Below are 56,492 nucleotides of genomic sequence, written 5' to 3'. Positions count from 1 at the left end.
ACTCCTCGTCGGGGTCCAGCTCGGCGAGCAGCGCGTCGAGGTCGGCCAGCGTGCTCACCAGACCGAGGTCGCGGCGCATCGCGCCGCCGGCCGCGAAGCCCTTGAGGTACCACGACACGTGCTTGCGGAACTCCTTGCAGCCGCGCTCCTCCCCCATGTGGTGGCACAGCAGCTCGGCGTGGCGGCGCATCATCGCCGCGACCTCGCCGAGCCGGGGGAGCGAGCGGGTCCCGACGGGCCCGACCGAGGAGGGGTCCGCGAAGGCCGCGGCCAGGTCGCGGAAGAGCCACGGCCGCCCCAGGCAGCCGCGACCGACGACCACGCCGGCGGCGCCGGTCTGCTCGACCATCCGCAGCGCATCGGCGGCCTCCCAGATGTCGCCGTTGCCGAGGACCGGGATGTCGACGGCCGCGACCAGCTCGCCGATGGCGTCCCAGTCGGCCTGCCCGGAGTAGGCCTGGGCGACCGTGCGCCCGTGCAGGGCGATGGCGGCGACCCCGCTCTCCTGCGCGATCCGCCCGGCGTCGAGGTAGGTGAGGTGGTCCTGGTCGATGCCCTTGCGGGTCTTCATCGTCACGGGCACGTCGTACGGCGCCGCGGCCCGCACCGCGTGCTCGAGGATCTCCGCCAGCAGTCCGCGCTTCCACGGCAGCGCACCGCCGCCGCCCTTGCGCGTGACCTTGGGGACCGGGCAGCCGAAGTTGAGGTCGATGTGCGCGACGCCGTACTCCGAGCAGAGGATCTCCGCGGCCTTGCCGACGTGGACCGGGTCGGTGCCGTAGAGCTGCACGGAGCGCACCGTCTCCAGCTCGTCGAAGACGAGCATGTCGCGGGTGTGCTGGTCGCCCTCGACCAGCCCGCGGCTGGTGATCATCTCGCACACGTAGAGGCCCGCACCCTGCTCGGCGCACAGCCGGCGGTAGGCGGCGTTGGTGATGCCGGCCATCGGCGCGAGCACGACCGGTGTGGGGACGTGCAGGCTCCCCAGCGTCAGGCCGGGGTGCGCTGCCACGGAGTCGGTGGCGGACGGGGCGGACATGGCTCCCATGGTGCGCGATGGGAGGCTGGCCCCGTGAATCCGACCCCGCTGGGTACCGAGGAGGTCCTGGCGATGCTCCAGGACGTCGTGGCCCGGCTGGTCACGCCCCGCTTCGGCCGCCTCGGCGACGGCGAGGTCACCAGCAAGCGCCGCCCAGGCGACCTGGTCACCGTCGCCGACCGCGAGGCCGAGGTCGAGCTGACCCGGCTGCTGCGGGCCCGCCAGCCCGGCGCGCTGGTCGTCGGCGAGGAGGCGGTCCACGCCGACCCCTCCCTCGTCCGCGCGCTCCCCCACGCCGCGCACGCCTTCACCCTCGACCCCGTCGACGGGACCCGCCACTTCGTGGCCGGTTCCCCCGACCACGCCACGATGCTGGCCGAGCTGCGGCGCGGCGAGGTCGTGCGCAGCTGGATCTGGCAGCCGCAGCACGGGCGCGCCTACGTCGCCGAGCGCGGCGCCGGCGCCTGGCGCGACGGGCACCGCCTCTCCCCCGGGCCCCGGCGCCCCGGCCCGCCCCGGCCGACCGGCACCTGCTGCGGGGTCGACTACCCGAGGCTCGCCTCGGGCCAGGCCGACCTGGCGGCGTACCTCAAGCAGAAGCCGTGGGACCACCTGCCGGGCGGGCTGCTGCTGGCCGAGGCCGGTGGGAGCGTACGTCGCTGGGGACCGCTGCTCGTCGCCCGCAGCGGCCGGGGCGACTAGGAGCGGTCGCCGCCGTCCTGCCCGCCGCGCTCCTGCCCGCCGCGCTCCTGCTTGCCCTGGGGCTTCTTCCCGTCCTTGCCCGCGCCGTCACCCGGGCGCTTGGCGCCGAGCCTGAGCACGTCGCCGGACCAGGTGATCGGGTTGAACTCCTGCGCGGGCCGGAACGAGACCGCGACCAGCTCGCCGGCGTCGGGGGCGAGGTACACCAGGCAGCGCTTGACCCGGTCGCCCGGCTCGAAGGTCTTCGGGAAGTCCGTGGAGGGGCAGGGGGTGAACTCGGTGACGAAGGTCGAGGACTCAACGAGGGTGTCGTTGCCGTCGACGATGTAGAGCGGCGGGCGCTGGCCGCCCAGGTCGGTCTCACCGCGGTTCTTGAACACCGCCTCGACGAAGTAGGGGTTGGCCTTGGCCAGCTGCTTGTCCAGCTTCCAGCCCTGGAAGGACTCCTTGAACGTGGTGCGCCGCATGTCGGTCACGGTGATGTCGAGGACACCGACCGTCGACTGGTTGACCTCGTAGCCCACGGTCGCGGTGTCCCCCAGCTCCAGCGCCGAGCCCTGCGTGGTCAGCTCGACGCCGTCCGGCACCTCGATGTCCGGGGTCGGCAGCGGCTCGGGGGTCGGGCTCGCCGACTCCGTCGCGGCCTCCGAGGGCGCCGCCCCGGGCTCGTCCCCGCCCGAGCAGGCGCTTAGCAGCAGGGCCGGGACGAGGGCGGCCACGAGGGGTCCGAGGAGGCGGGTGCGCACCGCGCCATTCTGCACGGCGAGCACCCTCAGGCGCCGAGGAACCGCTGGGCGAAGTAGCCGCTGATGCCCTCGATGGCGATCCGCTCCTGCTGCATGGAGTCGCGCTCGCGCACGGTCACGGCGCCGTCCTCGAGGGTGTCGAAGTCGACGGTCACGCAGTAGGGCGTGCCAATCTCGTCCTGGCGGCGGTAGCGCTTGCCGATCGCGCCGGCGTCGTCGAAGTCGACGTACCAGTTCTTGCGCAGCTCGGCGGCGAGGTCGCGGGCCTTGGGCGAGAGGTCGGCGTTGCGCGAGAGCGGCAGGACCGCCACCTTGACCGGCGCCAGGCGCGGGTCCAGGCGCAGCACGGTGCGCTTGTCGACACCGCCCTTGGTGTTGGGCGCCTCGTCCTCCTCGTAGGCGTCGACGAGGAAGGTCATGAGGCTGCGCGAGAGGCCGGCCGCCGGCTCGATGACGTACGGCGTGTAGCGCTCCCCCGCCGCCTGGTCGTAGTACGACAGGTCCTTGCCGGAGTGCTTGGCGTGGGTGGAGAGGTCGAAGTCGGTGCGGTTGGCGATGCCCTCGAGCTCGCCCCACTCCGAGCCGGCGAACCGGAAGCGGTACTCGATGTCGACGGTGCGCTTGGAGTAGTGGGAGAGCTTCTCCTGCGCGTGCTCGTAGTGGCGCAGGTTGTCGGGGTCGATGCCGAGGTCGGTGTACCAGGCGGTCCGGGTGTCGATCCAGTACTGGTGCCACTCCTCGTCCTCGCCGGGCTTGACGAAGAACTCCATCTCCATCTGCTCGAACTCGCGGGTGCGGAAGATGAAGTTGCCCGGCGTGATCTCGTTGCGGAAGGACTTGCCGATCTGCGCGATGCCGAAGGGCGGCTTCATCCGCTGGCTGGTCACGACGTTGGCGAAGTTGAGGAAGATGCCCTGGGCGGTCTCGGGCCGCAGGTAGTGCAGGCCCGACTCGTCCTCGACGACACCGAGGTGGGTCTTGAGCATGCCGGAGAACTGCTTGGGCTCGGTCCAGGCGCCGCGGGTGCCGCAGTTGGCGCAGGCGATGTCGGCCATCGGCACGGTGTCGGGGTCGTCGATGCCCTTCTTCTCCGCGTAGGCCTCCTGCAGGTGGTCGGCACGGAACCGCTTGTGGCAGGACTGGCACTCGGTCAGTGGGTCGTTGAAGGTGTCGACGTGGCCGCTGGCCACCCAGGTCTCGCGCGGCAGGATGATCGAGGAGTCCAGGCCCACGACGTCGTCGCGCTGCTGGACCATCGCCTTCCACCACTGGCGCTTGATGTTCTCCTTCAGCTCCACGCCGAGCGGGCCGTAGTCCCACGCGGAGCGGGTGCCGCCGTAGATCTCGCCGCACGGGTAGACGAAGCCTCGGCGCTTGGCCAGGGAGACGACGTTGTCGACGGCGGACGGGGGCGGCTTGGCCACGGGATGGCTCGCTCTCTGCTGCGGTTCGACGCCGGCCGGCTGCCGACGGGAGCGCTCAGCCTAACGAGCGGGCCGACGCCACGTTGAGGTCGGTCCCCGGGCCCTCGACGACCTCGTAGGCACTGGGTTCGTCCAGCGCCCGGTAGAGCACCGGCACGGCGCGCATCTTGACGTCGTACGACGACAGGGCCCGGCGATAGGCGCCCACGTGCTCCCAGCGCGTCGTGAGCACCCACAGGGTCGGGTCGTCGACGTTGCGCCCGACCGTGCCGTCCAGGTAGCCGGGCCGCGCCGCCAGCGCCTCGTGCGCGGTCGCCAGGTCGACCCGGAAGGAGTCGACGTCCTCGACGGGGACCCGGAAGCGTGTCACGACCAGCACGGCGGCGAGCCTACGGCAGCCGTCCCGACGGCCCGCCTCGATCAAGTTGACAATGATTCCCACTACTGCTGAGAATCGTTCCCATGAGCTCGTTCCCCGCCCGCCCTGCCGCCCTGTCCGCCCTCCTCCTTGCCGGGACGGTCACGTTGAGCAGCTGCGCCGCGTTCTCCGACGCCGGCGCGGCGGGGGACGGCTCGTCGGACGGCACGGTCACCGTGGCGGCCGCCTTCTACCCGTTGGAGTACGTCGCGTCCCGGGTCGCCGGTGACCGCGCGGTGGTCGAGGGGCTCACGTCCCCCGGCCAGGAGGCCCACGACGCCGAGCTGTCGATCCAGCAGACCGGGACCCTGGCCGAGGCCGACCTGACGGTCTTCCTCGACGGCTTCCAGCCGACGGTCGACGCCGCCGTCGAGCAGGGCACCGGCGGCGCGGTGCTCGAGGTCGGGGAGACCGTGGGGCTGCGCGAGCTCGGCGAGGACCACTCCGACGAGGAGGGCGGGCACTCCGAGGACGAGGCCCACTCCGACGAGGAGGCCGGGCACTCCGAGGACGACGGCCACGACCACGCCGCCGGCGACCTGGACCCGCACTTCTGGCTCGACCCGATGAAGATGGCCGACCTCGCCGACGCCGTGGCCGAGGAGCTGTCCGCGGTCGACGCCGAGGGCGCTGAGGAGTACGCCGCCAACGCCGCGGACCTCCGCGCTGAGCTCGAGCAGCTCGACGCCGACTACACCTCCGGCCTCGCCTCCTGCGAGCGCGACCTGGTCGTGGTCAACCACGACGCGTTCGGCTACCTCACCAAGTACGGCCTGGAGCTGGAGGCCATCGCCGGACTCTCCCCCGACTCCGAGCCCACCGCCGCCGACGTCGCGCGGCTGCAGGACCTCATCGAGGACGAGGGCGTCACCACCGTGTTCTCCGAGACCCTTGTGAGTCCGGAGACGGCCGAGACCCTGGCGCGCGACGCCGGCGTCGAGGCCGACGTGCTGGACCCGATCGAGGGCCTGACCGACACCACCGCCGACGAGGACTACCTTTCCCTCATGCGCGCCAACCTCGAGGCACTCCGGGCAGCGAACGGGTGCTGAGCACCCGCACGTCGCCCCCGACCACCCCGCACCCCGTCGTCGCCGTCCGCGACGGCGGGGTGGTGCTGGGCGGTCGTCCCGTCCTCCGCGGCATCGACCTCGAGGTCGGCGCCGGGGAGTTCGTCGCGCTCCTCGGCGCCAACGGCTCCGGCAAGTCGACCCTCGTGCGCGCCGTGACGGGGCTGCTCCCCCTGGCCCGCGGCGAGGTGCGGCTGTTCGGGGAGGCGCAGGACTCCCTGCGCGACCGGCACCGCGTCGGCTACGTGCCGCAGCGCGCGACCGCCGCCAGCGGCGTCCCCGCCTCGGTCTCGGAGGTCGTCGCCGCGGGCCGGCTGGGCCACCGCCGGCTCCTGCGCCCGCTCCGCGCGGCCGACCGGCGCGCGATCGCGGACGCGCTGGACGTGGTCGGCCTGACCGACCGGGCCCGCGACAGCGTCTCCTCCCTCTCCGGAGGCCAGCAGCAGCGCGTGCTCATCGCTCGCGCCCTGGCCGGCCAGCCGGAGCTGCTGATCCTCGACGAGCCCACCGCCGGAGTGGACCTCCCGCACCAGCAGGCCCTCGCCGACGCGCTCGGCATCCTCAAGCAGCGTGGGGTCACAGTGCTCCTGGTCGCCCACGAGCTCGGGCCGCTGGCCCCGCTGGTGGACCGGGTCGTGGTGGTGCGCCACGGCCGGCTCGCCTACGACGGCCCGGCGCTGGACGGGGCCGGGACCGGCTCGGGCCACGCGCCGTACCTCTCCCTCGTCGACGGGCACCACCACGCCCACGACCACGCCCACCCGGGCACCGGCCGGGCGCACCGCCACGACCACGCACCGCACGTCGCCGGTCCCCTCGACGGGTCGCACGACGGCTCGCACCAGAGAGGCGGTCGGGGATGATCGACCTGCTCGGCTACGGCTTCATGCAGCGCGCGCTCATCGCCGCGCTCGTCACCGGCCTGGCCGCCCCCGTCGTCGGGGTCTACCTCGTCCAGCGCCGCCTCGCCCTCATGGGCGACGGGCTGGGCCACGTCGCCGTGACGGGCGTGGCCGTCGGCCTGCTGACGGGGACCTCGCCCACGTGGACCGCCGTCGGCGTCGCCGTGATCGGGGCGGTGCTGATCGAGGTCATCCGCGAGCGCGGCCACACCAGCGGGGACGTGGCGCTGGCGCTGCTCTTCTACGGCGGCATCGCCGGCGGCGTGCTGCTCGTGGGGCTGGGCGACCAGAGCGCGGCGCGGCTCAACCAGTTCCTCTTCGGCGCCCTGACCTCGCTCGGCCCCGACGACGTGCTCGCGGCCATGCTGCTGGCCGCGGTCGTGGTCGTGCTCGGGATCGGCCTGGCGCCCCAGCTCTTCGCCGTCGCCCACGACGCGGAGTTCGCCCGGGTCAACGGGCTCAGCGTCCGCGGCTACAACCTACTCGTGGCCGTGCTCGCCGCGGTGACGGTGACGGTCGCGATGCGCACCGTCGGCCTGCTGCTGGTCTCGGCCCTCATGGTGGTGCCGGTCGCCACGGCCCAGCAGCTGACCCGCACCTTCCGCGGCACCCTCCTGGCAGCCGTGGCCCTGGGTGCGGGCGCCTCGGTCGGCGGGCTGCTGCTCGCCGCCTGGGTCGGGCTGCGCTTCGACGCCGACGTCGCGACCGGTCCCACGATCGTCCTGCTCTCGCTCGCCGGCTTCGTCCTCACCTGGCCGGTCGGCATCGTGGTGCGGCACCGGCAGCGGGTGCGCCGCCCCTTCGAGGACGAGGTGCCCGACGAGCACCTCGTCGCCGACCACGACCACGCGCACGGACCCGACTGCGGCCACGTCGCGATCCCGCACGGCGACCACGTCGACTACGTCCACGACGGCCACCGGCACGCGCCGCACGGTCGGCACTACGACGAGCACTGAGCGTTCGTCGTACCGGCCCGCGGCCGGACCAGGAGGCTGGTCAGCAGCCGACGCCGGTGAGGTCCCCGTCGTCGATCGCGCCGCCGGCCAGGTGCATCGCCGAGCAGTAGTAGAACGACAGCAGCGGGTCGCGCTCCAGCACGACCGGCTCCCACTGGCCGCCACCGACCGGCTCGAGGTAGCGGAACCGGTCCGCGAGCAGCGGCCGCAGCGGCTTGTTCTTCAAGTAGTGGTCCAGCCAGCGCTGGGTGTAGGCGCTGGTCAGTGCCTGGCCCCAGCGGCTGGCCGGCAGCGCGAGCGGGATGTCGGTGTACTCCAGGTGGGTCGAGGCGCGCGGCACGACCAGCAACGAGTCGACCTCGGCGTCGCGCCAGGCGTCGAAGCCGGTCGCCCTCTCGCGCAGCGGGTCCGGGCCGCCGGGCGCGGGCGTGGGCCGCAGCGAGGAGCCGCCGGAGAGCAGCCACGGGCTGACGGTGAAGCCGTACTCCGACTGGATCGCCAGCGCGGGCACCACCGGCTCGACCGGGGTGCCGTCCTCGGCCGGCCCGGACTGCAGCTTGTCCAGGGCCACGATCGTGGAGATCCGCTCGTCGACGGCCTGGACCTGCGAGATCGCCGAGGCACCGAGCGAGTGGCCGACCACGGCGATCTTCGCGGTGCGGCCCGCGGTGCTGGGCCGGCGGTCGGGACGGCGGTCCAGCAGAGCGTGCCAGGGGTTGGAGCCGGTCACCTCGCCCTCGGCGGCGCCGTACGCCGGGGCCGGGTCCTGCGGGGTGGACAGCAGGAAGGTCAGGGCGTCCCGGGTGCCGACGACGAAGTTGTCGATCTGCTGGGAGGGGACCCCGCTGAGCGAGCCGTCGCCGGGGAGGGTCTGGCTGGTGCCCTGGCCCTGCACGTCGTAGGTCAGCACGAGGTAGCCCCGCTCGGCGAGGTCCTGGGCCAGCCAGAGGTACATGTTCTCGCTGCCCTGGACCGAGCCCTCGGTGATGACCACGCCGGGGAACGGCGGGCGCAGGCGCTTGCCGGTGTAGGGGTCCCGCGCTCCCTCGAGCGGGGCGTGCAGGGTGCCGCGCAGCAGCGCGCCGTAGCGGTTGGTGAACGAGACCGGCAGCGCCCGGCCGCGGGTGCCGTCCCAGCCCGCGCGCAGCGGGTTGCCGACGTTCCACCCCGGGAAGAAGGCGCCGGGGGTGATCGAGGGCCGGGTCGGCGTCGCCGCCTGCTCGAGCAGCTGGGCCAGCGCGACGGTGGGGATCTCGGTGGCCAGCGCCGGCAGGTAGTCCGGGTCGGCCAGCTGGACGTCGGTGATCCGCCCGTAGGCGTCGTCGATGTTCTGCAGGTCGCGCGCGACGTACTCCGGGCTGCCGGGCTCGGGCGCCCCGCGGTCGGGTGCCGCGGCGGCGTACGTCGTCGGGGCCGCGAGGGCGGCGGCGAGCAGGGTGGCGGTGGCCAGCCTCCGGGAGGCCAGGGTGCGCAGGGTCACGCACGTCACAACGACCGCACGCCCCGGCCGGTCACGCGTCGGGACGGGGGTCTCAGGGAGTGGGCGGCTCGGGGTTGGGCTGGGCGCCACCGAAGCGGCGGTCGCGCTCGGCGTAGATCTCGATGGCGCGCCACAGCGCGAGCCGGTCCACGTCGGGCCACAGGACGTCGGTGAAGACCATCTCGGAGTAGGCGGCCTGCCAGAGCATGAAGTTGGAGAGCCGCTGCTCCCCCGAGGTGCGCCAGACCAGGTCGGCGTCGGGGAGGTCGGGCAAGTAGAGCGCCTTCGCGAAGCGCTTCTCGTCGATCTTCTCCGGGTCCAGGCGTCCGGCGGCCACCTCGCGGGCGAGGGTGCGCGCGGCGTCGGCGAGCTCGGCGCGGCCGCCGTAGTTGACGCACATCGTCAACGTGAGCACGTCGTTGTCGCGGGTCATCTCCTCGGCGACCTGCAGCTCCTTGACCACCGAGCGCCACAGCCGCGGCGCCCGCCCGGCCCAGCGCACCCGCACCCCGAGCTCGTGCATCTCGTCGCGGCGGCGTCGGATGACGTCGCGGTTGAAGCCCATGAGGAAGCGCACCTCCTCGGGGCTGCGCCGCCAGTTCTCGGTGGAGAACGCGTAGGCCGAGACCGCCTTCACGCCGATCTCGATCGCTCCTTCGACGACGTCGAAGAGCGAGGCCTCCCCGGCCTCGTGGCCGCGGGTGCGCGGCAGGCCGCGCTGCTTGGCCCACCGCCCGTTGCCGTCCATCACGATCGCCACGTGGCCGGGCACCAGCTCCTGCGGGAGCGCAGGCGGGCGGGCGCCCGAGGGGTGCGGCGTGGGCGGACGGACGGGGCGCTTCACGACAGCGGAGCCTACGGGTCCGCGGGGACCTGCCGGGGCAGCAGGACCCGCACGGTCGTGCCCACCCCCACCTCGCTGTCGACCTCGATCCGGCCGCCGTGGGCGGCGACGATGTCACGGGCGATGCACAGGCCCAGGCCCAGGCCGGGGATCGCCAGGTCGCGGCTGGTGCTGCTGCGGTGGAAGCGGACGAAGAGCCGGTCCAGGTCCTCGGGCGGGATGCCGGTGCCGGTGTCGGACACCGCCAGCTCGACGAGGCCGCCCTGGCCGTCCTGCCCGTCGGCGGGGCGCTCGGTGACCTCGACGCAGACCCTGCCCCCGGCACCGGTGTGCTTGAGCGCGTTGGAGAGCAGGTTGTCCAGCACCTGCCCGATCCGTCGGGGGTCGACAAGCACGCGCAGTGATGCCGGGCAGCGCTGGTCCAGGTCGACGCCGGCCGCCTCGGCCGCCGGGGTGGCGACCTCCACGGCCTCGCGCACCAGCACCGCCAGGTCGCTCTCGGTGCGGTGGACGGGCAGCGGACCGCTGCCGGCCTGCGCCGTGGCGAGCAGGTCGCCGACCAGCCGGTCCAGGCGCACGGCGTTGCGCTCGACGACGCGCAGGTGGTCGGCGGCCGCGGCCGGGAGGTCCTCGCGCCCCAGGAGCACCTCGACGTAGCCCGCGATGGAGGCCAGCGGGGTGCGCAGCTCGTGGGAGACCGTGGAGACGAACTCGTCCTTGGCCTCCAGGGCGCTCAGCAGGTCGGTGATGTCCTTGTAGGCCAGCGCCGCTCCGACGCGCCGCCCCTGGTCGTCACGCAGCGTGCGCGCGGAGACCGACAGCGCCCTGCGGGTCAGCGGGTCGTCGCCGCACCAGATCCGGATGTCGGAGTACTCCTCGCCGGAGGCGGCGCGGAAGCTCGGCATCTCCTCGCGCACCACCCGTCGACCGTCGGGGTGGTGGACGGCCCCGAGCTGACCTGCCTTCCCGGCGTGGCCGTCGGGGAAGGCGAGGTCGATGAAGTCCTGGTGGCGACGGTTGGCGCGCAGGTAGCGGCCCTCGGCATCGAGGAGCACCAGGCCCACGTCGACGGTGTCCAGGATCGCGGTCGAGATCCGGCGCTCGGACTCCGCGCGGGTCACGGCCGAGGCGACGCCCAGGCCCACCAGCCAGGCGACGAGCGGCGGCAGGACGGCCCGGGTCAGCGACGACCCCGAGACACCGTTGTAGGCCAGGCCCGGGCCCGAGACCACCAGGGCGGCGGCGACGCCGGCCAGCACCGCACCGCGCCCGCCCATCAACCGGGCCAGCCACAGCGCGGGCAGGACGACCAGGATCCCCGCCGCCGAGCCCTCGGGCACCAGCCGCACCAGCCCGATCGCGGCCAGGTCGAGCACGGCCACCAGCAGCGGGGCGTGCCGCACCCCCGGCCCGGCGCGCGGCGCGACCCACACCGCGAGGGTGGTCAGCGTCAGCAGGCCCAGCCCGGCCAGCGGCCCGCGAGCCGCGTCCAGCGGCGTACCGACCGAGGAGCGCAGGAGGGTGTCGAGCAGGACGAGCGCGGCGAACGCGGTCTGCAGCAGGCGCGGGTCGGGGTCGTCGACCAGGTTGACCACCCGGCGCAGGGCAGCGAGGTAGGACCGCATCCGACTCCTTCCCCGATCTCCCCCAGACCGCCGGGGGCCAGCATGACACCCCGGTGGGCTCCACGGGCGTCATCCGCAGGGGTCAGCGTTGCAGGTGCTCCATGGAGCGCAGGCCACGCTCGAGGTGCCAGGAGAGGTACGCCGCCACCAACCCGCTCGCCTCGCGCAGGGTGCGCGGGTCGGCGTTGCCGACGGTCGGCCAGTCGCCGGCGAGCAGCGCCCCCAGGACCTCGACGGTGCCCGCGGCCGGGCTGGCGGAGCCGGGCACGCGACAGGTGCTGCACAGCACCCCACCCATCGAGGGGTTGAACCAGCGGTGCGGACCCTCGAGGCCGCACCGGGCGCAGCCCTCGAAGCTCGGGGCGTAGCCGGCGACCGACAGCGAGCGCAGGAGGTAGGAGTCGAGGACCTGGCCCGGCCCGATCTCACCGGCGGCCATCGCCCGCAGCCCACCGACCAGCAAGAGGTACTGCTGGGTGGCCGGCTCGCGCTCCTCCACGACCAGCCGCTCGGCGGTCTCGAGCATGACCGTGCCCGCGGTGTAGCGCTCGTAGTCGGCGCCCATCCGGCCGGCGAAGGGCGTGATCGTCTCGGCCTGGGTGATGGTGTCGAGGTTGCGCCCGTCGGCGAGCTGGAGGTCGACGTGGGTGAAGGGCTCCAGCCGCGAGCCCCACCGCGAGGAGGTGCGCCGCACCCCGCGGGCGACCGCGCGCACCACGCCGTGCCGGCGGGTGAGCAGGGTGATGATCCGGTCGGCCTCCCCCAGCTTGTGGGTGCGCAGCACGACCGCCTCGTCGCGGTAGAGGGGCACCGCGCCATTGTGCCCCGCCGGGCCCGAGGATCCGGAGGTCTACCGCGTGGCGGAGCGCCGCCGGCGGCGCTGGACCCGCCAGCAGCTCTGGCAGAAGCCGATGGCCGCTCCGGTGAGCCGCTCGGGGCGCAGCCGCCACTCGAGCAGGCTGCGGGCGCTGACGAACTCGGCGTCAGGGATCTCCGCGGCCAGCATCGCCGCGTCGGCCGCCGGGTGGATGGGGTCGCGGGTGTGCCCGACCACCAGCGCGGGGGCGGTGATCCGGCGCCTTTCCCTCGACATCGGCGCGATCCTGCCGAACAGCAGACCGTGGAGCAGCGCGGCCGTCGCACCGGGGCGCTGGTCCAGTACGTCGAGGGCCACCCCGGCCCAGAAGGGCAGCAACGAGCGGGGCACGACCCCGGACAGGAGACGCGCACCGTCGACGCTCACGGGCAGCAGGCGCGAGGCGAGCAGCAGCGGGGACGCCGCGACGATGCTCGCCTCGAGGGCGTTGTCCAGGACGGGCATCTCCAGCAGCAGGCCGCGCACGCGGTCGGGGGCGGCGACGGCGACCTCGAGGGCGACGTTGGCCCCCAGGGACGTCCCGCCGACCACGGCCTCGGGAGCCCCGAGGTGGTCCAGCAGGGCGACGACCTGCTCCCCGAAGGCCTGCACGGAGTAGGCGAGCGGATCCGCCGGGCGGTCCGAGCGGCCGTGCCCGAGCAGGTCCAGGGCCACCACGTGCAGACCGGACCCGGCCAGGGCGCGGGCCAGCGGCTCGTGCATGCGCCGGGTCATCAGCTGACCGTGCACGAGCACGACCCAGGAGTCGCCCGAGCCGTACTCGGTGTACTCCAGTCGGTCCCGACCGTCCTCGGTGTGGAAGAAGAACTGCCCGACGCGCTCGGAGACCAGCATGGGGGGAATCTAGCCGGACCGGCCCCCGGGACCGGCCGGGGACGTGAGAATGGGCCCATGGCCACCGCGGTCGCCCCCCTGCCCGCGCCCGCAGCCCCCGCCCTGGGCCTGCGGGCTGCCGTGCTGCTGCTGGCGGCGACGTACGTCGTGGCGACCGTGTCGGTGGCCTGGCGTCCCGCGGACAACCCGGTCGCCGGCTGGTGGCCGGCTGCGGGGCTGGCGGTGGCACTGGTGGCCCTGGTGCGCCCCGGCGCGCGTCGGCTGGTCGCCGCGACGGTGGGCGTCGCGGTCGCGACGGGCCTGGCCAACCTCACCGCCGGTCGGACCCCGGACGTCTCCGCCGCCTTCGGCGCGGTGAACGCGGCCGAGGCGGTGGTGGCGGGACTGGTGCTGCGCGCGAGGCCAACGCCCGGACCGCCGACCCTGGGGACGCTGCAGGACTTCGTGCGGCTCCTGGTCGCGGCCGCGCTCGGTGGCGTCGTCATCGCCGTGGGCAGCGGCACCGTGGTGTGGGCGATGCTCGACGGAGGCTTCCTCGCCACCGCCCGGACCACCTCACCGGCACACGCCGCGGCGATCCTCGTGGTGCTCCCCCTCGCCCTGACCTGGCGCCTGCGCGGCGGCCCGGCCGCCGACCGGGGCGAGCTCGCTGCGCAGGTGACGCTCCTCGTGGTGTCGATCAGCCTGGTCTTCCTGCCGGCGCAGGAGCTGGCGCTGACCTTCGTCCCCCTGACCCTGCTGGTGTGGGCGGCGCTGCGCTTCGACCTGCGGGTCGTCTCCGTGCAGCTGGCCGGCTTCGCCGCCACCACCACCTACCTCAACGCCCTGGGCTGGGGACCCTTCGCCGCCGAGATCGACGAGGGGTTCACCAGCCAGGTCGGCGCGGCGTCGCTGTGCCAGCTCTACGTCGTCTGCGCCGCCCTGATGACCGTCCCCCTGGCGCTGCTGCTCGCCGAGCGCAACCGGCTGGCGGCCCAGGCCAGCGCCGAGGAGGTGCTCTTCCGGCGCAACTTCACCGACTCGCTGCTGGGTCAGCTGCTGCTGCGGCTGGAGGGCGGGGCGCTGCGCGTCGTGGACGCCAACGACACCGCCGCGGACGTCCTCGGCCGCCCGCACGGCTCGCTGCTCGGGCTGCCGCTGGGCGACCTGCTGGCCACGCCGACGGAGCTCGACGTGCGCACCGCCGCGGGGCAGTCCTGGCGCGGGCGGGTCAGCGTCCGGGGCGACGCCTCCACCCGGGTGGAGGTCGCGCTCAGCCGGCTCTCCCACGGCGACGACGACGACCGCCGGGTCGTGTGGTCGGCCCAGCTGCTCGACGTCTCCGCCGAGCACGTGGCCCGTCAACGGCTCGAGGCAGCCGAGCGGCTCACCTCCGCGACCCTCGACACGACCGCGGCGATCATCCTGGTCACCGACCTGGAGGGCCGGATCGTGCGCGTCAACGCCGCGACCACGGGGCTCACCGGGTGGACCGAGGCCGACCTGGTCGGACGCACCATCGCCGAGACCAGCCTGGTCGCCGGCGCCCCGGACCTCGACGCCCTGTTCCTCTGGCCCAACCGCTCGGGCCAGCCGGTGGTCCGCGAGGCCGACGCCACGACCCGCGACGGCTCCACGCTGCGGGTGCTGTGGAGCAACAACATGGTGCGCGACGAGCAGGACCTGCCGGCGTACGCCGTGCTCACCGGCATCGACGTCACGACCGAGCGCGCGAGCGCGGGCCTGGTCTCCCACCTCATGCGGGCCGCGATCACCACCGCGATCATCGGGGTCGACGACCACGGTCGGATCACCGTGTTCAACGCCGGTGCCGAGCTGATGCTCGACCACGACGCCGGGCGGCAGGTAGGGCAGCGCTTCCTCGACCTGCTCGACCCCGACCAGGTCTCCGAGCGACTGGGAAGTCGCGACCCCGACAAGGCCTTCGCGACCCTGGTGCGCGGCATCGGCTCGGGCGAGCTCCCCGCTCGCGACTGGCTGTGGGTGGCCCGCGACGGGAGCCGCCGGGTCGTCTCGATGTCGCTGAGCGCGACCGCCGGCGGTGTGACCCCGCAGGTCGGCTTCCTCTGCGTCGGCCGCGACGTGACCGAGCAGCGCCAGGGCCAGGACATGCTGGTGGCGGCGCTGGAGAAGGAACGCACCGCCGTCGAGCGGCTGCGGGCCCTGGACGAGGCCAAGAACGAGTTCGTCTCGACGGTCTCACACGAGCTGCGCACGCCGGTGACCAGCATCGTCGGCTACACCGAGATGCTGCAGGACGGCACCGTCGTGGACCCCCTGCCTGACCAGCTCCCGCTCTTCGACACCATCGCCCGCAACGGCCAGCGGCTGATCGTGCTCTGCAACGACCTGCTGACCCTGGCCGGGCTGGACTCGGAGTCGATCACCTGGGAGGCCGAGCAGGTCGACCTCGGCGAGGTGCTGTGCGCCGTCGAGGAGTCGGTGGCACCGCTGGTGGCCGACCGCGACCTGGAGCTCCTGGTCGAGCGACCCGACTCCCCCGCCGTGGTCGTCGGCGACCCCGCGCAGCTCGAGCGGGTCGTGCTCAACCTGGTCACCAACGCCATCAAGTTCACCGAGGACGGCGGTGTCGTCCGGGCCCGGGTCGAGGTCTCCGGCGACGAGGTCGTGCTGACGGTGACCGACACCGGCATCGGCATCCCGACCGAGGAGCAGGACAACCTGTTCCAGAAGTTCTTCCGCTCCTCGACCGCGCAGAAGGAGGCGATCCAGGGCACCGGGCTCGGGCTGTCGATCGTCTCGGCGATCGTCTCGGCCCACGGCGGCACGATCCGGGTGCGCTCGGCGCACCTGGAGGGCGCGACCTTCACGGTGCGGCTGCCGGTCAAGTACTGACGCGCAGCCGCACCGTGGCGCTCAGGCGCGGTTGACGGCGCTGACGACCGCCTGCAGGGAGGCCGTGACGATGTTGGGGTCGATGCCGATGCCCCACAGCACGCGGCCGTCGACGGCGCACTCGACGTACGCCGCGGCGAGGGCGTCACCGCCGGCCGAGAGCGCGTGCTCGGCGTAGTCCAGGACGCGCACGTCCTCGACGCCCAGGACGTCGGGACCCAGGGTGGAGATGGCGTCGACGAAGGCCGAGAGCGGGCCGTTGCCCTCCCCGGTGAGCGTGCGCGCCTCGCCGTCGACGAAGACGTTGACCTCCAGGGCGTCCTTCTGCCCCGCCGCGGAGGAGGTGTGCACGGAGTCCAGGCGCAGCGGCGCCTCGCGGTCGAGGTACTCGGAGCGGAAGACGTCCCAGATCTGCTCCGGGGTCATCTCCCCGCCCTCGGCGTCGGTGCGCTGCTGCACGACCCGGGAGAACTCGATCTGCGCGCGCCGCGGCAGGTCCAGCTTGTGCTCGGCCTTGAGGACGTAGGCCACGCCCCCCTTGCCGGACTGGCTGTTGACCCGGATGACCGCCTCGTAGGAGCGACCCACGTCCTTGGGGTCGATCGGCAGGTACGGCGCCTCCCAGGGCATCTGCGAGACCGGGACGCCCTGCTCCCCGGCGCGGCGCTCGAGGTCCTCCAGGCCCTTCTTGATCGCGTCCTGGTGGGAGCCTGAGAACGCCGTGTAGACCAGGTCGCCGGCGTAGGGGTGGCGCGGGTGGACCGGCAGCTGGGTGCAGTACTCCACGGTGCGGCGGACCTCGTCGATGTCGGAGAAGTCGATCATCGGGTCCACGCCCTGGCTGAAGAGGTTCATGCCCAGGGTGACCAGGCAGACGTTGCCGGTGCGCTCGCCGTGGCCGAACAGGCAGCCCTCGACCCGGTCCGCACCAGCCATCAGCGCCAGCTCGGTGGCCGCGACCGCGGTGCCGCGGTCGTTGTGTGGGTGCAGGGAGATGACGGTGTTCTCGCGCCGGGTCAGCTGGCGGGAGAACCACTCGATCTGGTCGGCGTAGACGTTGGGCGTCGCCACCTCGACGGTCGCCGGCAGGTTGAGGATGATCTCGCGGCCGTCCTCGGGCTGCCACACGTCGGTGACGGCCTCGCAGACCTCCAGGCTGAAGGGCAGCTCGGTGGAGGTGAAGATCTCCGGGCTGTACTCGTAGCCGATGACGGTCATGTCCAGGTGGGCGTCGCCGTGCTTCATGACCAACTCGGTGCCGCGCACGGCGATGTCCTTGACCTCGTCGGTGCTGGCCTTGAACACCACGCGGCGGAACATCGGCGCCAGCGCGTTGTAGAGGTGGATGTTGGCCCGCGGCACGCCGACCAGCGACTGCACGGAGCGCTCGATCAGGTCCTCGCGCGCCTGGGTCAGCACGGAGATGGTGACGTCGTCGGGGATCCGGTCGCCCTCGATGAGCTGGCGGACGAACGCGAAGTCGGTCTCGCTGGCCGAGGGGAACCCGACCTCGATCTCCTTGTAGCCCATCTGGACGAGCAGGTCGAACATCCGCATCTTGCGGGCCGGGCTCATCGGGTCGATCAAGGCCTGGTTGCCGTCGCGCAGGTCGGTGGACAGCCAGCGCGGGGCCTGGGTGATGCTGCGCTCGGGCCAGGTGCGGTCGGGCAGGTCGATCGGCGGGAAGGCGCGGTAGCGCCCGACGGGCATGCCGCTGGGCTTCTGGGGCGGGATGGTGGTCACGGTGTCCTCGCTGGGTGCTCTGGGTGGGGGTCGTGGTGACCGGCGCGCAGAGAGCCTCCGCAGCGAGGGGGTCCGGTCGGGCTCAGACCTCGCTGCGGCAGCGAAGGAGAAGGGCGTGCTGCTGCGTCATGACTCGGCCACCATACCCTGCACGGCCCCGGCGTGCGCCCGGGACGGCCGGACGCCCACCAGGCGGGCGAGACCGGTCCGGAATCACCCCGCGGGGTGAGGCGGGATCTTGAGTGGTCGGGAGTGCCCCCAGTATTTTCAGCCCATGCCTCCCTCGACGGTGCGTCCTGTGCGGCTGGGCGTCCTCGACGAGAGCGAGCTGGTGACCCACGGCCTCGCCGGGATGCTCCGGCCCCACGTGGCCCGGCTGTCCGTGCGCCCCCTGCGCAGCAGCGCCGGGCACGTGCCCGACACCACCGGGCTGGACGTCGTCCTGTGCGACCCGTTCGCCGGTCAGGACGTGCAGGAGCGGCTCGCCCGCCTCCCCGCACTGGCGCCGGCGAAGGTGCTGGTCTACACCTGGCACGACCACCCGCACCGTCGCCGGCGAGCGCTGGACGCGGGCGCCGACGGCTTCCTGGCCAAGGACGCCCCCGGCCAGGACCTGGTCGCGGCCATCGATGCGGTGCTGCGCGGTGACCGGCTCTCCCAGCCCGCCGGCACCGCCGGCGAGCAGGACCACGACTTCCCCGGGCTCTCCCAGCGCGAGTCCGAGGTGCTGGTGCTCATCGGCCGCGGCCTGTCGAACCAGGAGATCGCCGAGCGTCTCTACGTCTCGGTCAACTCGGTGAAGACCTACGTCCGCCAGGTGTACGCCAAGACCGGGGTGACCCGGCGCACCCAGGCCGTCGCCTGGGCCCATGAGCACGGCTGGACCGAGTAGGGCCGAGTAGCCGACCCACCGCGTCCCGCGGGTCGCCCGCGACCGTCCTAGGGTCACCCCATGGCCCGGCTCCTGCTCGTCCACCACTCCCCCACGCCGACGCTGCGCGACCTCACCGACGCCGTCCTGGGAGGGACGCGCGACGAGGCCGTGACGGGGGTCGAGGTGGTCGAACGAGCCGCCCTGGAGGCGAGTGCCGAGGACGTGCTGGCCGCCGACGGCTACCTGCTCGTGACACCGGCCAACTTCGGTTACATGTCGGGGGCGCTCAAGCACTTCTTCGACTCCCTCTTCCTTGAGGTCGGCGGCGCGCTCGGCGAGGACGGCTCGGCCGCCGGCTCCTCGGGCGGACGTCGCCCGTTCGGGCTCGCGGTCCACGGTCGCTACGACACGACCGGCGCCGTCCGCTCGGTGCTCGCGATCACCGGCGCGCTCCCCTGGCAGCAGGCCGCGCCGGTCCTGGAGGTGCTCGGCGACCCGGACGAGGAGGCGCGCGCGGCGGCGTACGAGCTGGGCGGGACGCTGGCGGCGCTGCTGTCCTCCTAGAGGTCGCGTCCTGGCCCCGCGGTCGTCGGGCGCGACGGGTAGCCTCCTCCCCGTCCCCACGACCCTGGAGCCCGAGGTGCCGTTGAACTCCCGAGCCGTCCGTGGCTTCGCGCCCGCGCTGCGGCTCGCCGGGCTGGTCCTGCTGCTCGGCCTGCTCGCGGCCTGCGGCGAGGACGAGACCGGGACGACGAGCACCACCCCGCCGGAGGTCGGCGCCTGCCGGCTGCTCGACGCCGAGGACGTCGCCCTGCCCTCGAACGACTCCCCCGTCGTGGACTGCGCCGACCGGCACACCGCCGAGACCTTCGAGGTCCAGGAGCTCCCGGAGGAGCTGCACGACCTCGACGCCGACGACCCGCAGATCGGGGCACACGTCTACGACACCTGCGCCCCCGCCTTCGCCTCCTTCCTGCGCGCCGACGAGTCGGCGGTCATGCGCACCGTCGTCTCCTGGGCGTGGTTCGCCCCGACGGAGGCCGCCTGGGAGGCAGGGGCCCGCTGGTTCCGCTGCGACGTCATCGGGGGCGGACCGCAGCTGACCGACTACCGCGCGCTCCCGGAGACCGCCGAGGGCCTGCTCGAGGGCCTGCCGCCGGACCAGTGGATGGTCTGCGCCGACGGCCGCACCGTCAACGGCTCCCCCAAGGTGCCGTGCTCGGAGCCGCACACCTGGCGCGCGGTCACGACGATCAAGGTGGGCGAGCCCGGCGAGGACTACCCCGGTGACCGGATCGTCGAGGTCACCACCCGCGACTTCTGCTCCGACTCCGTCGGCGCCTGGCTGGGCTACCCGGACTCCTACGAGTTCGGCTACACGTGGTTCAAGCAGGCCGAGTGGGAGGTCGGCAACCGGAGGTCGGTGTGCTGGGCGCGGACCCAGCAATGACGCCAGGGGGGAGAGCACGGGCGAGGGCACGCGCGGTCGGCCTGGTGCTGCTGGTCCTCCTGGTGCTGGCCGGCTGCTCGGACGCCGCGCAGGACCCGGGTCCCCGCGCGGGCGACGTGGGCGCGGACGCCGCCGGCCAGGCGGCCGCACCTGGTGCGGCGGCTGCGGACGGGACGGGCGCTGCCGAGCCGCCTCGGCCCGCCCTCCCGCCGGAGCGCGCGTGCTACGACCTGGACCTCGACGCAGCGCTCGCCGCCACCGACGACAGCCCCTCCCGTCCCTGCACCTCCCCCCACACCGCCCGCACCTTCCTCGTGGGACGGCTGGACCGCGCGGCGGAGGGTCACCTGCTGGCGATGGACTCCGAGCGGGTCCGCACCCAGGTCGCCACCCGGTGCCCGGCCGCGCTGCCGGACTTCGTCGGGGGCGGCGAGGACGGCTGGCGGCTGAGCGTCCTGCGCGCGGTGTGGTTCACCCCGACGCTGCCCGAGGCCGACGCCGGCGCCTCGTGGTTCCGCTGCGACGTGGTGGCGCCGGACGGTCGGGGCGGCCTGCTGCCCCTGTCCGGGCGCCTCGAGGGGACCCTCGCCACCGCGGCCGGCCGGGACCGCTGGGGCCTGTGCGCCACGGGCGCCCCCGACGACCGGGACGCCCGGCGGGTGGCGTGCGCGGAGCAGCACAGCTGGCGCGCGGTGTCGGTGGTCGAGCTGGGCGGCACCGGTCCCGACGGTGAGGACTACCCCGGCGAGCAGGCCGCGCAGGAGCGCGGGCAGGAGCCCTGCGAGCAGGTCGGACGCGACCGGGCCACGGACCCGCTGGAGTTCACGTGGGGCTACGAGTGGCCCAGCGCGGAGCAGTGGGCCGCGGGCCAGCGCTTCGGGCGCTGCTGGGTGCCGGTCGCCTGACCCATCGCGACCGGAGCGCCGGCTAGAAGCCGAGCTTGCGCAGCTGCCGCGGGTCGCGCTGCCAGTCCTTGGCGACCTTGACGTGCAGGTCGAGGTAGACCGGCGTGCCGAGCATCGCCTCGATCTGCTTGCGCGCCACGGTGCCGACCTGGCGCAGCCGGGCCCCCTTGTGGCCGATCATGATCCCCTTCTGGGAGTCGCGCTCGACGTAGAGGTTGGCGTGGATGTCGAGCAGCGGCTTGTCCTCCGGACGGCCCTCGCGTAGACCCATCTCCTCGACCACCACCGCGATGGAGTGCGGGAGCTCGTCGCGCACGCCGTCGAGGGCGGCCTCGCGGATCAGCTCGGCGGCCAGGACCTCCTCGGGGCTGTCGGTGAGCTCGCCCTCGGGGTAGAGCTGCGGCCCCTCCGGGAGCAGCCCGACGAGCAGGTCGGCCAGCAGGTCCACCTGGTCACCGGCCTTGGCCGAGACGGGGACGATCTCGGCCCAGTCGGTGCCGGTCTCCACGCCGAGCTGCTGGATGTCCAGCAGGTGCTGGCCGATCCGCTCGGGCGAGGCGAGGTCGGTCTTGGTGGCCACGGCGATCTTCGTCGTACGCCGCACCTTGGCCAGCTCCCCGACGATGAACCGGTCGCCGGGGCCGATCTTCTCGTTGCTGGGGAAGCAGACCGCCACGACGTCGACCTCGGCCCAGGTCGTGGTGACCAGGTCGTTGAGCCGCTCGCCGAGGAGCGTGCGGGGGCGGTGTAGGCCGGGGGTGTCGACCAGGACCAGCTGGGCGTCGGAGCGGTGCACGATGCCGCGCACCACGGTGCGGGTGGTCTGCGGCTTGTCGCTGGTGATCGCGACCTTCTGCCCGACCAGGGCGTTGGTCAGGGTCGACTTGCCGGCGTTGGGCCGCCCCACGAAGGAGGCGAAACCCGACCGGTGCTGCTGGTCCGTCATGACTGGGCCTCCCGTGCCTGGTCGTCCCGTGCCTGGTCGTCCCGTGCTTGGTCGTAGTCGGCCCAGATCTCCTCGTCGCTCTTGCCCGCGGCCTTGCCGGCGCGCCAGATCGGACCGGGATCGACCGCCCGCGGCTGGCGGGCCTGCCCGCCGCGCCAGTAGCCCATGACGTCGTACTGCTCGGAGGGCAGCCGCACGTCGCGCATGAGGTGCTTGCGGATGGCGCGCATCTGCGCGGACTCCCCCGCCATCCAGAAGTAGCCGGGACCCTCGGGCCACGTGAGGTCGGCGACGACGTCGGCCAGGGCGGACCGACCGTCGCCGGGCTGGGCCAGCCAGGTGACCTCGACGTCGTCGGGGAGGTAGCCCGCGGGGCGCTCGGGCACCTCGGCCCAGACCCGGACCGGCAGGTCGGTGGAGGAGCAGATGCGCGCGATCGCGGGCAGCGCGGTCAGGTCGCCGACGAGCATCAGCCAGCCCGCGTCGGCGGGCGGGGCGAACGAGCCCTTGGGGTCGGTGACCACCACGGTCTCCCCGACCACGCCCTCGGCGCGCTGGGCCCACTCGGTGACCAGGCCCTCGTCGTGGACGACCACGTCGAGCACGAGCTCGGAGCCGTCCCAGGAGCGCACGGTGTAGTAGCGCGACTGGAACTGCCCGGGCACCACGAGGGCCACCCACTCGTCGGGCAGCCCGGTGCTGGTGAAGGCGGCCAGGCCCTCGCCTCCGAGCCGCAGGCGAAGGAGGTGGTCGGCCAACCGCTCACGACCCAGGACGGTCGCGGAGTGCTGCTGGGCTCGGACGCTCACGTCCGGACCCTACTCACCAGGTCGGACGCAGGGGGAATCCGTCACGGCCCCGAGCAGGTCAGGAGGTGCTGGACGCGCCGATCGTGCCGCGCGGGTCGCCGAGGTGCAGCACCACGCCGGTCCCGGCGAAGTCGCGGACCGCGGCCAGGTCGACGGCGGCCAGCTCCGCGGCCTCGGTCAGCACCACGGCCGCCTCCAGGCCGGCCGAGCCCGACGCCACGGCCATCGCGATGCAGGTCCCCAGCGCGGAGACCTGCAGCGAGGGCAGGTCGACGGTGGCGGCGGCGTACGTGCGGCCGTCGCTGTCGCGGACCGCGGCACCCTCCGCGGCGCCGGTGCGGGCGCGGGTGGCGCGGGCCAGGGTCACCAGCTTCTGGTCCTCGGCGCTCAGCTCGTCACTCGTGCTGGTCACTCGTCCTCGTCCTCCTCCTCGTGCTCCACGCGCGTGATGAGCACGGTGTCGATCTTGTTGCGGCGTCCCGAGGCCGACTCGGCGACGAAGCGCAGGTCGTGTGCCTCCACCGTCGAGCCCGGGATCGGCACGAGCCCGAGGTGCTTGGCCATGAGCCCGCCGACGGAGTCGACGTCCTCCTCCTCGACGTCGAAGCCGAAGAGCTCCTCGAGGTCGTCGACCGGGAAGCGCGAGGGCACCCGGAACAGCCCCGGACCGACCTCGTCGGCCTGGACCTCCTCGGGGTCGTACTCGTCGCTGATCTCGCCGACGATCTCCTCGAGGATGTCCTCGATGGTGATGAGGCCGGCGGTGCCCCCGTACTCGTCGACGACGACCGCGACGTGCTGGCGCCGGGCCTGCATCTCGCGCAGCAGGTCGTCGACGGGCTTGGACTCCGGCACCCAGTAGGGCTCGCGCATCACCGAGTCGATGCGCTCGGTGAACTCCGCACCGGGCTCGTCGAAGTCCCGGCGCACGAGGTCCTTGAGGTAGGCGATCCCGACGACGTGGTCGAGGTTCTCCTCGATCACCGGCACCCGGCTGAAGCCGCTGCGCAGGAACAGCGAGAGGGTCTGGCGCAGGTTCTTGTGGCGCTCGACGAAGACCACGTCGTTGCGCGGGACCATCACCTCGCGCGCGGTGGTGTCGCCGAGCTCGAAGACGGAGTGGATCATCCGCCGCTCCTCGCTCTCGATGAGCGAGGAGGCCTCGGCGAGGTCGACGAGCTCGCGCAGCTCGGTCTCGGTGGAGAACGGGCCGTCGCTGAAGCCCTTGCCGGGGGTGATGGCGTTGCCCAGCAGGATCAGCACCCGCGGGAGCGGGCCGAGGATGCGGGTGACGAAGGTGAGCGGCCCGGCCGAGAGCAGCGCGACGGACTCCGAGTGCTGGCGGCCCAGCGTGCGGGGGGCGACGCCGATGACGACGAAGGACACGACCAGCATCACGGCGACGGTCACCGCCACCGTGAGGCCCCACGACTCCTGCAGGCGCTGGCGCACCAGGTGCGTGGCCAGCACGATCGCGGTCACCTCGCACGCCAGGCGCAGCAGCAGCGCGGTGTTGAGGTAGCGCGGGGCGTCCTCGAGCAGGTGCAGCAGCCGGCGCGATCCGGCGCGGTCCTCCGCGGCCAGCTCGGCCGCGCGCGCCTGCGAGAAGGAGCCGAGCGCGGCGTCGGCGGCCGAGAACACTCCCGCGAGCAGGACCAGGGAGGCGACCGCGACGAGCAGCCAGACGTCGCCCGGGATCACGTGAGGGTGGCGCGCCAGGCGGCGAGCAGCTCGTCCTGGAGGCCGAACATCTCGGCGTGCTCCTCGGGCTCGGCGTGGTCGTAGCCCAGCAGGTGGAGGACCCCGTGCACGGTGAGCAGGTCCAGCTCGGCGACGGTCCCGTGGCCGGCGGTCTCGCCCTGGCGCTCGGCGACGACCGGGCACAGCACGAGGTCGCCGAGGACGCCCTCCTCGGGCTCCTCGCCCACCAGACCCGGGCGCAGCTCGTCCATCGGGAAGGCCAGCACGTCGGTGGGACCGACCTTGCCCATCCACTGCTCGTTGAGCTCGGCGATGGTCGCCTCGTCGACGGCCTTGATGCACAGCTCGGCCAGCGGGTGGACGCGCATCCGGTCCATCACGAAGCGGCTCAGCGTGCTCAGCCGGCGCACGTCCACGTCACGCCCGGACTCGTCGAGGACCTCGATGCTCACGGGGCCATCCTCGCGCACGTCCTCGGTGGACGGCTCGGACCCCGACGTCACGAGCGCTGCTTGCGGTGCGTGCGCGCCGGCGGGCCGCTGCGCGGAGCGTCCTGCTGCGCACGGGCGTCGAACTCGTCGTACGCCGCCACGATCCGGCCCACGAGCTTGTGCCGCACCACGTCGGCCGAGGTGAGCCGGTGGAAGCCGATGTCCTCGACGCCGTCGAGGATGTCCTCGACCACGCGCAGCCCCGAGCGGACACCGCCGGGCAGGTCGGTCTGGGTGACGTCGCCGGTGACCACGATCTTGGAGCCGAAGCCCAGCCGGGTCAGGAACATCTTCATCTGCTCCGGCGTGGTGTTCTGCGCCTCGTCGAGGATGATGAAGGAGTCGTTGAGCGTGCGCCCGCGCATGTAGGCCAGCGGCGCGACCTCGATGGTGCCGGCCGCCATGAGCTTGGGGATCGAGTCCGGGTCGATCATGTCGTGCAGCGCGTCGTAGAGCGGGCGGAGGTAGGGGTCGATCTTCTCCCCGAGGGTGCCCGGCAGGAAGCCGAGGTGCTCGCCGGCCTCGACCGCGGGGCGGGTGAGGATGATCCGGTTGGCCTGCTTGGCGTGCAGCGCCTGCACGGCCTTGGCCATCGCGAGGTAGGTCTTGCCGGTGCCGGCGGGGCCGATGCCGAAGGTGATCGTGTGCTCGTCGATGGAGTCGACGTAGCGCTTCTGGTTCAGCGTCTTGGGCCGGATCGAGCGGCCTCGGTTGCTGAGGATGTTGAGGCTCAGCACGTCGGCGGGGCGCTCGCTGGTCTCGGCGCGGAGCATGCCGAGGACCCGCTCGACGGTGTCGCCGGTGACGCTCTGCCCGGTGCGCAGGATGGTGACCAGCTCGTCGAGGAGCCGCTCCCCCAGCGCCAGCTCGGACGGCTCGCCGATGAGCGTGATCCGGTTGCCGCGCACGTGGAGGTCGGCGTCGAGGGCCTCCTCCAGCTGCGCGAGGTGCTCGTCCCCGGGCCCGAGCAGGCTGACCATGTCGATGCTGTTGGGGACCACCACGGTGTGGCGGGTCGTGTGCGCGTCAGTCATGGATGCCCGGGAGGGCCCTCTCTGCAGTCGGGAGGCGTGCTGGTCGGAACCCCTTCACTGTACGGCGTGGGGCGACGACCTCCCAGCGAGTTCCTCCGTCCGCACACCCCGACCCCGTACCGTGGGGGCCGTGCCCGGACTCGACCCCCACCTGCGCGAGTGGGACGACGAGGACCCGGACCCCGACGACGAGTCGCTGCCGCCGTACTGGTTCCCCGGCGAGGCGATGCCCGGCGACGCCCGGCGGATGGGTCTGACCCACCACACCGTCGAGGGCGCGCTGCTGGACTTCGGCGGCCGGCTGGACTCCACCAAGCCGGTCCACCGCTGGACCGCGTGGTTCCTGCTGGTGGTCTTCGGGCTGCCGGTGGTCTTCGCCGTGATGCGGCTCTTCTACTACCTCTGAGCGGTGCGGCCGACCGCTCAGAACGCGCTGGTGGGCTCGCCCGAGGCGTAGGTGACCTGCAGCGTGCCCAGGCACATCTCGTCGGTCGACCCCTCGCCCCACAGCACGTAGCGGTCCTCCTCCTGCCCGTCGAACGCGGGCAGCTTGTCGCGCAGCCACTGCTCGTGGCGGCAGGTGACGGTGAGGGTGTCGCCGGGGCGGAGGGTCGCCGGCTCGATCCGCCGGCTGCCCTGGTCGTCGAAGTCCCACAGGTCGATGTCGAGCAGGGTCCGCTCGCGGTCGGTGCCCTCGTTGGCCACGACGCTGATCTCGCGGCCGAGCAGGTGCATGTGCCCGGCGACGCCGTGGACGGTCATCTCCTGGGAGACCCGCCGGGTGCAGGTCGTGGTCTCCGAGGGCTCCTCGAGCTCCCCGCACAGCAGGTGCAGGGCGTCCGCGGTGAAGGCCGCTCCACCGAAGCGCTCGCGCAGGTCGGCCATCGCGGCGTCCCGCTCGCAGAGCGGGCCGTCGTCGCGGGCCGCGCGGCACGGCAGCTCGACCGGGGCCGGCATGAGGTAGGTGTGCAGCGCGTCGAGGTCCCGGTCGCCCGGCAGCCAGCGCAGCTGCGTGGCCGAGGTGTCGGGGGCGGCGCCCTGCAGGAGGTTGTAGTGGACCTGCATGACCACGCGGCTCCCGGCCTCGAGCCGGGTGCCGAGGCCGTCGGGCGTGCGGGTCTCGTCGCCGCCCGGAGCCCAGGCGGCCAGCCAGTTGGCGTCGGTCAGCCGGGCGAAGTCGCCCTCCAGGCCGGTGCCGCCGAAGCAGGTCCAGCCGGGGTCGACGGTCTGCGCGTCCTGCTCCTCCGCGGCGGCGACCTGGTCGGGCTCGACCTCGAAGAGGATGACGTGGTGCACGACGTCGGGGTTGCCGGGCAGCACCTGGCTGCCGGTGAGCCAGACGTCCTCCTCCAGCCCGGGGTCGAGCAGGAAGCAGCGGTAGTCGTCGGTGCCGGTGCCCGTCGGGGCGCTCGGGGTGTAGGCGGCGTCCATCTCCAGGGTCATCCGGCGCTCGCCCTCGCGCAGCGGCAACCGCTTGCCGGGCTCGACGCTGCGCAGCTGCTGGGCGGCCACCTCCGGCGGTGCGGGCGGCTCGAGGACGTCGGCCGCGGAGCCGGTACGCCGCTCGGTACGGTCCCACGTGGCTGCGACCGCCACGGTGCCGGCCACGGCCAGCACGAGCGCGGCCAGCAGCGCGGCGAGCCGTCGTCTCATCCCGGGGGCCAGGTCAGGTCGCGGCCGGCCAGGACGTGCACGTGGGTGTGGAAGACCGTCTGCCCGGCCTTGGCGCCGGTGTTGAAGACCAGGCGGTAGCCGTCCTCGTGGCCCTCGGCGGTGGCCACGGCGTGCGCGGCGTCGACCAGCTCGGCCATCGCGACCGGGTCGCCCACGGCCAGCTCACCGGCGTTGGCGAAGTGGGCCCGGGGCACGACCAGCACGTGGGTCGGCGCCTGGGGGTGGATGTCGCGGAAGGCCACCGTGCGCTCGGTGACGTGGACGATCTCGGCTGGGATCTCGTCGGCCACGATCTTGCAGAACAGGCAGTCGCTCATGGGTCTCCTCTCCCGTGCCGATGCTCTCACGGGGACGGTGGCCCGGGGCCGCTGCCGGCGACACACCCCGGAACCGCAGGCGGGCCCAGCGCGTCACAGGGGCATCATGGACCACATGCGCACCGCTCTCCGACGTACTTCCTCCGCCGCCGTCGCGGCCGGGGTCCTGCTGCTCGTCGCCGCCTGCGGCGAGGACGGGACGGCCACCGACCCGGTCGCCGGGGAGGTCTCGGACAGCCCCTCGGCCACTCCCGAGCCCTCGCCGACCGAGCCCACGAGCGCCCCCGCCGAGGAGGAGCCCGCCGCGGCCGGCACCGTGCCGGTCTACTACGTGGGCGACACCGGCTCCGGGCCGCGGCTCTTCCGCGAGTTCCGCAAGGTCAGCGGCGAGCCGGCGCTCGGTGCCGCGGAGATGGCGGCCGCGGGCGTGCCGGCCGACCCCGACTACCGCTCGGCCTTCCCCGACGGCGGCGGCTTCTCCTCCGTCGCGCGCGAGGACGGCCGGATCGTCGTGACCACCACCGACGACGCGTGGACCGAACGCCCCTCCGGGATGTCGGCGGGCGACGCCGAGCTCGCGCTGCAGTCACTCGTCTACACCGTCCAGGGCGCCCTGCAGACCCGCGACGCGGTGGTGGTGGAGTCGCCCGGCGGCGCGACCACCCTCTTCGGCATCGACACCGCCGACGGCGTCGAGAACGCCGACCAGCTCGAGGTGCTCTCCCTGGTCAACGTGACCTCCCCCGAGGAGGGCGCGGAGGTCCCCGACACCTTCACCGCCAGCGGTGTGGCCTCGTCCTTCGAGGCCACCGTCCCGTGGGAGGTCCGCGACGGGTCCGACGCGGTCGTGGCGCGCGGGTTCGCCACGGCCGAGGGCTGGATGGACGCGCTCTACCCCTGGGAGACCGAGGTGGACCTCTCCGACCTCGCGCCGGGGAGCTACACCTTCATCGCCATGACCGACGACCCCTCCGGCGGGGAGGGCAACCCGCCGATGTTCGACACCAAGGAGATCACCGTCGGCTGAGCCGGGGCTCAGCCCCAGCGGGGGGTGCGGGCCAGCAGGGCGGCGACGGCGGCGACGCCGGCGGTCGAGGTCCGCAGGACCTCCGCGCCCAGGCGCACCGACCGCGCGCCGGCGGCCGTGAGCGCGTCGAGCTCCTCGGGGGCGATGCCGCCCTCGGGGCCGACGACGACCAGGACGCTGCCCAGAGCGGGCACCTCGAGCCCGCTGAGCGGCTCGGTGGCGTCCTCGTGCAGCACGACCGCGAGGTCGGCGGCAGCCACCAGGTCGACCACCCCGGCCGTGGTCGCGAGCGGGTCGACGACCGGGTGCCAGGAGCGGCGGGACTGCTTGGCGGCCTCCCGGGCGGTGGCGCGCCACTTGGCCAGGCCCTTCTCGGCGCGCTCGCCCTTCCAGACCGCGACCGAGCGCGCGGCGGCCCACGGCACGACGCGGGCGACACCGACCTCCGTCAGCACCTCCACGGCCAGCTCGCCGCGGTCGCCCTTGGGCAGCGCCTGGACGACGGTGACGGCCGGGGCGGGCTCGGGCTCGGCGGTCACCGAGGTCACCACGACCTCGAGCCGTCGCTTGCCGGTCTCGGCCACCTCGCCGACCACGGCGCGACCGAGCCCGTCGGTCAGCACGACCTGCTCACCGGTCCGCAGACGGCGTACGGCGACGGCGTGGTGGGCCTCGTCGCCCTCGACCACCACCGTGCTGCCGGTGGTGGCAGCGTCGAGGGACGGGACCAGGTGGACGGGCAGGCTCATCGGGTGACCCGGGTCAGTGCGGGTTGAACGCGTCGCGCAGGCGGCCGAAGACCGACTTCGCGCCCGGCTTGACCGTGCCCTCGGGGGCCTCCTCGCCGCGCAGGGCGGCGAGCTCGCGCAGCAGCTCCTCCTGGCGTGCGTCGAGCCGGGTCGGCGTCTCCACGGCGAGGGTGACGACCAGGTCGCCGCGGCCGCCGCGCAGACCGGGGACCCCGCGCCCGCGCAGCACCTGCTCGGTGCCGGACTGGGTGCCGGGGCGGACGTCGAGCTCGAAGGAGGTCTCGAGGTCGGTGGTCGGCTCGCCGTCGACCACGTCGGCCTCCAGCGTGGGCATCTCGATGGTGGTGCCGAGCGCGGCCGCGGTCATCGGGACGGTCACGGTGCAGTGCAGGTCGTCGCCCTGGCGCTTGAAGACCGGGTGCGGGGCGACGTGGATCTCGACGTACAGGTCGCCGGCGGGGCCGCCGCCGGGGCCGACCTCGCCCTGCTCGGCGAGCTGGACCCGGGTGCCGGTGTCGACGCCCGCGGGGATCTTCACCGTCAGCGAGCGGCGCGAGCGGACCCGGCCGTCGCCGGAGCACTCGCGGCACGGGTCGGGGATGACGGTGCCGAAGCCGCGGCAGGCAGCGCACGGGCGCAGGGTGCGGATCTCGCCGAGGAAGGAGCGCTGGACGTGGGCGACCTCGCCCTGGCCGCGGCAGGTCTCGCACGGGATCGCGTGCGTGCCCGGCGCCGCGCCCTCGCCGGCGCAGGTGGAGCAGGTCACCGCGGTGTCGACCTTGATCTCCCGGGCGACGCCGAAGGCGGCCTCGGCGAGCTCGATCTCCAGGCGGATCAGCGCGTCCTGGCCGCGGCGCACGCGCGGACGCGGGCCCCGGCCGGTGCCGGTGCCCTGGGCACCGCCGCCGAAGAAGGCGTCCATGATGTCGGTGAAGGAGAACCCGGCGCCCGCACCGGCGCCGCCCATGCCGCCGAACGGGTCCCCGCCACGGTCGTAGGCCGCGCGCTTCTGCGGGTCCGAGAGCACCTCGTAGGCCCGCGAGACCTCGCCGAAGCGCTCCTTGGCGGAGGGGTCGGGGTTGACGTCGGGGTGGTACTGCCGGGCCAGCTTCCGGTAGGCCTTCTTGATGGTGGCCTCGTCGGCGTCTCGGGCGACGTCGAGGATCGCGTACAGGTCCTGGCTCACGGGCGGTTGCTTCCTGTCCTGTGCTCGGGTGCGGGGTGCTGGCTGGGGGTGGGCCGGCGGGGCCCGGCTGCTCCGGTGGGAGCGGGTCAGGCCTCGTCGAGGATGCGGGTGACGTAGCGGGCGACCGCGCGCACGGCTGCCATGGTGCCGGGGTAGTCCATGCGGGTCGGGCCGACGATGCCCAGGGTTGCCAACGACTGGTCCTCGGGGCCGTAGCCGGTGGAGACCGCGCTGGTGGAGGAGAGCTCCTCGTAGGGGCCCTCCGCGCCGATCCGGACGGTGACCAGCCCGCCGGTGCCCGCCTCGCCGAGGAGCTTGAGCAGCACGACGTGCTCCTCCAGCGCCTCGAGCAGGGGACGTACGGCGGAGTCGAAGCTGTCGCCGTAGCGCGCGAGGTTCGCGGCGCCGCCGACCGCCACCCGCTGGTCGGAGCGGTGGTCGCTCATCGCCTCCACGAGTGCCTCGACCACGGCACCGGTCGGGTCCGCGACCAGGCCGGGCGCCTGCTCGGGGTCCGGCTGCTGGAGGTCCGGCTGCGGGGTCACCGAGTCGCGGAGCGCGGTGACCGCGTCGGCGATCCGCTGCCCGACGGCGGCGAGCAGGACCCGGCTACGCAGGGCGGCCAGCTCCTCCTCGCCGAGCGGGGACGTGAGCTCGACCAGGCGCTGCTCGACCCGGCCGGTGCTGAGGATCAGCACGACCAGCAGCCGCTCCGGGGCGAGGGCGACGAGCTCGACGTGGCGGACGGTGGAGGAGGAGAGCGTGGGGTACTGCACGACGGCGACCTGGCGGGTCAGCTGCGAGAGCAGCCGCACCGAGCGCGAGACCACGTCGTCGAGGTCGACGGCGCCGTCGAGGAAGGAGGAGATGGCCCGCTTCTCCGCCGCCGAGAGCGGCTTGACGGTGGTGAGCCGGTCGACGAAGAGCCGGTAGCCCTTGTCGGTGGGGACGCGACCGGCGCTGGTGTGGGGCTGGGTGATGTAGCCCTCCTCCTCCAGCACCGCCATGTCGTTGCGGACCGTGGCCGGCGAGACGCCGAGGCCGTGCCGCTCGACCAGCGCCTTGGACCCGACCGGCTCCTCGGTGTGGACGTAGTCCTCCACGATGGCGCGGAGCACGGCGAGCCGACGGTCCTCCTGCACGGTCCACCTCCGAGGTCTGCGGTCGAGGCGGGCCCGGAGGCCCGCGGGGCCTGCGCTGGCACTCCGCAGGCCGGAGTGCCAATGCTACAAGCCGCGGGGTCGAGGTGCTGACAGGACCGTGAGGTCAGGTTAGGCTTGCCTAACTATTTCACCGACTCGTCTCGGAGGTCCCGTGCCGCTCGTCCGCTCCCCCCGAACCCAGCGCGACCCCTACTCCGTGGCGGCCCGCGCTCGGAGCGTGCTCGCCTGCCCCGCCGCCGCGGACCTGCGCCGGGACGGTCTGCCCGTCGACCTCGCCGAGGAGGTCCTCGGTCTCGACGACGACGCCGGGCGGCCCACCCTGGTGTGCCGCGCGGACGCGGCCCTGCTGACCGCGGCGGCGCGGCGCGAGGTGGTCTCGCTGCACCTCACCGGTGGCGTCGACGCGGGGGATCCTGCGCGGGCGGACCAGCTGCACCTCACCGGGCGCCTGGCGCTCGGGGCCGGCGAGCGCTGCGGCAGCTGCCCCGAGGAGCACCGCGTCGCCGTGCTCGAGCCGTCCGCGGTCGTCCTCACGGTGCGGGGGCGTGCCACCCCCGTCCCGGTCGCCGACTTCCTCTCCGAGGAGCACGTGCTCAACCGCGGCTACCTCACGCGCGCCGCGCAGCACGCCACGACCTGCCACGGCGAGGAGCTGCGGCGGGCGGTCTCGCGGCGCACCGGGCTCCCCCCGGCCCGGCTGCTGGCCGCCTCCCTCGGCGCGCTCACGCCTGCCGGCGTGGACCTGCGCTGGATCGACGCCGAGGGTGCGCACTCCGAGCGCCTGCGCTTCAGCCCACCCGCTGCCACCCCGGCCGAGCTGGGCGAGCTGCTGCGCCGGCACCTCGACGGCGGGGTGTGCTGAACCCGCTCCTAGGGTGGCGGCATGACCGCCAGTCCCCCAGCCCTCGTCGAGGTCGCTGACCGCGTGTGGGTCGCCCGCCACGAGTGGTACGACGCCAACACCACCTACGTCGGGGGCGAGCGCGGCCTCGTCGTGGTCGACACGCACGCCTCGACCCGGATGGGCTGGGTGGTGGTGGAGCAGGCTCGCGCGCTCGGTGCCGGCGAGGTCGTCGCGGTCGTGACCACCCACGCCCACCACGACCACGTGCTCGGCACCGCGACGCTGCGCGAGGCCTACGGCGACGCGCTGCCCGTGCACGCGCACGAGACGTGCGTCGAGGAGCTGGCCGCGTGGGCGGCCGACCGGCCGGCGTACGACGGCGAGGAGCCGGTGCCGGGCGAGGTCGACGCGAGCCCGGTCGTGCTGCCCGACCACCCGTTCTCGTCGGTCGCGGTGGTCGACCTCGGCGACCGGGCCCTGGAGCTGGTGCACCCCGGACGCGGCCACACCGCCGGCGACCTGGTCGTGCGGGTGCCCGACGCCGACGTGGTGCTGGCCGGCGACCTGGTCGAGCAGTCCGGTCCCCCGGCGTACGGCGCCGACTCCTTCCCGATGGAGTGGCCGCTGGCCCTCGACGTCACGCTGCAGCTGTGCACGTCCGGCACGGTCGTCGTGCCCGGGCACGGGGCGCCGGTGGACCGGGAGTTCGTCATGGACCAGCGCGCCGACATCGGCGTCGTGGCCGAGACGATCCGCGACCTGGCCGGCCGCGGGGTGCCGCTGGCGCAGGCGCTCTCGGTCGGCGACTGGCCGATCGACCCCGCGCACCTGGCCCGGGCCGTCGAGCGCGGGTACGAGCACCTGCCGCGCAGCCAGAAGCGGCTGCCGCTGCTGTAGCAGCCCTCCGGCGGGCGGCCGGTGGGCCGAGGCACGCAACCGGGGACGCTCGGCGTGCGTCTTCAGGACCATGGACCCGGTCATCGGCACGCCCGCAGCGCGACACTGGAAGCGCCACCGCCGTGGCAGGCCCCGGCGAGGCGACGGCCGAGGGGGTCACGTGAGCAGCACGTCCTGGGTCTCGGGTGTGATCGCCGCGTTGATCGTGGTGGCCGGCGCCGCCGGGTGCTCGTCGGACGCCCCGACACCGGAGCCGGCTCCGACCTCCTCGTCGGAACCGCAAGGGCCCAGCTCTCCCACCGCGGCCGGGCCGGCGACGAGCGCGCCGGCGACCGCGGTCGTTCCCGACCTCGTCGGGCTGCCGTCGGCGGACGCCCAGCAGCTCCTCGGCGAGCTCGCACTGGGCTCGTCGTGGGGTCCGCCCGTCACGGTCGGGTGCGGGGTGCGCCCGCGCACCGTCGTGCGCCAGCGCCCGGCGGCGGGCACCCCGGCCGGCCCGAGGACGAGCGTGCAGGTCCGCACCGCCGCGCTGGACCTCGAGCGGTTCCGCGGCCCCTGCTCTCCGCGAGGCGCCAGTGTCGGACCGGTGGAGGAGGCCGACGAGGCGCTCGCCGAGGAGTTCTACCGCTTCGCCGCCGACCCGTCGCTCGGTGCACCGTTTGCGGCCCGCGGGGTCTGGGTGGGCATCGAGGACGGACCGACCTCGACGACGGTGTCCGGCGAGGAGCTCATGGACCTCGAGGCGTGGGAGGTGGGGACGGAGTACGCCGAGCGCTCGGGACCGTTCTCGGCGCTCGACGTCCTGGCCGGGAGCGGCGGCTGGTACGAGCTGCGCGAGGGCGTCTCCGGCACCTGTCCCGAGAGCGCGGGCGAGGCGCCGCCCGGGCTGCAGGGGCTGCGCACCCTCACCCTCTCCTCCCCCGCCGACGTCACCTCCGCGTGCCTGGAGTGGTGGGGCGTGACGCTGTTCCTCGACGCGCAGGACCGGATCCGCGGCGTCGCACTGCGCCTGGGCTCTCCGTAGACCTCGCACAGTGCGGCGCGCGTCGCCCTGCGCGTCGCATCGACCGTGACTGCGACCCTTGTGGGTGTCGCGGAGGACGACTGGCGATGCGAGATCTTCTCTTGTGTTCGAACTGGTGTTCGACTATGATGGCGACATGTCGCCAGCCTCCGAGCCCACCCCGGAGTCGACGGCGCCGGAGGTCGGCGGCCTGACCGAGACCCAGGTGTTGGACCGGGTCGGCGAGTGCGCGAGCACCTGGCAGCGGATGGGCGCCGAGCTGCTGGCGCTGGCCTACGAATGGGCCGTGGCGCACTCCGCGGACCGCCTCGACCCCGCCGAGTCGGGCAAGCCCGGGCGGGAGAAGGCCAAGCTCTACGGCGGGGAGGGGACCCCCGAGGTCACCGAGTTCGCCGCCGCCGAGTTCGGCGCCCGGATGGGCCGCGGCACCCACGCCGGACGTCGCTACATCTCCGCCGCACTCGACCTCACGCTCCGACTCCCGAACCTGTGGTCACGGGTGCAGGCCCTCGAGGTCCGCGACACCTACGCCATCCACGTCGCCGAAGCCACCCGCAACCTGAGTGCCGCCGAAGCAGCCTGGGTCGACGGGGAGGTCGCCGAGTCCGCCGACGGCCGCATCCCCTGGACCCGCTTCCAGACCCTCGTGGCCGGCAAGGTCACCGCCGCCGCACCCCACCTCGCCCGCGAGCGCGAGCAGCGCGCCGCTCGCGCCCGCTTCGCCAAGAAGCTCACCCCGCAGCCCGGCGACCAAGCAGCCGGCATGGGCACCTTCATGGTCCGAGCACCCCTACCCGTCATCGACGCCCTCGACGCCGCGGTCACCACCCTGGCCTCCCGCATCGAGCAGACGCTGCCGGTCACGGTGACCGAGGCCGAGGACGCCCCTACCACCGACGACCTCCGCGTCCAGGCGGTCGCGCTGCTCGCCGGTGGACTCACCACCGACGCCGGAGCCGACCTGCCCGACCTCGCCGAGGTGGACCTGCGCGACCTGCTGCCGCACACCACGCTGGTGGTCCACCTCTACGGCGGCACCCACCACACCGACCCCGACACCGGCGAGCACATCACCGTCCCACCCGGCCGCGACCACGACGAGACCGGCCAGCCGCTCGACCACGTCGCGCGCATCGACGGCCACGGAGCCGTGTCCGAGACCTGGCTACGAGAGGTCCTCGGCCCCCACACCCACTTCCAGGTGCTCCCGGTCCTCGACATCGACGGACTCGCACCCGTCGACGCCTACGAGATCCCCACCCGACACCGCCGAGCAGTCCAGCTCCGCCACCCCGTCGAGACCTTCCCCTGGGGCACGGCGACCTCCACCAGCAGCCACACCCAGATCGACCACGAGGAACCCTGGCAACCACCCGGGCACGAACAGCCACCCGGAGCCGAACACCCCCGGGAACAGACCCGCGTCGACAACCTCGGCCCCCTCCACACCTTCCACCACCGACTCAAGACCCACGGCGGCTGGCAGGTCCGCGAACCCTTCCCCGGCATCCACCTCTGGCGCGACCCCCACGGCCACACCTACCTCCGCGACGCCACCGGCACCCGCGCCCTGCCGAGCACCCCAGGCGAGGCCGCCCGCCGCACCACCGCAACCGTCGTCGAGATCTACCCGGGCCGCGCGGTCGAGCTCGTCGACGACCTCGGACCTGCCGGCTGGGCGGCCTGACCCCCCTACGGTGGGGCCGCGGGTTCGCGGGTGCTCGTGGTGGTCGCAGCAGCGGTCGTCGTGCTGGCCGGGATCGGCGTGCTGTGGGTGACGGTGCTCCACGACGACCTGGTCACCTATCGCCACGCCCAGCAGACCTACGCCGACCAGGCGCCACCGGCGCGCGTCATCGAGCTCGAGGGCGACGAGGCGGCGGTCTCCGTCGGCAGCCCCGACGGTCGCGTCCTCACCGTCCAGCACCGCGACCCCGACGGGTCCGGCTGGACCGGGCCCGAGGAGGTCTTCGAGCTCGACGGACGCGGCCGCGACTTCGCCGACACCACCGCCCGTGAGGAGGGTGGCACGGTGGCCGTGCTCGCCCTGTTCTCGAACGGCAACGAGTACGACGGGGACGACCTGACCATCGGCCTGGTCTGCCGCGACCGCGAGTGCTGGGCGCAGCGCGAGCCGGGCTTCGGCGGGGAGCCGGAGGTCGCACCGGACGGACGCGCCGCATTCCTCGGCGAGGACGAGGAGGGCGCCTGGCTGTGGGACGAGGCCGGCGGCATCCGCCGGGTCGCGTGGTCCGGCCACCCGGCCTACGGCGCGGGGCCCGTGTCGGCCTCGCAGCCGGCCCTGGCACCGGACGGCTCGCTGCGGGTGGCGGCGGCCCGCGTGGTGCCCGGCGGGTGCCGGTTCACGCTCCTGGAGTCGGGGCCTCTCAGCGGCGACCTGGCACCGGTCGCCAGCACGACCCGCCCGCGCGCAGCGCGCCGACTGACTCGCGCTGCCGGCCCTTCCTCACCGCACCCGGCACAGACCGGGTCGTCGTCCGCCCCGTCGACCCCGGGCAGCGCCCCTTCGTCTGGGACCGCATAAAGGGCACCGAGGGCGGGTGGACCGTCGGCCCGCTGCGCTCGCGGGGGTGAGGCTGGCCGCGTCGGGAGGCGCCTAGCGTCGGGACATGTCCGAGAGCGAGTCCAAGCAGACGACCAGCGCCATCCCCGACGAGCAGCTGCCGCCCGACCTGGTGCCGGGCGAGGACAATCCGCTGGCCGAGGGGCTGCCCGACGGCGAGGGGAGCGAGCTGCTCGAGGGCGGCAAGACCGCCGACGAGATGGACGACACCGATGAGGGAGCCGGCGACGACGGGGCCGAGAAGGACGGGCCCGGCGCGTCCTCCTGACCCGGACCCGGTCGGCTGCCTAGCCTCGTCCGGTGACCGACCGCTACGGCTCCGACGTCCTCTCCACCGACTGGCGCGCCCCCAGGCGCGGCCGTGCCGTCGAGGCACCGGCCACGATCGGTGAGGTCGTGGAGGAGGTCACCACCGACTTCTGCGGCGAGATCGTCTCGGTCGACCGCGACCTGGACGTGCTCACGCTGGAGGACCGCCGCGGCACCCGGCGTACCTTCCCGCTCGGCCCGGGCTTCCTGCTCGAGGGCCGTCCCGTCGTGCTCGTGGCGCCGGTGACGCAGAAGGGTCCGGCCAAGCCGACCCGCACCGCCTCCGGCTCGGTGGCCGTGGAGACCAGAGCCCGGGTGGCGCGGGCCAGCCGGATCTTCGTCGAGGGCCGCCACGACGCCGAGCTGGTCGAGAAGGTCTGGGGCGACGACCTGCGGGTCGAAGGAGTGGCCGTGGAGTACCTCGGCGGCGTCGACGACCTCGCCGACCACCTGCGCGACTTCCGGCCCGGACCCGGTCGCCGCGTCGGCGTGCTGGTCGACCACCTCGTGCCGGGCTCCAAGGAGAGCCGGATCGCCCAGGGCATCCTCCGATCCCCCGTCGGCAAGCACGTCCTGATCGTCGGGCACCCCTTCGTCGACGTGTGGCAGGCCATCAAGCCCGAGCGGGTCGGCCTCACCGCATGGCCGACCATCCCGCGCTCGATCGAGTGGAAGAAGGGCGTGTGCCAGCACCTCGGCTGGCCGCACCGTGACCAGGCCGACATCGCCCGCGCCTGGAAGCAGCTGCTCGGTAGGGTCTCCTCCTTCGCCGACCTCGAGCCCGCCCTGCTGGGTCGGGTCGAGGAGCTGATCGACTTCGTCACCACCGACCAGTCCGATCGATAGACCAGGGAGACCGATGAGCCAGACGCCCCCGCCGCCCCCGCCGCCGCCGGGTCCTCCGGGTCCCCCTGGGGGGCAGCCGCCGTCGTGGGGCCCACCGCCCGGCCCTCCGGGCGGGGGCTGGGGCGCCCCCGGCCCCCGGCCCATGACCCCCGACGAGGAGCGCACCTGGGGCGGCGCCGCCCACTGGTCGGCCTTCGTCGGCGCGGCCGTGGCGCTGGCGTTCCTCGGCCCGCTGCTGGTGCTGCTGCTCAAGGGCAACGAGTCGCCCTACGTCCGGCGCCAGGCCGTGGAGTCGCTGAACTTCCAGCTCTCGATGCTGATCTACGCCGTCGTCTCCGGCGTGCTCGTGCTGGTGCTCGTCGGCATCCTGCTGCTGCTGGTCGTCGGGGTGCTGTGGGTGGTCTTCACCCTCATCGGGACGGTGAAGTCGGCGAACGGCGAGGAGCACCGCTACCCGCTCACGATCCGGATGGTCAGCTGAGGGGTCGCCCGGCCGAGCCGACCGTCACGCCAGCAGGTCGCGCACGACCCCGTCGGCCAGGAGCCGGCCGCGGTCGGTGAGCACGAGCCGGTCGCCGGTCACGCTGACCAGTCCGGCCGCCACCTGGTCCGGCACGGCCGCGCGACCGGTGTCGTCGAGCACGTCCATCGGCAGGCCGTCACGCAGCCGCAGCTCCAGCAGCACCCGCTCGACGCGGCGGTCCTCCGGTGACAGCACCTCGCGGGCCAGCGCCGGGCTGACCCCGGCGGCCAGCCGCTCGGCGTACGCCGCGGGGTGCTTGACGTTCCACCAGCGCACGCCGCCGACGTGGCTGTGCGCACCGGGGCCCACGCCCCACCAGTCCGCGCCGGTCCAGTAGAGCAGGTTGTGCCGGCAGCGGGTCGCCTCCCCCGTGGACCAGTTGGACACCTCGTACCACTCCAGCCCCGCGGCCCGCAGGTGCTGGTCGGCCAGCTCGTACTTGTCGGCGAGGTCGTCCTCCTCGGGCATCGGCAGCTCCCCGCGCCGCACCCGGCGGGCCAGCGCGGTGCCGTCCTCGACGATGAGGGAGTACGCCGACACGTGGTCGGGCGCGCAGTCCAGGGCCGCCCGCAGGGACGTCTCCCAGTCCGCGACCGACTCCCCCGGCGTGCCGTAGATCAGGTCGAGGGAGACCTGCAGCCCGGCCTCGCGGGCCCACTCCACGGCCCGCGGCACCCGCTCGGGGTCGTGGGTGCGGTCGAGCACCGCCAGCACGTGGCGCACCTGCGACTGCATGCCGAAGGAGACCCGGGTGAAGCCGCCCTCGCGCAGCCGGGCCAGGCCCTCGGGGGTCACCGAGTCGGGGTTCGCCTCGGTCGTGACCTCGACGTCGGGGGCCAGCCCCAGCTCGTCGCGGGCGGCGGCCAGCACCGCGACCAGGTCCTCGGGCGGCAGCAGCGTCGGGGTGCCCCCGCCGAGGAAGACGGTGTCGACGCGCACGTCGCGCTCGCCGAGCACCCCGCGAATCCGGCGGACCTCGGCGACGGCTGCGTCGGCGTACGTCAAGCGGGAGGCACCGGGGACGCTCGCCGGCCCGAGCTCCTCGGCGGTGTAGGTGTTGAAGTCGCAGTAGCCGCAGCGCACCGCGCAGAAGGGCACGTGCACGTAGAGCCCGAAGGGGCGCTCACCCACCCCCTCCAGCGCGCTGACCGGGAGGCTGCCATCGGCCGGTGCGGGCTCGCCGTCGGGGAGGGTGGAAGGCACCGGCCCATCCTCCCCCGTCCCTGGACGCGACGACGCCCCGGCCGGCGCACACGAGGTGCGCCGACCGGGGCGTCGAGGTCGATCAGCTGTAGAAGCTGTCGATCAGCTGCTTGTTGTTGTCCTCCACGACCGAGCGCTTGACCTTCATCGAGGGGGTCAGCTCACCGGACTCGATGGTGAGGTCGTGGTCGAGGATCTCCCACTTCTTGATGGTCTCCCAGCGGTTGAGCTTGGCGTTGAGCTGCTCGACGTAGCCGGCGACCATCTCCTTGACCTGCGGCGAGCGTACGATCTCGGTGTAGTCCTTGCCCGCCATGCCGTTCTCCTCGGCCCAGCCCGCCATCGCGTCGGGGTCCAGGGTGATGAGCGCGACGACGAAGTTGCGCTCGGCGCCGAAGACCATGAACTGGCTGGCGTAGGGGCACAGCGCCTTGAACTTCGACTCGATCGCCGGCGGGGCGATGTACTTGCCGCCGGACGTCTTGAAGAGCTCCTTGATCCGGCCGGTGATGGTGAGGAAGCCGTCGGCGTCCAGCTCGCCCTTGTCCCCGGTGCGCAGCCAGCCGTCCTCGGTGAACGCCTCGGCGGTCTTGTCGGGGAGGTTGTGGTAGCCGGCCATGATGTGCGGCCCGCGCAGCTGGACCTCGCCGCCTTCGCCGATGCGGACCTCGGCGCCGGGCAGCGCGGGCCCGACCGTGCCCATCTTGTAGTTCTCGGGGTGGTTCACCGTGGCGCCGGCGCAGTCCTCGGTCATGCCGTAGCCCTCGAGGATGAGGATGCCCGCGGCGTGGAACCACTCGGCGATCTCGGAGTTGAGGGCGGCCGAGCCGGAGATGAAGAACCTCACCCGGCCGCCGAACCGTTCACGGACCTTGCTGAAGACCAGCTTGTCGAACAGACGGTGCTGCAGCTTCAGCGACAGCGGGATGCTCAAGCCCTCACGCTTGCGCCTGTCGACCTCGATGCCGACCTTGAAGGCCTGCTGGAAGATCTTCTCCTTGGCACCGCCCTCGGAGGCGGTCATGGTGACGATGCGGGCGTGTGCCTTCTCGAAGATGCGCGGCGCCGCACCCATGAACGTCGGCTTCACGACGCCCAGGTTGTCGACGATCTTCTCGACCCGGCCGTCGATGGCGGTCGCGAAGCCGCAGGCCAGCTGGGCGGAGAGCAACACCTTGCCGAACGAGTGCGACAACGGCAGCCACAGGAACTGCAGGTCGTCCTCGTGCAGGATGTCCTGCGCCTTGATGGCCGCCCCCTCGTAGACCCACCCCCGGTGCAGCAGCCGCACGCCCTTGGGGCGGCCGGTGGTGCCGGAGGTGTAGATCAGGGTGGCCAGGTCGTCGGGCGCGATCGCCCTCGCCGTCTCGGCCACGACGTCGGGGTGCTCGACGACGTGCTTCTCGCCCAGCGCGGCGAGGTCGTCCAGGCTGATGACCCATTCGCCGTCCGTCTGGCCGTCGAAGACCACGACCTTCTGCACGGTCGGGATCTCGTGCCTGCGCTCGCGCAGCTTGGCGACCTGGGTGTCGTCCTCGGCGAAGACGACCTGGGACTCGGAGTCGCTGACGATGTAGGCGGTGTCCTCAGCGTTGGTCGAGGGGTAGACGGTGGTGGTCGCCAAGCCGGCGCACATGATGGCGAGGTCGGTCAGGACCCACTCGTAACGGGTGCCCGAGGCGATAGCCACGCGCTGCCCGCCGGTCATGCCGAGCGAGAGCAGGCCGGCGGCAAGATGGGTGACCCTGCGACCCACCTGATTCCAGGTCACGGACTCCCACGCCTCACCGACTGGGAAGCGGAACGCCTCGGCGTTCGGGGACTTCGCCACTCGGTCGAGGAAGAGCAGGGCCAGGTTCTGCGGCAGGTGATCGAGGAAGCTGACATCGGGGTTGGCGGGCATGACGCTCCTGTGCAGGGGACAACGGAACTCCGGCACCTCCAGGAAAGCCGGACGTTGGCCGTAACTTACGTCACTTCCCCTAGGGATGCGTGCAAGTCATCTCAGGACTTCCTGAGAACCTCAGGATCCGGCGGCGTAGACCTCGGCGCGCTCCCGCGCCCGCGGCAGGAGGTCGGGGACCTCGAGCAGCCGGGGCAGCAGGGAGTGGTCGGTGTTGAGGGCCCGGAACATCGTGCTGACCGTGACCCCGTGCCCGGGACGGTGCACGACGCTCAGCTCGTCACCGGCTGCCAGCGTGCCCTCGCCGAGCACCCGCAGGTAGGGCCCGGGGCGGGCGAGCTCGGCGAAGCGGCGTACCCAGGCCCGGTTGTCGTAGCCCGAACGGCCCATCCACTGCTTGAAGTCGTTGCAGGGCGTGCGGACCGAGCGGACCTCCAGCAGCACGTCGCCGACCTGCCAGCGCTCGCCGATCTCGGCCTCGTTGACGTCGATGCCCTGCGTCGTGAGGTTCTCGCCGAACTGGCCGTCCGCGATGGGCGTGCCGAGCTCGCCCTCCCAGTGGTCGAGGTCCTCGCGAGCGAAGGCGTAGACCGCCTGGTCGGGTCCGCCGTGGTGGACGGTGTCGGAGACCTCGTCGCCGGCCAGGCCCAGGCGGTGGACGTGGACCGGGCCGGTGACCGACGTCTTGTCGATCGAGGTCCGACCGATGCCCGCCCACGCGGCCTCACGGGGGCGGCCGACGCTGACGGTGAGGATGCGCGACATGACGGCATCCTCCCAGGCGGGCGGGGGCGGCTCGACCCGATTACGCCGGTCGCCGGGAGGCTGCCCGCGGGCTCAGTCCGCGATCGCCTTGGCCACCGTGAGCATCCGCGTGACGTACGCCGGGTCCGGCTCCCCGTCCCGGACGGCCCAGAACGCGTTGAGCACCAGTCGGACCGTGGCCCACGCGCGCGCCCGGTCCTCGTCGAGGCCCGCGGCGTCGACCACCGCGTGGAAGCGCGCGCGCAGCGCACGGCGGACGTCGCCGGCGACCTCGTCGAACCGGGTCCACAGCAGCGGGGCGGGCTCCCAGTGCGGGTCCCCGCTCATCGCGTGCGGATCGATGGCCACCCAGCCGCCGACCCGGTCCCCCGCCACGTCCCCCTCCCCGTCTCCTGCCCGGGCCAGGACGTTCTCGTAGTGCAGGTCGCCGTGGACGAGCACCCCGGTGCTGGCGGGATCGGTCGTCAGGTCGCGCAGCAGGCCGACGCACTGCTGGACCATCCGGTGGGGCAGGCCCGCGTCGCGCGGCAGCGCGGCCAGCGGCTCCAGGTTGCGCTCGACGTACGCCCTCAGCGGGCTGAACCGGGGCGGTGCCGGGACGTGCAGCCGCCCGTAGAGGTCCCCCACCACCTCGCAGGCGGCCACGTCCCACTCCTCGGTGAGGTCGCGCCGCTCGAGCCGCTCCAGCAGGACCGCCCGCCGGTGCGGGTCGGCCCGGAGCAGCCGGACCGCACCGCGACCGCCCCATGTCTGCAGCGCCAGCGCCTCGTGCTCGGTCTCGATCCCGGGATCGGCGACCTTGAGCACGGCGCTCCCCCCGTCGCCGGTGCGCACCGGGACCGCGACGGAGAACCGGCCCCAGACCTCGTCGGTCTCCCGCTCGAGGTCCCACTCCTCCAGCAGCCCACGCAGGACGGGCGGCAGCGGCTCGGGCACTACTTCTTGGACTTGTCCACCGAGCTGCCGGCGCCGTCGTTGCTCAGCGCCGCGACGAAGGCCTCCTGGGGGACCTCGACGCGGCCGACCATCTTCATCCGCTTCTTGCCCTCCTTCTGCTTCTCCAGCAGCTTGCGCTTGCGGCTGATGTCACCGCCGTAGCACTTGGCGAGCACGTCCTTGCGGATGGCGCGGATGTTCTCGCGGGCGATGACGCGGGCGCCGATGGCGGCCTGGATCGGGACCTCGAACTGCTGCCTCGGGATGAGCTCCTTGAGCTTGCCGGCCATCATCACGCCGTAGGCGTAGGCGGCGTCCTTGTGCACGATCGCGCTGAAGGCGTCGACCGGCTCGCCCTGCAGCAGGATGTCGACCTTGACCAGGTCGGCGGCCTGCTCGCCGGAGCGCTCGTAGTCGAGCGAGGCGTAGCCCTTGGTGCGCGACTTCAGCTGGTCGAAGAAGTCGAAGACGATCTCGCCCATCGGCAGCGTGTAGCGCATCTCCACACGGTCCTCGGAGAGGTAGTCCATCCCGCCGAGCGTGCCGCGCTTGGTCTGGCACAGCTCCATGATCGTGCCGATGAAGTCGCTGGGCGAGAGGATGGTGGCCTTGACGACCGGCTCGCGGACCTCGGCGATCTTGCCCTCGGGGAACTCGCTGGGGTTGGTCACCTCGACCTCGGTGCCGTCCTCCATGAGGACCTCGTAGACCACGTTGGGCGCGGTGGAGATGAGGTCGAGGCCGAACTCGCGCTCGAGCCGGTCGCGGGTGATCTCCATGTGCAGCAGGCCCAGGAAGCCGCAGCGGAAGCCGAACCCGAGCGCACCGGAGGTCTCCGGCTCGTAGGTCAGCGCGGCGTCGTTGAGCTGGAGCTTCTCCAGCGCCTCGCGCAGGTCGCCGAACTGGTCGCCGTCGATCGGGTAGAGCCCGGCGTAGACCATCGGGTTGGGGTGCTTGTAGCCGCCCAGCGCCTCGGTCGCGCCGTGGTGGAGGGTCGTGACGGTGTCGCCGACGCGGGACTGGCGCACGTCCTTCACGCCGGTGATGAGGTAGCCGACCTCGCCCACGCCGAGCTCGCCGGCCTTGACCTGCTCGGGGCTGATGACGCCCACCTCGAGCATCTCGTGGGTCGCACCCGTCGACATCATCTTGATCCGGTCGCGGTGGTTGAGCTTGCCGTCGACGACGCGGACGTAGGTCACCACGCCGCGGTAGGTGTCGTAGACGGAGTCGAAGATCAGCGCCCTCGCGGGCTTGTCGGCGTCACCGACGGGCGGCGGTGTCTGCTTGACGATCTCGTTGAGCAGCGCCTCGACCCCCAGGCCGGTCTTGGCGCTGACCTGCAGCACGTCCTCGGGCTCGCAGCCCACCAGGCCGGCCAGCTCCGCGGCGTACTTCTCCGGGTTGGCGCTGGGCAGGTCGATCTTGTTGAGCACCGGGATGATGTGGAGGTCGGCGCCCATGGCGAGGTAGAGGTTGGCCAGCGTCTGGGCCTCGATGCCCTGCGCCGCGTCGACCAGCAGGATCGCGGCCTCGCAGGCCTCCAGCGAGCGGGAGACCTCGTAGGTGAAGTCGACGTGGCCGGGCGTGTCGATCATGTTGAGCACGTAGGTGCCCGGCTCGGCGCCCTGCTCGTTGTCGTCCACGACCGCCCACGGCAGCCGGACGGCCTGGGACTTGATGGTGATGCCGCGCTCGCGCTCGATGTCCATCCGGTCGAGGTACTGCGCCCGGGCCGCGCGGTCGTCGACGACGCCGGTGAGCTGCAGCATCCGGTCGGCCAGCGTCGACTTGCCGTGGTCGATGTGGGCGATGATGCAGAAGTTCCGGATGATGGCCGGATCGGTCTGGCCGGGGACGGGCCAGGACTTCGGGGGAACAGCAGGCACGGGGGTCTCAGGCGTCTCTCGTACGTCGGGACGGACTCGCCCATCCTCCCACGCCACCCCACGAACCCCCGCCACGCCGAGGCCCCGGGTCCCGGGCTTCGGGCGTGACCCGGGCCACGATGGGCCGGTGCCCACCTCTTCCCCGGCGGTCGCGCCTGCCGTTGCGTCCCCTGCGCCACCGACACCTGCCGCCGTGCACACCTACCTGCCGTGGGGCCGCACGGCCCGCCGCCTGGACTGGGCCCACCTGCCGCCGCAGGTGCGCTTCGAGGTCGAGGCCCGGCTCGGCTCCGCGGTGGTCTCGGACGCCTCGCTGACCCACGGCTTCGTGCCGGTCGTCGAGACCGTCCTCACCTGTGCCGACGGCAGCACCCACCTGCTGCGGGCCGCCTCCGCCAAGGCGCAGCGCTCCTTCGCCGCCGCCCTGCGCAGCGAGGCCCGGTGGCTGGCCTCGCTGCCGGCGCAGGTCCCCGTGGTGGGGCTGACCGCCTTCCTCGACGGCGACTGGGTCGTGCTGCTGCTCGAGCACCCCGTCGGCGCCGCTCCGGTCCGGCCGTGGACCGAGGACGAGCTGGACCGGTGCCTGGCCGCGCTGGCGTCCGTGGCCGAGGTCCTGACCCCTGCGCCCGCGGGCCTACGCGACTTCGCCGAGGACCTCGCCGACTGGCTGGGGCGCTGGGACATCCTGGCCGAGCGCGAGGACCTGGGTACGCCGATGCAGCTGATCACCGCCGGCCGACTGGCCGGTCGTCTCCCGGAGGTCACCGCCGGGGACACCCTGGTCCACACCGACCTGCGCGACGACACCCTGCGCCTGACCCCGGACGGCCGGGTCCTCCTGGACGGCTGGGCCTGGCCGGTGCGCGGCGCCGCCTGGCTCGACTCGCTGCTGCTGCTGGTCGGGCCGTGCGGCGACGGCGTCGACGTGGAGGCCGTGCTCCGGCGTACTCCCCTGCTCGCGGAGGTCCCCGACGACCACGTCGACTGCGTGCTGGCCGCGATGGCGGGCTTCTTCCTCACCAGCTGCGACCTGCCCGTGCCGGCGCCCTCGCCCTGGCTGCGCGAGTTCCAGCGGTGGCAGGGCGAGGCGGCGTGGGGCTGGCTGCGCCGGCGGCGCGGCTGGTCGTGAGCCGGTCGTGAGTCCCGCGGCCGCGCGGATGGCCTGGGGCGCGGCGCCCGCCCGGGTCCGCGGCTGGGTCGAGGACGCCCTCGGCGGTCCCGTGGTGCACGCCGTCGACCAGGTCGGCGGCATGTCGCCGGGTCCGGCCGCGCGCGTGCGTACCTCGGCCGGTCGGCGCGCCTTCGTCAAGGCGGTCGGACCGGAGCTGCACCCGGACACCCCCGAGCTCTTCCGGCGTGAGGTCGCCGTCCTGCGCGTCCTGGGTCCGGACCCGCGCTGGGCGACCCTGCTCGACGCCCTCGACGAGGGGTCGGACGGTTGGGTGGTGCTGGTCCTCGAGGACGTCGAGGGCCGACACCCCGTCGCCGCGGACGACGCCGAGGCGGCGCTGACGGTGGCCGCGGTCGAGGACCTCACCGCCGAGCTCGGTCGCCGACCCCTCCCGGACGCGGCGACGCTCGACGCACGGGGCGCCCGCGGCGTGGGCCTGGTGGACCTGCCGCGACGGCTGCGGATGTGGGCCGACGCCTGCCTGGAGGTCGACCTGCCCGGCGTGCGGGTCCCCGCCCGCGTGGCCACCGCGGCGCCCGGCGTGCGGGAGCGGCTGCTCGCGCTCGCCGAGCAGCCGACGACCCACCTGGTGCACTGGGACGTCCGGGCCGACAACGTGCTCGTGCGGCCGACCGGCGATGTCGTGCTCGTCGACTGGGGCCAGGCGGGCGCCGGGACCGGGTGGATGGACCCGCTGCTGGCTCGGATGGACCGGGCGCAGGACGCGTGGTTCGACGACTCGGTCCGCTCGACCGCCTCCCCCGCCCTGGCCGCCCTGCCCGAGGAGGACGTGACCGCCTTCCTCACCGGTCTCGGGGTGCTGCTCGCCGTGCGTGCGGTGACGCACGCGGACGTCGGGCCGCCCGGGCTGCAGGCCTTCCGGCTGGCCGAGTCGGAGCGGTTGCTGCGAGGATCGGTGCGGCGGCTGGCGTGAGGACGGCCCCCGCCCGGCCCGCGCCAGGCGATTTGGGTGGCCTCCTGCGCCGCTGTTAGCCTTGGCCGTCGCTTCCGTTGGCGCGCGCCTCTCGCGCGCCCGCTGCGACCGTCAGCTCCACCAGACCAGCACGTACCGACACATGTGAGGCGGGCCCCGTGGCCAACATCAAGTCCCAGATCAAGCGCAACAAGCAGAACGAGAAGCGCCACGAGCGCAACAAGGCCGTCAAGAGCGAGCTCAAGACCGCCATCCGCCGCTTCAACGAGGCCGCCGAGGCCGGCGAGACCGAGAAGGCCGTCCTCGCCTCCCGCGTCGCCACCAAGAAGCTCGACAAGGCCGTCTCCAAGGGCGTCATCCACAAGAACCAGGCCGCGAACCGCAAGTCGTCGATCGCCAAGAAGGCCGCCGCACTCTGATCCTCCCCCGGGCTCGACCCGGTCTGGGACGCTGACAGCGACCCGCTCCACTCCGGTGGGGCGGGTCGTCGGCGTTTCCGGGACCCGGCCTGCGCCTCAGGAGCGCAGGGCGGTGATGGTGAGCACCAGCCGCTCGAGGGTGTACGCCGGGTCGCTGGCCGCGCCCTTGATGTCGGCGTCGGCCTGCGCGACCGCGCGGATCGCCGCGACCAGGCCGTCGTCGCTCCAGCCCTTGACCTGCTCGCGCAGGGTGCGGATCTTCCACGGCGGCACGCCGACGTCGCGCGCCAGGTCGGCGTCGCGGGCGCCCCGGCCGCGGGACGTGGCGGCCTTGAACCGGGCCAGCCCACGGGCGCTCCCGGCGAAGGCCGAGGTCACCAGGACCGAGGCCGTGCCGTTGTCCAGCGCCCAGCGCAGCTCCTCCAGCGCCTCGAACCGGCGCCCGGCGAAGGCCGCGTCGGCGACGACGAAGGACTTCGCCTCGGCCCGTCCCCCGAAGTACTGCGAGACCCGCTGCTCGGCGATGGTCTCGCCCGGGAAGTCGTGGGTCAGCTGGTCGACGGCCGCGGCGAGGGCGCGCAGGTCCTGCCCGATCGCCTGCACCAGCAGGGCGGCGGCGCTCGGCTCCATCCGCGACCCGAGCATGCGCGCCTCGGCGAGCACGAACTGCGGGAACTCCGAGGCCTTGAGCTCCTCGGTCTTGACCTCCGTGACCGGCCCGAGCTTGCGCAGCTTGGTCAGGGTGCCCGAGCCCTTCGGCCCGCCGCTGTGGACCAGCACGAGCGCGACGTCCTCGGCGGGGGCGGCGGCGTAGTCGAGCAGCGCCGCGACCGACTCCTCGGGCAGGTGCTCGAGCTCGCGCACGACGACGCAGCGGGTGCTGGAGAACAGGCTGGGTGCCGACATCTCCCCCAGGGACCCGAGGGTGAGGTCGGAGCCGACCGCCTCGGCCATCTCGGCCTCGGCGTCGTGGGCGCGGACCGCAGCGCGCACGGCACCGACGGTGCGCTCGCGCAGGAACTCCTCCTTGCCCGTCACGAGGGTGACGTGGCCCAGGACGTCCCCGGGGGCCGGACCGGCCTGGCGGGCGGGAGCGGATCGGGTGGCTGCCATGGTGCGGCTCAGCCTGCCACAGCGCACCGACGGTGCCGCCCGCACCACCTCGCCGCACCTCACCGGGCCGTGAGGGTCGCGGGCGCCCCGGCGGCGTCACCGTCGCCGAGGACCGCGAGCGCCCCGTCGGTGTCGGTCCGCAGGACCCGCGTGCCGGCGCCCTCCAGGGTGCGGACGAGGTCGGGCGAGGGGTGGCCGTAGCCGTTGTCCTCCCCCACGGTGAGCAGTGCGACCTCGGGACGCAGCGACACCAGCCAGTCGAGGTCCTGGTACCGGCTGCCGTGGTGCGGCACCTTGAGCACGTCCACGTCCAGCCCGGGCAGCGTCCGGGCGAGCGCGGCCTGTCCCGGCGGCTCGACGTCGCCGGTCAGCAGCACCCGCAGTCCGTGGACCTCGGCCAGCAGCACCACGCTGGCGTCGTTGGCCGCGCTGCCGTCGCCGGGTCCCGGCACCGGCTCCCCCGCGGTCGGCCACAGCACCTGGAGGTGCACGTCGCCGGAGGCCCAGGTGGCGGCGTACGGCGCAGGGCGGACGGGGACACCGCGCTCCCGGGCCAGCGCCAGGACCTCGCGCGCCCCGTCGGCGGGGTCGAGGACGCGCGAGACCCAGACCTCCCCGACGGCGCGGTCCTCGAGCGCGCCGCGCAGGCCGTCGACGTGGTCGGCGTGGAAGTGGCTGAGCACCAGCAGGTCGAGGGTCTCGACCCCGAGGTCGTCGAGACAGCGGTCCACCGCCGCGGGGTCGGGGCCGACGTCGACGAGCACGGCGCGACCCGGTGCGGTGGCGAGCACGAGGGCGTCGCCCTGCCCGACGTCGCAGGCGACCACCGACCAGCCGCGCGGTGGCCAGCCCGGGGTCGGGGGTCGGACGAGGACGGCGACGACCAGGACCACGCACACCAGCACCCCGCGCGCGCGGGAGCCGACCAGCCACGGGCCGCGCCAGGCCAGGAGCAGGGTCATCGCGGCGAGCGCGACGAGCGCCCCCGCGGACGTGCCCCAGTCGACCGCAGCCGTCGGGAGCGCTGCGCCGCGGTGCGCGACCTCGACGATCCAGCCGACGCACCAGGTGGCCAGCGTCCCGACCCGGCTCCCGCCCCACGGCCACACCAGCCCCAGGGCGCCGGCGAGCAGTCCGAGCACGGTGGCGGGTCCGACCGCCGGGGCCGCGAGCAGGTTGGCGGCGACCGCCACCAGGCTGACCTGGCCGCTGAGGCCGGCGACGACGGGGGTGCAGGCCAGCTGGGCGGCCGTCGGCACCGCGACCGCCTCCGCGAGCCACCGCGGCAGCCAGCGCGCGAGGGCGTCGCGCCAGCGCGGCGCGAGCAGCACGATGCCGGCCGTCGCCAGGACGGACAGGGCGAAGCCCGGCGCGACCGCCAGGGCCGGGTCGAGGAGCAGCAGCACCAGGACCGCGACCCCGAGGCTGCGCACGGCCCTGCCACCACCGCCTCGGGTCAGGGCGAGCAGCCCGACCACGCCCATGACGGCCGCTCGCAGCACGCTCGGCTCGGTGCGCGCCAGCAGCACGAAGCCCAGCACCCCCAGCAGGCCGAGCACCAGGAGCGCGCGGCCCCGCACCCCCAGCGCCCTGGCCGTGAGCAGGAGGGCCCCCAGCAGCAGCGTGAGGTTGGTGCCCGAGACCGCGAGCAGGTGCGTCAGACCGGTCGCGCGGAACTCCTCGGCGACAGCGGGGTCCAGGCCCGCGTCGTCGCCGGCGACGAGGGCGGGCACCAGGACCCGCTCGGGCGCGGGCCGGTGGGCCACGGCCTCGCGCAGCGACGCGCGCAGGGCCGCGGTGGCCCGCCACCAGGGGTCGGGCGCGGCTCGGTGCCGCGGCTCCGCGACCGCCACGAGGACCGCCGAGAGGTGGCGCTCCCCCGGCTCGGCCTCCTCCAGCCGGCCGGCGAACCCGACCTCGGCCCCCAGGGGCACCTCGGCCCACGAGCCGGGCGCGACGACCAGCACCGGGGAGCGCACCCGCCACGTGCTGCCCCGACCGGTCAGCTCGCGCACCTGGGCGTGCAGCACCACCGCGTCGCCGCGGGCCGCGGCGATCGGCCGTGGGTCGCTGGTGAGGACCAGGGACCCGTTGACCGCCGCCCCCTCCCGCGCCAGCGCCGCGGTCGGGTCGGTGCCGACCCGCTCCGCCCGCAGCTCGGCGACACCGAGCACCGCGACCAGCGCGACGCCGCACGCCAGCGCCGTGGCTCCCCAGGCGGGCGCGCGGCGCGCGACGAGGAGGGGTACGACGACGCAGACCCCCACCACGGCGAGCCGCCACCCCCCCGGCAACAGCCCCGCGGCCAGGCCGCCGGCCCAGGCCGCGACACCGACGAGCCCCATGCGGAGGTCCGTCCGGGCCGGCCCCGTGGGCGGCACCTGCCCGCTCAGACCGTCACCAGCGGGGCGAGCGTCTCCAGGGTGGCCGGGCCGATGCCGTCGACCTCGAGCAGCTCCTGCACGGCCGTGAAGCCGCCGTGCTCGGTGCGCCAGGCCAGGATCGCCTGCGCCGTCACCGGCCCGACGTCGGGCAGCGACTCCAACGTCGCCTGGTCCGCGGTGTTGAGGTCGACGAGGGCGGCCGGCGCTGTGGCCACGGGCGGTGCGGCGCCGGGCGCCGCACCAGGTGCCGCTCCGGCCGGCCCCGGCGCTGTCGCGGGCGCGCCCACGAGGACCTGCTCGCCGTCGACCAGGACCCGCGCGAGGTTGAGCCCGCTGAGGTCCACCTCGCCGCGCACCCCACCGGCCGCCTCGAGCGCGTCCACCACGCGCGAGCCTGCGGGCAGCTCCACGACACCCGGGCGACGCACCCTGCCGGCCACGTCCACGACGACGACCTCCTCCGCCCCGGTGCTCGCAGCACCGCTCGATGCTCCTGCGGGCTCCAGCAGGGTCAGGGGCGCGGCCGTCCCCGCCGGGCCGGGAGTGGCCGGGGCGGCGACCGGCACCGGGTCGGAGCGGACGACCCACCAGCTCGTGAGGCCCAGCGCCAGCGCCACCGCGACCGCCAGCACCGCGAGGTGGGCGGGCGCCAGCAGCAGCGGCCCGGTGGGCAGCCCCGGGCGGGCACGTGCGCGTCGCGACGCGTGCCGCCCCGGGACGGGCACCCGGACCGCGGGCGGGGCGTCCTCCGTCGGTGGCGGCGTCGGCGGCGGCACCCGGGTCGCCGGGCGGACCACGTGCTCGGGCCACGCCCCGCCCGGCTCGACGGGCGGCGTCGGCGCAGGTGCGGAGCCGGGGTCCTCGACCGCCGTCGCGACCGCGGCGTCGTCGCGCACACGCGTGTGGGTCCCCCACCACGGTGGCAGCTCCGCCTCCGGAGCGGGCGTCCCGGGCGGTCCGGCCCCGCGAGCAGCGTCACCGCTCCCGGGCACCGGGGCGAGCAGGGAGAGCCGGTGGGCGACGACCTCGCGGCGGTCGGGCTCGGAGCGGCGGCTTCGCATGGGCCCACGCTAGGAACGGCGCGACGCCTCGCCCGCGGGGTCGCGCGCCCCTGGGGACGGACCCGCGGCGCGGTGCCGCTGTGGACGGCCGGCGGGCCGTCGTACCGCCGGAGCCGGGGCGGGCGGTCAGCGGGGGCGGGGGGCGACGCAGACGGCGATCATGCCCGGGCCGACGTGGGCGCCGAGCACGGCGCCGAGCTCCCCGCACGTGACCGGGCGGCCGTCGAGCCGCTCGGCCAGCCGCTCGGTGAGGTGGGTGGCGAGGGTGGCCGCGCGCTCGGGGTTGGCCAGGTGCGCGACGGCGACGTCGACGCCCTGCTCGGGGTCCAGCGCCTCGGCCGCCTCGACCGCCAGCTCCTCGAGCCGGGCCAGGGCGCGCCCGGAGGTGCGGACCTTCTCCAGCGGGGCGACCCGGCCGTCCTGGATCCTCAGCAGCGGCTTGACCGCGAGCGCACCGCCGAGCAGGGCCGCGGTGGCGCCGATCCGGCCGCCGCGGCGGAGGTACTCCAGGGTGTCGACGTAGAACAGCGACGCCGCCTCGCCGGAGCACGCCCGGGCCGCCTCGGCCGCCTCGGCCGCCGTGGCCCCCTCGGCGACAGCGCGGGCGGCGGCGAGCGCGGCGAAGCCGGTCGCCACCCCCACCTGACGGGTGTCGACGGTGACCACGGGGATGGGCGACTCCAGGGCCGCGAGCTGGGCGGACTCGTAGGTGCCGCTCATCTCCGACGACAGGTGGATGGAGACGACCTCCTCGGCACCGTCGGCGGCGACGTCGCGGTAGGTCTCGAGCATCACGGCCGGGGAGGGTCGCGAGGTCGAGACCGGGGTCCACTCCATCAGCGCCTCGGCCACGCGCGTCGGGGTCGCTCCCTCCGAGCCCTCGTCGAGCACCTCGGCGCCGATGACGACCTGCAGCGGCACGACGACGACCCCGTGCTCGGCCGCCACCTCCTCGGGGAGGCTGGCGGTGGAGTCGGTGACGACGGCGACCCGGTGGTGTGCTGCCACGGGCCTCAGACCACCACGTTGACCAGCTTGGGCGCGCGCACGACCACGGTGCGGACCGCGGCGTCGCCGATGGCGCGCTGCACGTCGGGGTCGGCCAGCGCGGCCTCGCGCAGGGCGTCCTCGGTGACGTCGGGCGCCACCTCCAGCCGCGCCTTGACCTTGCCCCTGACCTGCACGACGCAGGTGACGGTGTCCTCGACCAGCAGCGCGGGGTCGACGGCCGGCCAGCCGGCGCGGGCCACCGTGCGGTCGTGGTCGGGGTTGTTGCCCAGCCGCTCCCACATCTCCTCGGCGACGTACGGCGCCACCAGCGACAGCAGCACCGCGACCGCCTCCACGGCCTCGCGCACCGCCGGGTCGGCGGGGCCGCACCCGGAGTCGATGGCCTTGCGGGTGGCGTTGACCAGCTCCATGACCCGCGCGACGACCACGTTGAAGCGGTAGGACTCCACCAGCTCGGCCGCGTCGTGCACGGTCCGGGCGGTGACCCGGCGCAGCGCGGGGTCACCGTCGTCGAAGGAGACCCCGGGATCGGAGGTGACGTCGCCCGACAGCCGCCAGGCGCGCTGCAGGAACTTCAGCGACCCCTCGGGCGACATGTTGGCCCAGTCGATGTCGTCCTCGGGCGGGCCGGCGAAGACCAGCGTCAGGCGCACCGCGTCGACCCCGAAGGCGTCCAGCTGCTCGCCCAGGTTGACGCCGTTGCCCAGGGACTTCGACATCTTCTTGCCCTGGTTGATGACGAAGCCCTGGTTGAGCTGCGCCGACCACGGCTCGCGGAAGTCGACCAGGCCCATGTCGTTGAGGACCTTGGTGAAGAACCGGCCGTAGAGCAGGTGCAGGACCGCGTGCTCGACGCCACCGACGTACAGGTTGGTCGGCATCCACGCGTTGACCTTGGCGCTGTCGAAGACGCGATCGGTCTCGTGCGGGGAGCAGTAGCGGAACATGTACCAGCTGGAGTCGACGAAGGTGTCCATGGTGTCCCCGTCGCGGGTCGCCGGGCCGCCGCACGTGGGGCAGGTGGTGTTGACCCAGTCGGTGGCCGCGGCCAGCGGCGAGGTGCCCTGCGGCTTCAGGTCGGCGCCGCGCAGCTCGGGCAGCAGCACCGGCAGCTGGTCCTCGGGCACCAGCACCTCGCCGTCCACCGGGCAGTGCACGACCGGGATCGGGGCGCCCCAGTAGCGCTGGCGGCTCAGCAGCCAGTCGCGCAGCCGGAAGTTGACCGCGCCCCGGCCGGCCTCCATCTCCTCCAGGAAGTCGATGGTCGCGCGCTTGGCGTCGGCGACCGAGAGCCCGTTCAGGGTCAGCGCCGAGGTCACGCCGGGGGCGGGTGAGTTGATGGCCGGGCCCTCGCCGGCGTACGCCTCGCCCTCGAAGCCGTCGGGGACCTGGGTGGTGCGCACGATCGGCAGCCCCATCGCGGTGGCGAACTCCCAGTCGCGCTGGTCGCCGCCGGGCACGCCCATCACCGCACCGGTGCCGTAGTCGGCCAGGACGTAGTCGGTGGCCCACACGGGGATCTGCTCGCCGGTGACGGGGTTGGTGGCGGTGACGCCCAGGTCGACGCCGGTCTTGGGCCGGTCGGTGGCCAGGCGCTCGATCTCGCTGGCCTTGCGGACCTCCTCGCGGTAGGCCTCGAAGGCCGGGCGCTGCGCGTCGGTCACCAGCTCCTCGGCCAGCGCGGCGTCGACGGCCACGACCATGAACGTGGTGCCGAAGATGGTGTCGGGACGCGTCGTGTAGACGGTGACCGGCTCGTCACGCCCGGCGATCGCGAAGTCGACGTGCGCGCCCTCGGAGCGGCCGATCCAGTTGCGCTGCGCGGTGACGACGCGGTCGGGCCAGGTCTTCTCCAGCTCGTCCAGGCCGTCCAGCAGCTCCTGGGCGTAGTCGGTGATCTTGAAGTACCACTGGGTCAGCTCCTTCTTGGTCACCTCCGCCCCGCACCGCTCGCACGTGCCCTGCACGACCTGCTCGTTGGCCAGCACCGTCTGGTCCTGCGGGCACCAGTTGACGGGGCTGTTCTTCCGGTACGCCAGGCCGCGCTCGTAGAACTTGGCGAACAGCCACTGGGTCCAGCGGTAGTACTCCGGGTCGCTGGTGTTGAAGGTGCGCGTCCAGTCGAAGGAGGCGGCGTACTTCTGGCAGGACTCGATGGACTTGGCGATGTTGGCCCGGGTGTAGGTCGCAGGGTGCTCGTCGTTGCGGATCGCGGCGTTCTCCGCGGGCAGGCCGAAGGAGTCGAACCCCATGGGGTTGAGCACCTCGAAGCCGCGCTGCCACCAGTAGCGCGCCATGACGTCGTGCAGCGCGAAGACCTCGGCGTGACCCATGTGCAGGTCGCCGGAGGGATAGGGGAACATCGTCAGCGCGTACTTCTTCTCCCGCGGGGAGTCGTCGTCGGCCTTGAAGGGCTGCAGCCGGTCCCAGACCGGGCGCCACTTCTCCTCGACGGCCGTGACGTCGTACGTCGTCGGGTCCTGCTCCTGCTGCTGCTCGCTCATCGCTTCGTCTCTCTCACGTCTTCGGTGGACCTGGCTCGGGGTCTGGCTCGGGGCACAAAAAAACCCCTCGGGCACGAGGGGCAGCCGCGGCGGCGTGGTGCTGGCCGTCGCGGCTAGGTAAGGAGCAGGTCCTGGCGCACGGGGGCGATGCTACTCGCCCCCGGCGCGCCCGTCACAGCGAGCCGACCAGCGCGGCCACCTCCTCGACCTGGCGCACGTCGGAGCCGGTGGGGATCAGCTGGACCTCGTCGGCGCCGGCGTCGGCCATCCGCAGCAGCACCTCGCGCAGCCCGGTCAGCGTGCCGGCGTACCCGGTCGTCGGGGCCA

Annotated in this window: 54 protein-coding genes (2 of these 54 running past the window's edge); 22 read left to right on the top strand and 32 right to left on the bottom strand. The window is 73.8% G+C overall.

Going from position 1 to position 56,492, the window contains the following annotated elements; genetic code table 11:
* On the bottom strand, positions 1-1,039 hold the 5' portion of the coding sequence (gene dusB, locus ACYVID_RS07405; protein WP_460735899.1) for a tRNA dihydrouridine synthase DusB. Its footprint begins 137 nt before the window's first position; only the first 1,039 of its 1,176 coding nucleotides appear in the window; the start codon lies at positions 1,037-1,039; its stop codon lies beyond the left edge, outside the window.
* A 33-nt stretch (positions 1,040-1,072) separates the two neighbouring features.
* Here dusB and ACYVID_RS07400 point away from each other — a divergent pair, with 33 nt between their 5' ends.
* A complete protein-coding gene (locus tag ACYVID_RS07400; protein ID WP_460735897.1) occupies positions 1,073-1,741 on the top strand; it encodes an inositol monophosphatase family protein in 669 nt (222 codons plus the stop codon).
* Here ACYVID_RS07400 and ACYVID_RS07395 read toward each other — a convergent pair.
* From ACYVID_RS07395 to ACYVID_RS07385, 3 genes are read right to left on the bottom strand one after another with little or no spacing between them, the layout of a single operon-like run.
* Positions 1,738-2,487 (bottom strand): hypothetical protein, encoded by a 750-nt coding sequence (locus tag ACYVID_RS07395; RefSeq protein WP_460735895.1) that lies wholly within the window; start codon positions 2,485-2,487, stop codon positions 1,738-1,740. The two genes, ACYVID_RS07400 and ACYVID_RS07395, sit on opposite strands and share 4 nt — an antisense overlap.
* A gap of 26 nt (positions 2,488-2,513) precedes the next feature.
* Positions 2,514-3,911 (bottom strand): glycine--tRNA ligase, encoded by a 1,398-nt coding sequence (locus tag ACYVID_RS07390; protein WP_300644189.1) that lies wholly within the window; start codon positions 3,909-3,911, stop codon positions 2,514-2,516.
* A 55-nt stretch (positions 3,912-3,966) separates the two neighbouring features.
* Entirely contained in the window at positions 3,967-4,290 is a 324-nt protein-coding gene (locus tag ACYVID_RS07385) for an antibiotic biosynthesis monooxygenase family protein (RefSeq protein ID WP_300644190.1), read from the bottom strand.
* Positions 4,291-4,373: 83 nt separating this feature from the next.
* Here ACYVID_RS07385 and ACYVID_RS07380 point away from each other — a divergent pair, with 83 nt between their 5' ends.
* The 3 genes from ACYVID_RS07380 to ACYVID_RS07370 are packed head-to-tail and all read left to right on the top strand — an operon-like array spanning position 4,374 to position 7,260.
* On the top strand, positions 4,374-5,381 hold the full coding sequence (locus tag ACYVID_RS07380) for a metal ABC transporter substrate-binding protein (RefSeq protein WP_460735892.1): 1,008 nt from the start codon (positions 4,374-4,376) through the stop codon (positions 5,379-5,381).
* Positions 5,375-6,262, top strand: coding sequence for a metal ABC transporter ATP-binding protein (locus ACYVID_RS07375; RefSeq protein WP_460735890.1), 888 nt, complete (start codon positions 5,375-5,377; stop codon positions 6,260-6,262). Before ACYVID_RS07380 ends, ACYVID_RS07375 begins: the two co-directional genes overlap by 7 nt.
* Positions 6,259-7,260: a metal ABC transporter permease gene (locus ACYVID_RS07370; RefSeq protein ID WP_460735888.1), complete on the top strand. Its 1,002-nt coding sequence runs from the start codon at positions 6,259-6,261 to the stop codon at positions 7,258-7,260. Before ACYVID_RS07375 ends, ACYVID_RS07370 begins: the two co-directional genes overlap by 4 nt.
* Before the next feature lie 40 nt (positions 7,261-7,300).
* Here ACYVID_RS07370 and ACYVID_RS07365 read toward each other — a convergent pair whose 3' ends face one another.
* The 5 genes from ACYVID_RS07365 to ACYVID_RS07345 form a co-directional block, all read right to left on the bottom strand.
* On the bottom strand, positions 7,301-8,740 hold the full coding sequence (locus ACYVID_RS07365; protein ID WP_460735886.1) for an alpha/beta hydrolase family protein: 1,440 nt from the start codon (positions 8,738-8,740) through the stop codon (positions 7,301-7,303).
* Between the two features lie 52 nt (positions 8,741-8,792).
* Complete coding sequence (locus ACYVID_RS07360; protein WP_460735884.1) at positions 8,793-9,584, bottom strand: isoprenyl transferase; 792 nt, start codon at positions 9,582-9,584, stop codon at positions 8,793-8,795.
* Between the two features lie 11 nt (positions 9,585-9,595).
* Positions 9,596-11,209, bottom strand: a complete 1,614-nt coding sequence (locus ACYVID_RS07355) for a sensor histidine kinase (protein WP_460735882.1) — start codon at positions 11,207-11,209, stop codon at positions 9,596-9,598.
* A gap of 82 nt (positions 11,210-11,291) precedes the next feature.
* Positions 11,292-12,020, bottom strand: coding sequence for a DNA repair protein RecO (recO, locus tag ACYVID_RS07350; protein ID WP_460735880.1), 729 nt, complete (start codon positions 12,018-12,020; stop codon positions 11,292-11,294).
* A gap of 39 nt (positions 12,021-12,059) precedes the next feature.
* Positions 12,060-12,920 carry an alpha/beta fold hydrolase gene (locus ACYVID_RS07345; RefSeq protein WP_460735878.1) on the bottom strand — a complete coding sequence of 287 codons (861 nt, stop codon included), beginning with the start codon at positions 12,918-12,920 and terminating at the stop codon, positions 12,060-12,062.
* Between the two features lie 57 nt (positions 12,921-12,977).
* Between ACYVID_RS07345 and ACYVID_RS07340 the strand changes: the two genes are divergently transcribed.
* The gene (locus tag ACYVID_RS07340) at positions 12,978-15,776 is read left to right on the top strand and encodes an ATP-binding protein (protein WP_460735876.1); all 2,799 of its coding nucleotides are present in this window, start codon (positions 12,978-12,980) and stop codon (positions 15,774-15,776) included.
* 21 nt (positions 15,777-15,797) lie between these two features.
* Here ACYVID_RS07340 and leuA read toward each other — a convergent pair whose 3' ends face one another.
* On the bottom strand, positions 15,798-17,486 hold the full coding sequence (gene leuA, locus ACYVID_RS07335; protein ID WP_460735935.1) for a 2-isopropylmalate synthase: 1,689 nt from the start codon (positions 17,484-17,486) through the stop codon (positions 15,798-15,800).
* A gap of 307 nt (positions 17,487-17,793) precedes the next feature.
* Here leuA and ACYVID_RS07330 point away from each other — a divergent pair, with 307 nt between their 5' ends.
* The 4 genes from ACYVID_RS07330 (at position 17,794) to ACYVID_RS07315 (ending at position 20,748) form a co-directional block, all read left to right on the top strand.
* On the top strand, positions 17,794-18,411 hold the full coding sequence (locus tag ACYVID_RS07330) for a LuxR C-terminal-related transcriptional regulator (RefSeq protein WP_460735874.1): 618 nt from the start codon (positions 17,794-17,796) through the stop codon (positions 18,409-18,411).
* A gap of 60 nt (positions 18,412-18,471) precedes the next feature.
* Complete coding sequence (locus tag ACYVID_RS07325) at positions 18,472-18,957, top strand: flavodoxin family protein (protein WP_460735872.1); 486 nt, start codon at positions 18,472-18,474, stop codon at positions 18,955-18,957.
* A 76-nt stretch (positions 18,958-19,033) separates the two neighbouring features.
* Positions 19,034-19,843, top strand: a complete 810-nt coding sequence (locus tag ACYVID_RS07320) for a septum formation family protein (protein WP_460735870.1) — start codon at positions 19,034-19,036, stop codon at positions 19,841-19,843.
* Positions 19,844-19,887: 44 nt separating this feature from the next.
* The gene (locus tag ACYVID_RS07315; RefSeq protein WP_460735868.1) at positions 19,888-20,748 is read left to right on the top strand and encodes a septum formation family protein; all 861 of its coding nucleotides are present in this window, start codon (positions 19,888-19,890) and stop codon (positions 20,746-20,748) included.
* 22 nt (positions 20,749-20,770) lie between these two features.
* Here the strand turns inward: ACYVID_RS07315 and era are convergent, their stop codons facing one another.
* Genes era through ACYVID_RS07285 form a run of 6 tightly spaced genes read right to left on the bottom strand, consistent with a single transcriptional unit; the run spans position 20,771 to position 25,729 of the window.
* Positions 20,771-21,694, bottom strand: coding sequence for a GTPase Era (gene era / locus ACYVID_RS07310; protein ID WP_460735866.1), 924 nt, complete (start codon positions 21,692-21,694; stop codon positions 20,771-20,773).
* Entirely contained in the window at positions 21,691-22,503 is an 813-nt protein-coding gene (locus ACYVID_RS07305; protein WP_460735864.1) for a siderophore-interacting protein, read from the bottom strand. The genes era and ACYVID_RS07305 overlap by 4 nt, the downstream gene beginning before the upstream one ends.
* Before the next feature lie 58 nt (positions 22,504-22,561).
* Positions 22,562-22,915, bottom strand: a complete 354-nt coding sequence (locus tag ACYVID_RS07300) for a cytidine/deoxycytidylate deaminase family protein (protein ID WP_460735862.1) — start codon at positions 22,913-22,915, stop codon at positions 22,562-22,564.
* Complete coding sequence (locus ACYVID_RS07295; protein WP_460735933.1) at positions 22,912-24,201, bottom strand: hemolysin family protein; 1,290 nt, start codon at positions 24,199-24,201, stop codon at positions 22,912-22,914. Before ACYVID_RS07295 ends, ACYVID_RS07300 begins: the two co-directional genes overlap by 4 nt.
* Entirely contained in the window at positions 24,201-24,656 is a 456-nt protein-coding gene (ybeY, locus tag ACYVID_RS07290; RefSeq protein ID WP_300644209.1) for an rRNA maturation RNase YbeY, read from the bottom strand. Before ybeY ends, ACYVID_RS07295 begins: the two co-directional genes overlap by 1 nt.
* A 47-nt stretch (positions 24,657-24,703) precedes the next feature.
* A complete protein-coding gene (locus ACYVID_RS07285; protein WP_460735860.1) occupies positions 24,704-25,729 on the bottom strand; it encodes a PhoH family protein in 1,026 nt (341 codons plus the stop codon).
* A gap of 130 nt (positions 25,730-25,859) precedes the next feature.
* On the opposite strand from ACYVID_RS07285, the gene ACYVID_RS07280 reads away from it, so the two are divergent.
* A complete protein-coding gene (locus tag ACYVID_RS07280; protein WP_460735858.1) occupies positions 25,860-26,135 on the top strand; it encodes a hypothetical protein in 276 nt (91 codons plus the stop codon).
* Between the two features lie 17 nt (positions 26,136-26,152).
* On the opposite strand, the gene ACYVID_RS07275 is transcribed toward ACYVID_RS07280, so the two are convergent.
* Together ACYVID_RS07275 and ACYVID_RS07270 are read right to left on the bottom strand one after the other, a co-directional pair.
* A complete protein-coding gene (locus ACYVID_RS07275; RefSeq protein ID WP_460735856.1) occupies positions 26,153-27,382 on the bottom strand; it encodes a monooxygenase in 1,230 nt (409 codons plus the stop codon).
* The gene (locus ACYVID_RS07270) at positions 27,379-27,720 is read right to left on the bottom strand and encodes a histidine triad nucleotide-binding protein (protein ID WP_460735854.1); all 342 of its coding nucleotides are present in this window, start codon (positions 27,718-27,720) and stop codon (positions 27,379-27,381) included. Before ACYVID_RS07270 ends, ACYVID_RS07275 begins: the two co-directional genes overlap by 4 nt.
* A gap of 115 nt (positions 27,721-27,835) precedes the next feature.
* Here ACYVID_RS07270 and ACYVID_RS07265 point away from each other — a divergent pair, with 115 nt between their 5' ends.
* The gene (locus ACYVID_RS07265) at positions 27,836-28,747 is read left to right on the top strand and encodes a Gmad2 immunoglobulin-like domain-containing protein (protein WP_460735852.1); all 912 of its coding nucleotides are present in this window, start codon (positions 27,836-27,838) and stop codon (positions 28,745-28,747) included.
* Between the two features lie 8 nt (positions 28,748-28,755).
* Here the strand turns inward: ACYVID_RS07265 and ACYVID_RS07260 are convergent, their stop codons facing one another.
* The 3 genes from ACYVID_RS07260 to hrcA all read right to left on the bottom strand — a co-directional run bounded on the left by ACYVID_RS07260 (position 28,756) and on the right by hrcA (position 31,824).
* Positions 28,756-29,496: a 16S rRNA (uracil(1498)-N(3))-methyltransferase gene (locus ACYVID_RS07260; RefSeq protein WP_460735850.1), complete on the bottom strand. Its 741-nt coding sequence runs from the start codon at positions 29,494-29,496 to the stop codon at positions 28,756-28,758.
* 13 nt (positions 29,497-29,509) lie between these two features.
* Positions 29,510-30,682: a molecular chaperone DnaJ gene (dnaJ, locus tag ACYVID_RS07255; RefSeq protein ID WP_460735848.1), complete on the bottom strand. Its 1,173-nt coding sequence runs from the start codon at positions 30,680-30,682 to the stop codon at positions 29,510-29,512.
* 86 nt (positions 30,683-30,768) lie between these two features.
* Positions 30,769-31,824: a heat-inducible transcriptional repressor HrcA gene (gene hrcA, locus ACYVID_RS07250; protein WP_460735846.1), complete on the bottom strand. Its 1,056-nt coding sequence runs from the start codon at positions 31,822-31,824 to the stop codon at positions 30,769-30,771.
* Positions 31,825-31,996: 172 nt separating this feature from the next.
* Between hrcA and ACYVID_RS07245 the strand changes: the two genes are divergently transcribed.
* The 8 genes from ACYVID_RS07245 to ACYVID_RS07210 all read left to right on the top strand — a co-directional run bounded on the left by ACYVID_RS07245 (position 31,997) and on the right by ACYVID_RS07210 (position 38,830).
* Complete coding sequence (locus ACYVID_RS07245) at positions 31,997-32,707, top strand: hypothetical protein (RefSeq protein WP_460735844.1); 711 nt, start codon at positions 31,997-31,999, stop codon at positions 32,705-32,707.
* Positions 32,708-32,728: 21 nt separating this feature from the next.
* Entirely contained in the window at positions 32,729-33,586 is an 858-nt protein-coding gene (locus ACYVID_RS07240) for an MBL fold metallo-hydrolase (protein WP_460735842.1), read from the top strand.
* A 160-nt stretch (positions 33,587-33,746) separates the two neighbouring features.
* A complete protein-coding gene (locus ACYVID_RS07235) occupies positions 33,747-34,610 on the top strand; it encodes a PASTA domain-containing protein (protein WP_460735840.1) in 864 nt (287 codons plus the stop codon).
* A 136-nt stretch (positions 34,611-34,746) separates the two neighbouring features.
* A complete protein-coding gene (locus ACYVID_RS07230; RefSeq protein WP_460735838.1) occupies positions 34,747-36,297 on the top strand; it encodes a DUF222 domain-containing protein in 1,551 nt (516 codons plus the stop codon).
* 30 nt (positions 36,298-36,327) lie between these two features.
* Positions 36,328-37,155, top strand: coding sequence for a hypothetical protein (locus ACYVID_RS07225; protein ID WP_460735836.1), 828 nt, complete (start codon positions 36,328-36,330; stop codon positions 37,153-37,155).
* An 85-nt stretch (positions 37,156-37,240) separates the two neighbouring features.
* On the top strand, positions 37,241-37,462 hold the full coding sequence (locus ACYVID_RS07220) for a hypothetical protein (protein WP_460735834.1): 222 nt from the start codon (positions 37,241-37,243) through the stop codon (positions 37,460-37,462).
* A gap of 32 nt (positions 37,463-37,494) precedes the next feature.
* Positions 37,495-38,349, top strand: coding sequence for a DUF3097 domain-containing protein (locus ACYVID_RS07215; RefSeq protein ID WP_460735832.1), 855 nt, complete (start codon positions 37,495-37,497; stop codon positions 38,347-38,349).
* A 142-nt stretch (positions 38,350-38,491) separates the two neighbouring features.
* Positions 38,492-38,830 carry a DUF4870 domain-containing protein gene (locus tag ACYVID_RS07210; RefSeq protein ID WP_460735830.1) on the top strand — a complete coding sequence of 113 codons (339 nt, stop codon included), beginning with the start codon at positions 38,492-38,494 and terminating at the stop codon, positions 38,828-38,830.
* A 24-nt stretch (positions 38,831-38,854) separates the two neighbouring features.
* Here the strand turns inward: ACYVID_RS07210 and hemW are convergent, their stop codons facing one another.
* From hemW to lepA, 5 genes are all read right to left on the bottom strand, one after another.
* Positions 38,855-40,075 carry a radical SAM family heme chaperone HemW gene (gene hemW / locus ACYVID_RS07205; protein WP_460735828.1) on the bottom strand — a complete coding sequence of 407 codons (1,221 nt, stop codon included), beginning with the start codon at positions 40,073-40,075 and terminating at the stop codon, positions 38,855-38,857.
* Positions 40,076-40,157: 82 nt separating this feature from the next.
* Positions 40,158-41,978, bottom strand: a complete 1,821-nt coding sequence (locus ACYVID_RS07200; protein WP_460735826.1) for an AMP-dependent synthetase/ligase — start codon at positions 41,976-41,978, stop codon at positions 40,158-40,160.
* Positions 41,979-42,098: 120 nt separating this feature from the next.
* A complete protein-coding gene (locus ACYVID_RS07195; RefSeq protein WP_460735824.1) occupies positions 42,099-42,743 on the bottom strand; it encodes an MOSC domain-containing protein in 645 nt (214 codons plus the stop codon).
* Between the two features lie 72 nt (positions 42,744-42,815).
* Positions 42,816-43,679: an aminoglycoside phosphotransferase family protein gene (locus ACYVID_RS07190; RefSeq protein WP_460735822.1), complete on the bottom strand. Its 864-nt coding sequence runs from the start codon at positions 43,677-43,679 to the stop codon at positions 42,816-42,818.
* Positions 43,679-45,568: a translation elongation factor 4 gene (gene lepA / locus ACYVID_RS07185; protein ID WP_460735820.1), complete on the bottom strand. Its 1,890-nt coding sequence runs from the start codon at positions 45,566-45,568 to the stop codon at positions 43,679-43,681. The genes ACYVID_RS07190 and lepA overlap by 1 nt, the downstream gene beginning before the upstream one ends.
* Before the next feature lie 193 nt (positions 45,569-45,761).
* On the opposite strand from lepA, the gene ACYVID_RS07180 reads away from it, so the two are divergent.
* From ACYVID_RS07180 to rpsT, 3 genes are all read left to right on the top strand, one after another.
* Positions 45,762-46,697: a hypothetical protein gene (locus tag ACYVID_RS07180; RefSeq protein ID WP_460735818.1), complete on the top strand. Its 936-nt coding sequence runs from the start codon at positions 45,762-45,764 to the stop codon at positions 46,695-46,697.
* A 7-nt stretch (positions 46,698-46,704) separates the two neighbouring features.
* Complete coding sequence (locus tag ACYVID_RS07175) at positions 46,705-47,673, top strand: phosphotransferase (protein WP_460735816.1); 969 nt, start codon at positions 46,705-46,707, stop codon at positions 47,671-47,673.
* A gap of 158 nt (positions 47,674-47,831) precedes the next feature.
* The gene (rpsT, locus tag ACYVID_RS07170) at positions 47,832-48,092 is read left to right on the top strand and encodes a 30S ribosomal protein S20 (protein WP_460735814.1); all 261 of its coding nucleotides are present in this window, start codon (positions 47,832-47,834) and stop codon (positions 48,090-48,092) included.
* Between the two features lie 96 nt (positions 48,093-48,188).
* Here rpsT and holA read toward each other — a convergent pair whose 3' ends face one another.
* The 6 genes from holA to ACYVID_RS07140 form a co-directional block, all read right to left on the bottom strand.
* On the bottom strand, positions 48,189-49,205 hold the full coding sequence (gene holA / locus ACYVID_RS07165; RefSeq protein WP_460735812.1) for a DNA polymerase III subunit delta: 1,017 nt from the start codon (positions 49,203-49,205) through the stop codon (positions 48,189-48,191).
* Positions 49,206-49,264: 59 nt separating this feature from the next.
* Complete coding sequence (locus ACYVID_RS07160) at positions 49,265-51,550, bottom strand: ComEC/Rec2 family competence protein (protein WP_460735810.1); 2,286 nt, start codon at positions 51,548-51,550, stop codon at positions 49,265-49,267.
* A gap of 44 nt (positions 51,551-51,594) precedes the next feature.
* Positions 51,595-52,650, bottom strand: a complete 1,056-nt coding sequence (locus ACYVID_RS07155) for a helix-hairpin-helix domain-containing protein (protein WP_460735808.1) — start codon at positions 52,648-52,650, stop codon at positions 51,595-51,597.
* A gap of 126 nt (positions 52,651-52,776) precedes the next feature.
* Positions 52,777-53,658 carry a DegV family protein gene (locus tag ACYVID_RS07150; protein WP_460735806.1) on the bottom strand — a complete coding sequence of 294 codons (882 nt, stop codon included), beginning with the start codon at positions 53,656-53,658 and terminating at the stop codon, positions 52,777-52,779.
* A 5-nt stretch (positions 53,659-53,663) separates the two neighbouring features.
* Entirely contained in the window at positions 53,664-56,165 is a 2,502-nt protein-coding gene (leuS, locus tag ACYVID_RS07145; RefSeq protein WP_460735804.1) for a leucine--tRNA ligase, read from the bottom strand.
* A 172-nt stretch (positions 56,166-56,337) separates the two neighbouring features.
* A protein-coding gene (locus tag ACYVID_RS07140) for an LLM class flavin-dependent oxidoreductase (protein ID WP_460735802.1) crosses the window boundary here: on the bottom strand, positions 56,338-56,492 show its 3' end. The gene runs 745 nt beyond the window's last position; the window shows 155 of its 900 coding nt (coding positions 746-900); the start codon falls outside the window, past its right edge; the stop codon is at positions 56,338-56,340.

The organism is Nocardioides ginkgobilobae, assembly GCF_054781275.1.
This window is presented reverse-complemented; position numbering and strand designations above follow the sequence as displayed.

Bases quoted from the DNA above. Each gene is read 5' to 3' on its own strand.
- ACYVID_RS07195 (WP_460735824.1), bottom strand. From the start codon at position 42,743: ATGTCGCGCATCCTCACCGTCAGCGTCGGCCGCCCCCGTGAGGCCGCG.
- ACYVID_RS07275 (WP_460735856.1), bottom strand. From the start codon at position 27,382: ATGAGACGACGGCTCGCCGCGCTGCTGGCCGCGCTCGTGCTGGCCGTG.
- era (WP_460735866.1), bottom strand. From the start codon at position 21,694: ATGACGGACCAGCAGCACCGGTCGGGTTTCGCCTCCTTCGTGGGGCGG.
- ACYVID_RS07285 (WP_460735860.1), bottom strand. From the start codon at position 25,729: ATGACTGACGCGCACACGACCCGCCACACCGTGGTGGTCCCCAACAGC.
- ACYVID_RS07160 (WP_460735810.1), bottom strand. From the start codon at position 51,550: ATGGGGCTCGTCGGTGTCGCGGCCTGGGCCGGCGGCCTGGCCGCGGGG.
- ACYVID_RS07220 (WP_460735834.1), top strand. From the start codon at position 37,241: ATGTCCGAGAGCGAGTCCAAGCAGACGACCAGCGCCATCCCCGACGAG.
- ACYVID_RS07270 (WP_460735854.1), bottom strand. From the start codon at position 27,720: ATGAGCGACTGCCTGTTCTGCAAGATCGTGGCCGACGAGATCCCAGCC.
- ACYVID_RS07380 (WP_460735892.1), top strand. From the start codon at position 4,374: ATGAGCTCGTTCCCCGCCCGCCCTGCCGCCCTGTCCGCCCTCCTCCTT.
- ACYVID_RS07155 (WP_460735808.1), bottom strand. From the start codon at position 52,650: ATGCGAAGCCGCCGCTCCGAGCCCGACCGCCGCGAGGTCGTCGCCCAC.
- ACYVID_RS07330 (WP_460735874.1), top strand. From the start codon at position 17,794: ATGCCTCCCTCGACGGTGCGTCCTGTGCGGCTGGGCGTCCTCGACGAG.
- ACYVID_RS07240 (WP_460735842.1), top strand. From the start codon at position 32,729: ATGACCGCCAGTCCCCCAGCCCTCGTCGAGGTCGCTGACCGCGTGTGG.
- ACYVID_RS07340 (WP_460735876.1), top strand. From the start codon at position 12,978: ATGGCCACCGCGGTCGCCCCCCTGCCCGCGCCCGCAGCCCCCGCCCTG.
- ACYVID_RS07230 (WP_460735838.1), top strand. From the start codon at position 34,747: ATGTCGCCAGCCTCCGAGCCCACCCCGGAGTCGACGGCGCCGGAGGTC.
- leuA (WP_460735935.1), bottom strand. From the start codon at position 17,486: ATGCCCGTCGGGCGCTACCGCGCCTTCCCGCCGATCGACCTGCCCGAC.
- ACYVID_RS07260 (WP_460735850.1), bottom strand. From the start codon at position 29,496: ATGAGCCTGCCCGTCCACCTGGTCCCGTCCCTCGACGCTGCCACCACC.
- ACYVID_RS07265 (WP_460735852.1), top strand. From the start codon at position 27,836: ATGCGCACCGCTCTCCGACGTACTTCCTCCGCCGCCGTCGCGGCCGGG.
- holA (WP_460735812.1), bottom strand. From the start codon at position 49,205: ATGGCAGCCACCCGATCCGCTCCCGCCCGCCAGGCCGGTCCGGCCCCC.
- leuS (WP_460735804.1), bottom strand. From the start codon at position 56,165: ATGAGCGAGCAGCAGCAGGAGCAGGACCCGACGACGTACGACGTCACG.
- ACYVID_RS07210 (WP_460735830.1), top strand. From the start codon at position 38,492: ATGACCCCCGACGAGGAGCGCACCTGGGGCGGCGCCGCCCACTGGTCG.
- ACYVID_RS07370 (WP_460735888.1), top strand. From the start codon at position 6,259: ATGATCGACCTGCTCGGCTACGGCTTCATGCAGCGCGCGCTCATCGCC.
- ACYVID_RS07355 (WP_460735882.1), bottom strand. From the start codon at position 11,209: ATGCGGTCCTACCTCGCTGCCCTGCGCCGGGTGGTCAACCTGGTCGAC.
- ACYVID_RS07345 (WP_460735878.1), bottom strand. From the start codon at position 12,920: ATGCTGGTCTCCGAGCGCGTCGGGCAGTTCTTCTTCCACACCGAGGAC.
- ACYVID_RS07200 (WP_460735826.1), bottom strand. From the start codon at position 41,978: ATGCCCGCCAACCCCGATGTCAGCTTCCTCGATCACCTGCCGCAGAAC.
- ACYVID_RS07325 (WP_460735872.1), top strand. From the start codon at position 18,472: ATGGCCCGGCTCCTGCTCGTCCACCACTCCCCCACGCCGACGCTGCGC.